Raw genomic sequence first — 57,671 nt, 5'->3', positions numbered from 1 at the left:
AATCAACTGTGGCCTCCCTCCGGTTACACCGCTTGCCTGATTGGGCTGCTGCAGGGAATGGGTGCAATCTACCACCACCGGCACCCCGGCTGCCTGCATGATGGGTATGTTGCGGAAATCCACCACCAGATCGCCATAGCCAAACATGGAGCCCCGTTCGGTAAGCATGACCTTGTCATTGCCTACCTGCCTGATTTTTTCCACGGCAAACTTCATGGCTTCTCCGCTCACAAACTGTCCTTTTTTCACATTCACCACCTTGCCGGTAGCTCCCGCTGCCTGCAACAACTCGGTCTGTCGGCATAGAAAAGCCGGAATCTGCAATACATCCACATAAGCAGCCGCCATGGCCGCTTCGGGCGGGGTGTGAATATCGGTGAGCACCGGCAATTGCCATTCCTTACTCACTTTTTGCAACAACCGAAGTGCCTTTTCATCACCAATCCCGGTAAAGGAATCAGCCCTTGTGCGATTGGCTTTGCGATAAGACGATTTGAAAATATATGGAATGCCCAACCGCTGGCATATACGCTTCACTTCTCCGGCTACCGTCATCACCAGCTCTTCATTTTCCACCACACAGGGACCAGCAATCAGAAAAAACATCTCCGGATCCCGGGGTTGCCCCTGAAAAAGAAATTCAATGGCAGATATGCGTTCGGAATTCATGAGTGCAAACCTATCATGTTTTTTGTTGTGAACAATTTTCATTTTTTCGAAAACAAAAAAACGAACAAATTGCAGCAACTTTCACTACAAAATCGTATGCCTGCCAAAGAACGCATCCTGGTGATCGGAGCTTGCGGCCAGATTGGCGTGGAACTAACGCTGGCTCTACGCAAGATTTATGACCCTCAACACGTCATTGCTACCGACCTGCGCGATGAACATCCACTTCTGAAAGGTACGGGTCCTTATGTAACGCTGGATGTGATGAACCGCGAGATGCTGCATGTACTGGTCATCCGCCATCACATCACGCAGATTTATCATCTGGCCGCCATCCTTTCAGCGACTGCCGAAAAAAATCCCGCGCTCGCCTGGCATATCAACATGCAAAGCCTCATTCACGTGCTGGAGATTGCCCGGGAGGAAAATCTGCACAAGGTGTACTGGCCCAGCTCCATTGCTGTTTTCGGAAAAGGGGCGCCCCGCCAGCAAACGCCCCAACACACGATCCTCGAGCCTACTACTGCCTATGGTATCAGCAAGCTGGCCGGCGAACGCTGGTGTGAATACTATCACGAAAGATATGGTGTGGATGTGCGCAGCCTGCGTTATCCGGGCCTGATCAGCTACAAATCTTCTCCTGGTGGAGGAACAACCGATTATGCCATTGAGATGTTTCAGGCTGCTGTGGAAAACCGCAAATTTTGCTGCCCCCTGGCTCCCGACACCCGGTTGCCCATGATGTACATGCCCGATGCCATCCGCGCTACGATTGAACTGATGGAAGCACCGGCCAATCGCATTTCATTGCACAGCAGCTACAACCTGCATGCTTTTCACTTCTCACCAGCCGAACTGGCTGCAGCCATCCGGAAATATGTTCCGAAGTTTGAAATCTGCTACCAGCCCGACTTTCGCCAGCAGATTGCCGAAAGCTGGCCGGAAAGCATTGACGACAGCCAGGCCCGCCAGGATTGGGGCTGGAAGCCGGCTTTTGATCTGGAAAGCATGACGGTGGATATGCTGCAAAACCTGCAACAATGGAAGAAGAAAAACGAATAGCTCAAAACAATGCAGGCAATTATTTCAACCCCAACACATCTTCCATACTGAAGATGCCTTTTTTGCCCTCTACCCATTCGGCTGCCAGCACCGCACCCAGTGCAAATCCTTCACGGGAATGAGCCGTATGCTTGATTTCGATTTCATCTATCGCAGAACTATACCTGACTTCATGGATGCCCGGCACAGGATCTACCCGCTCAGACAGTATGGCCAACTCCTCAGGTTGCATCGCAGGACGGTTTACCCACTGCTTTTTTCGCTCTATGCGCTGCAGGATTTGCTCGGCTAAGGTGATGGCTGTTCCACTGGGTGCATCTTTTTTCTGCGTATGATGCACTTCCCGAATCTGCACGTCGTATTGCGGATAAGCAGCCATGAGCTGGGCCAGGTATTTGTTTACAGCAAAAAACAAGTTCACGCCCAAACTGAAATTGGAAGCATAAACCAGCGTCTGATTCTTTTCCCGGCATAGCTTTTCCACTTCCGGCCAGCGTTGCAGCCAGCCTGTAGTGCCACATACCACCGGCACACCCGCATTAAAACAAGCCAACAAATTGTCTACAGCCGACTCGGGTGTAGTAAATTCAATCGCCACATCGGCAGCTGATAGCTTTTCAGGCTTCAGCCATGCTGCCCGGTTATGCAAATCCACCCGACAGATGATCTCATGCCCACGCTGCAGAGCCATGGATTCGATAGCCCGCCCCATCTTGCCATATCCAATCAATGCGATTTTCACGGGAAAATGATTTTCAATGAATGGCTCAAAGATACAGTCTAAAACATATATACAAGCGATAGCCATACTTTGTGATGATCTATCCTCTTCCTTATCAGTACCTGTCTATCCCCACCGCAAATCTCTCTAACAGCTTACTTCTCGCCTATTTCGCTGAATACTTCCCTCGCTCCGTTCTGATTTATATTTTTCTAATAGCGGTCTGTCACTTACCATTGTAGTGCCCCACTGATAGAGGCTTTCTTATCATTGATTGCTTCTCTCATATTCCCCAACCAATTATTTGGCTCATATCCTTCCCTTCCGAATGAGATAAGCGTGAGCATGCTGCTACAGGGCAATACAGTGGAATTCCAAATGATATAATGAGTTGAATGGGGGTAGTCTGGCACCGCTACCACCAGATTTCCCTCCGGTTTTTTACCACGATTGTCCAAAATGAAACGTCAGGGTGAAGTATGATCCGTTACGCATCCCCATCTAATCGCATCAATATATCTCCCGCTCATCTCTCCATTTTACCTTGCCTATCCATGCCTTGTTCTCCCCCATCAGCACATCCGACAAATACTTGTCCAAAAACTCACTGTATTTCCGTAAACTCCGAGTTATCCGTTCTTTATTACTAATATCATAATTCCGTTCCAATTCCCTTATCTCCCGCAATTCTGCCGTAGGATGCTCAAAATCTGATATCTTTTTAAGAATAGATAGGTATTCATTATACTCCTCCTGTGGCATAAATGTTCCCAACAATTTTTTATGCAATTCCTCTTCTCGTTTTATTATTTCAGGGTCAATCTGCCTATTGTATTTGACATTGTATATTTCAATCGGTTCAGTCAACTTCAACCCCTCTTCCCTCCATGGCGGTAGGTAAATTCTTATCCTTAATGCATACGTTCCCTCCGTCTCATGAAATCCTATGTCATACAGATAAAACTCAAAACCTATAACTTTATTCTCAATACGAACATCACAACAAATATTTAATTCTTTCTCATTTACAAATTTAAAAACATACTTTTCAAACAGAATACCTGCATTATCCATAATATCCTCTAAAAATTGGTCGCAATCCTTATATGGATACTTCAGATCACTCGGCACATTCAATATCTCCACCCCTTCCATCAACTGCGCTTTTTGTAAATCCCACTTATTAACTTGCTCTAAAGCCTCCATGCTTCCAGTTCTCCTTCCAATTCTCACATAGGCGCCACGTCTCTTACTACCTACATTCAGCATAAGATTTATGAAACCCATTAATACAGCCCCTACCAGCGCAGTTATCCCAACAGCAATCCCCCTAAATTCCGATAACTTCTTGTCGCTAATTATTATGTCGAATAACTGTCTCCCAACATTGATCATTACGCCCATGAAAGCCCCCTTAAGACTACCATGTACAATAGCACGCTACAAACCATATTCTCTTTCATGAATCTTCATATTCACAAGATAATCATAAATTCATTATTCATCCCCAATATCTTTTCCTGTGTGTTGAACCCAAATTAATACACAACCTTTACGGGGTCATAACTCTTTTCGCTAATTTACGAACTAAAAGAATAGCAGTCCGGAATGCTTGTAGGTTGCGGCCTGTAACTCACTGTTACACTACCCGTATTTACAGGCGTTTTCTTATCATTTATCACCACCCGCACATTCCCCTGTGCATCGCGCACATACACTTCTTTTGTTTTTTGCGGCACATTTTCCTTTAATGCTCTATTGCCAAACGCATCGTACTTAAATCTCAACTTGCCATTTCCCGCACTGTCTATGTCTATGCCGCATATTACAATCTATAAACATTCACTTATATCTATCACAATATTCATCAAGCCAAATCTCACCAGTTAAACATTTATACAATTTCTCATCGTCTTTCAAATAATATTCATACATACTTATAATCTCTCTCATCTTTTGCCTTAATTCTTCTTCCTTCAGACTACTTACTTTTAATATCACATTTTTAATTTCCGAAACAGGATATGTTTCACGATAAGTCAATTTTAACTTGTATATATCTTCAAGATATTTATCAACAAAAAATATTTCTCCTCCCCATAAAAAAACATCAGTTATTTTTTCAATTACAGGAAAAATATCCAGCGTATCCTCAGGAATTCCCATATAACTATCAAATTCAATTTGTCTTCTAGCAACAATTTTAATCTTTCTCTTAAAGTCATCGTTCGAAAAACAATAAGAAAAAATAAGTGTTCCTGTTACTTTAGAAATTTTCCTGATTTCCCTTACAAATCCTAGCCCATGTAAGAATCTCCCACAAAATCTATTCACCTCATCTTCAAATACTAAAAATATCTTTTTATCTATCTCACTTAAATCTTCAAAATTCAAATATTCAACCGACATAATTCAATTTTTTTTCGGTAATTGAACTTTTTGTTGTACAGGCATATTTTGTTTTGATGGCTTAACTGTATTCCAAATAGGATCAGTTTCCATATTTTAAAAAGTTGACTTACCACTACCGCCCGTACTTAAAATATCATAACCTTCTTTCTGAATCTTTTCTCTCCATATTACATTCTCCTTAAAAATCTTTTGTTCCCGTACCACTTGATCGGGAATTTGCTTACCATCATATTCTTTAAGTAATTTCCTCCACCCCTCCAATGCTTCTTTTGATGGCTGAAACACCTCCACTTCCAGCCCTTTCTCCTTTAACTTATTTGCAAATGGCATAACTTTCTTGTCAAAATTTTCACCTATCACAGCAAACTTCTTAAATTCACCAGGACCACTTACATGTTTCACTTCCTTTATTCCCTTTACCTCTTTCGCCGCTTGATTTATCTTACGCCATACCGAAGCCGCATCCATTGCCTTCGTAGTCGCCTTCTCTGCCGCCTTTGCAATCCTTACTTGCATGCCGGCTCCTGTAACATAAGGCAAAATAAAGCACCTACATCCGCACTTAATGCCGCTACATTAACAGGATCAACCTTGCCCTCCGTAAAATAATCATATCCTATCTCCCCTACATCATATAAGATAAATCCCAAATCCACAATTGCATCACACCACGGACAATCCCCCTCCGGATCACTCCACATCACCGGATTATTCCCATTCACCACATATCCGCTTTCCTCTACGTTTTGCTTCGGATCTATCGAATAAAACCTCGTACTGTTATTTTTCGCCCTTCCCACATAGCGCCACACACCACTTTAGTATTACCTGCTTTTGATGACATGAGAGTTTTAAGCAACCCGTTTTCTGGCTGGTAAGATAGCAGTTTTTCTTTTCAATTGAAATGATTTGAAAGAAAAAAATCTGGATGACACTGTCCGGATTTTATCTATGCTTTTCATTGGCCGAACAACTGTTTTAAAATTTACTCCTTCGGCTTTTAAAACGATGTCACTTTATTTTCGTATTGCGGCTATCATATCCATTAAATCCACTGAATATTCGTTTATGCTTGATTATTTTGGCAAGGGCAAGTCGGTTTTTGTGGTTGAGCTTCATAACCACGAGCTTAATGAACAGCTAATGCTCACCAACCAATTGGACGAGGAGGAAAAAACGCCTTGGTCAAAATTATCAACTTCATGCTTACCAAAAAAGGATGAAAGACATGCTGGACGGGAAGGCTAATTTTTAAGGTATTAAAAGCTACTCAATGAGTGACTTTTACTATTAAATTTCGTCTTATCATCTGTGTTATCAGAAATGAAATAACTGCTATTAAAAATAAGGTTCTTTGTCTTTCATATTTTATTGTCCAATAAAGAATAGGGCTACTGATTATTACCCATTCTACAATTAGCTTTATCCTTAAATATTGGGTGGACGGAATAATCAATACCGAATCTAATAGTATTAACGATAATAAAAAACCACCCCAAAGCATTATTCCATAAAGGCAAATTAATAAGAAGGCTCCAAAAAGAGCTTGTCCCAACGTCGCTGAATAATTAAAACAGGAATTTATTATTGTATACAAAAATGTAGGTATGAAAACACCTAATAAATTAACCCAATTTGTAAGTAAGACTTTCATACTATTTTGTTGTTGGTTGAGACTGCATCATTTTATTCCAATCGGAAACGCTGTATGTTTTTGCATTTTTACCACTTCCAACGACAACACCTTTAAATACACCTTTTGAATCCATTATTACAATAAAATCAGCATACATCATCTTTTTGCTTCCATCTCCTTCTAAACTGGTATAAGGATTTCCTATTGCAGGACTAACGCCTATAAATAATTGGTTGCCCTTTGTGTCCCCGATAAAAGTTTCTGCTGACGGAAAGGCATCACCGGTTTGGACGGCATTTACTTTTAAAGTTCCCGCCTTTTCGTTTTCGGTCAGTATAAACTTGGTATGTACATCTATATCCGGTGTAGGAATTCCTATTCTTTTAGTTAATGGATTAGATCCGGCCATATCTACAGTAAATGAGACTGTACTATTCCCATTTTTATCAGTTGAAGATGTGAAATTTTTAATATCCGCCCTATCGTTTGGAGTAGCATTGCCTTTCCCTAATATTGGATGGCTGCTTTCATTACTCCATACATTGCCGGCATCAAAAGTTCTGGCAGTTGGATCTACTGTGAATACGTGTTGAAGCCTTGAGGTTACCTTTAAAGATAACGAATAGCCCCTGTTATCACCGCCAAATCCACCACCAAAGGTTTTAAATGGGACAAAAGACCGAATATGAATTGGATGTGGCCACATGCCGTCAGGATCGAACATTAATATCGGGTTATCGCCCATTGCAACGTACGGACTCCAACCTGGTGCTTTAGCTGCCATGGGGTCAACAGTCAAACGTCCTGAGTGATGTGTGATCATGTTATACACTTTATTTCTTCTTTGGTAATTTCGTCTTGTCCACCAAGTTCGTTAAGTCTGGGCTATAATATTGCTTTTCTCCTTTCTTATCCTTTGGTACAATTTCAAAAGATAAAAATTCAATTTCTCTTTCACGATCAGCACTGTTATTAGCCGTAATGGGTGAGAACTTCCCCTTAGCCCAAAAAGTTGACGGGTTAAATCCTACACACTGATCGCTAATGTCTGTGCCATCGGTTTCATACACCTTGGGTTTGGTATAAACCTTATCAAAGGTGCGCTTAGTAATGTAGCCTATCCCATTACTGTCAACGGTTAAAATATTCTTATCTACGCTTGATAACACCAATGTCACCCGGCCTTCATAGCCCTTTGGAACAACAATTGTCAATTTTGGTGATGAAAATCTAATCATAAAAACTATTGATATTATTGATACCACAGAACATAGAACTACAAAAAAGGATGTTTTTTTGAAAATCAGTTTGATAACTCCAGATATTACTATACTTCCTATAAACAAGGCTATTATTATCATCCCTGCCATGAATATGGAAGACAGTATAAATGTTGGCATTCTTACTATTTGAACAGTAAGAACGCCAACTAAGAGTAAAGATATTAGCCCCGCAAGCCATTTAATCCATTTCATAATTATTTATCTACTGTAACGTTGATAAAATGCAGGAGCAGGCCTGAGAGAAATACTTTCGGTTATCACACTTCCCCCCATGCCATTATCTCCAAAAACAGTTTTTATCTCTCTATCATGCGTTTTTACAAAAGACGGCTGGTTATATTTAAATAACAGGTTCCCATTTACTGTCAGGGTAGATGAAGGAAAAATATCCGTGGCTGCAGTCACCTTTAAGTTTCCGCCTGAATAACCCAGATTCAACTTTTGGGCAACATTTACAATATCATAACCTTGTGCATTCAAGCCAAATTGCTCAATCGGAGATACGCTTGCATGTTGCTCAAAATTAAGGTTGTAGGTTCCTAAAGTGCCATCAGTATTCATAGAGTGAATGGATGATGCTTTATTCTGATCAGAACCTAAACCTGGAAAATAATCCCTGGCTGTACCTAGCGGTGTTTTTCCAATAACAACGCTTATAGTTGCTGTAATACCTGTTAGCTCCCCTGCTTTATTCTCCGTTGATGACAAGGTAATAGTTGAAGTCAGTTTGTCACCTGCTGGGCTTGGTAACGGCCAGGGAGGATTGGGGCCGTCCCAAAGCTTTTTATCAATGTAGCTGTTGAATTTGAAGGTTAATGTTTTCCCTAAATAGGTTTCCCCTTCTTTTGCTGTTGCTTGTGAGTTTGCGTCCTTATCCCAATAAATACTACCATTCTTCCTTTGTACCCAATCTTCTGGGCCCATGCCTGTTGGATCAACCAAATTGATCGGGCTATTCATAGTAAAATTATAGGGAGACCAGGAAGGATACTTACTGGCCAAGGGATCTATCTGCCACCACCTCCCTATCTGCGCATCTAAACCCCTGAACCTCGCCGTATATAAATCAAGACCCCATCCATCAGTAAACTCCTTCTCATTCAGCTCAATGCCATTATACCTGTACCTGTTCTCCAACCGATTCATCGCCCGATCGCTGATACCAGCCATCTCCAACCCAAACGGATAATAATGATCCTCCGCTAACAATGGACCCGGCCTGTGGTGCACAACCAGCTGATCAAAGAACACATCCTGAGAACTCTCATTACTTAAATATATGAAAAGATATCCATTCCTGGGCATCACCGGTATATCAGCCACCAGGACCTGCTTGCTCGTCCCGCTCCTTACCTGAGTAACTCCACCCTGCACAAAGTGAAATTGATTGTCAAACAATACCCAGTTTAAAAATGCCTTTGGATAGCTATTATAGTTAGCCGCATCTTTGTTGCTTAAAAACTGTGTGATTCCGGGACTTAATGCATCATTCAGCTGTGGCTGTTGGGCAATACTCATTTTCCCCCCACTGCTCGTAATCACAGCACTGCTCAATGCATTTAACAGGTCTCCCAGTAAACTCGGCGGATTCACCGGCTGTTGGATGGGGCTGTTATACCATCCATATACCGCATTCAAAAAAGAGCAATTGTACTTATGTCTATTTTTTCAAATTTTTAGGATAAACATTCACCTTTTATTAGCATCATTGATACATCATATTCTTGCAGGGCTGCAAACAGCAATCAATGCTTCCCTCCCAAATTCACCACCAGTCCATACCCCACGTAGCCGCTATGGATGACGGGTTGCAGGTGCAGCGTAAGGTTATCGGAGACATTGAAATAATAAAGATGAGCATCGACCAGCGCATCGACAATATTGATCACATACACGCCCAGGAAGGCAAGGGCTGAATAATCTACATACTGCCGGTAGATATCGCGAATCCGCTTCTGATCTTGCGGACCGTATTGATCCACAAAAGGATCGCCGGTTTTTTGTCCCGTGAAACTCAAACGATAGGCGTCACGAAACAGGATATATTGTTTGTAATTGTAGATAAACACCCCGGCGGCCACTCCCAGCCCGGCATAGGCAATGGGTATTTTCCAGTATTTGTGGTTATAGGCCTGACCCAGGCCGGGCAGCACGGCCGAATACAAAGCAGCCAGGCGGGGATCGTGAATGGGCTGGGCCGAAGTAGTGTCTAGCTGAGCTGGGGTAGTATCCGGCTGAATGCGGACAGTATCTGCTGCTGATAGAGCGGCGGATACATGGGTGGTATCAGCTTTCCGGGGCAGGGTATCACGCACAAATAGCGTATCGGTTAAAATATGAACAGTATCGGTCGCCACAGGCTGCTGGGCTTTTGCGTGACGGGGCATCAGAAGTCCGGTGAATATACCCAAAACCACCAAGCTACATACATACCGGCTCCTTACCTGCAGGCCAGCAAAGCGTTGCATAAGTGCTGAAAAAAGATGATACCACCAAAATAAAATCCTGGATTCCTGCATCGGCATCTGGTGATCAGCTGCGAATGCGTTGCAGGAGTTCCAGGATGCGGTTGAGTTCTTCATCGGAATAAAAATCAATGGCGATATGTCCTTTGCCGCTTGGGTTACGCTGCAGTTTTACCCGGGTAGAAAACAGGTCGGTGAGCTGATCTTGTATGCGCTGATAAGCGGGTGGCAGCTGCGTACCAGAAGCGGTCGGCTTGTTTTTATGCCTGCGATCCAGCTGGCGCACCAGCTCTTCAGTTTGTCTGACAGAGAGTTTTTTACGGATGATTTCATGAAAAACAAAGAGCTGCTGCTCGATATTTTCAATATTAATGATGGCCCGGGCATGTCCCATGCTGATTTCTCCGCTACGCACGGCAATCTGGATATCGGGTGGCAGCTTCAGCAGGCGCAAGTAGTTGGTAACTGTGGTACGATCTTTTCCGATGCGCTCGGCTACCTGTTCCTGCGTCAGTCCGCATTCTTCCATCAGCCGGCGATAGCTGAGTGCTGTTTCAATGGCGTTGAGATCTTCCCGCTGCAGGTTTTCAGTGAGGGCCAGCTCCAGCAGCTGTTGGTCATCGGCCTGGCGGATATAAGCCGGAATATCTTTCAATCCGGCCATGCGTGCGGCCCGGAGGCGACGCTCACCGGCAATCAATCGATACTGCTTATGGCCGATCCGGGATACAGTGATGGGCTGGATGACATCATGCAAACGAATAGAATGAGCCAGTTCCGCCAGCGCCTTTTCATCGAAATCGCGCCGAGGCTGCATGGGATTCACCTCAATCTGGTCAATGGGAATCCGCTCAAATGTAGTAGCTGAAACCAGTTTTTCTTCCGCCAGCGTACCGGACGGAGATTTGAAATCGGCATCAATATGTTGAAGCAGCGAACGAATTCCCTTACCAAGCGCTTCTTTTTTATGGGGTGCAGCAGACATCAGGCAATGATTTTATCTTTCAACTTAATGCGGGTGGCATCGTTTTTCTGGAGAATTTCACGGGCTAAATTCAGATAGTGCAAAGCGCCGTTGCTATCGGCATCATACAACACCGCCGGCTTGCCCAGGCTGGGCGCCTCAGCCAGCCGGGTATTGCGGTGGATAATGGTATCGAAAACCAGATCCTTGAAATGATGCCTGATTTCGCTCAGGATCTGATTGCTCAGCCGCAAGCGACCATCATACATGGTCAGCAAAATACCTTCAATTTCCAGACCCGTGTTGAGTCGGGTTTGCACAATTTTAATGGTGTTAAGCAGCTTACCCAAACCTTCCAGTGCAAAAAACTCGCATTGCACGGGGATAATCACCGAATCAGCAGCCGTAAGGGCATTGACGGTAATCAGCCCCAGCGAGGGCGAACAATCTATGATGATGAAATCATATTCTGGCTTCAGGGGTTCCAGCACCTGTTTCAGCACATGCTCCCGGTTGGGATGATGAATCAGCTCCAGCTCGGCCCCAACCAGGTCGATATGCGCGGGCAATAGCTGAAGATCTTTCATTTCGGTTTGCAAGATTACGTCGCGGGCGCGGGCTTCGTTGACCATGCAATCATAGACGCTTTGTTGAATATTGCGCAGATCAAAGCCCAGTCCGGTTGTACTGTTGGCCTGCGGATCGGCGTCCACCAACAAAGTTTTGTATTCCAACACGGCCAGACTTGCCGAAAGATTAATAGCGGTGGTGGTTTTGCCCACACCTCCTTTCTGATTGGCTAAAGCAATGATTTTTCCCATGGATTCGGTTCAAATAAACAACAAATATCAACTTACATTTCAATGGTTTCACCTATAGCAGGCAATAGCAGCTGGCGGCCGGCCTCCTGAAAAGCCTTGCGGGCAGCCTCCTTATCAATTTTAATGTACCCAAAAGTGTCGTAATGTACTCCTACTACGCGCTCGGTTTGCACCAGCTCAGCAGCTACTAAGGCGTCTTCGTAACCCATGGTGAAGTTATCTCCAATCGGAAATATGGCAAAATCAATCCGCGCAAAACGCGGAATCAACTGCATATCCAGCGTAAGGGCCGTATCGCCGGAATAGTAAAAATTCCCTTGAGCTGTCTGACACACAAAACCACCGGGATTGCCGCCGTTAGCTCCGTCGGGCAGTTTGCTTGAATGAATGGCGTTGACATATTTCACCCTGCCGAAATCAAATGTCCAGCTTCCTCCATGATTCATCGGATGCACCTTCTGAAAACCCTGGGCCTGAAACCATTCAATGATTTCAAAATTGGACACGATGGTAGCACCTGTCCGTTTGGCAATGGCAGCTACATCGGCCACATGATCGGCATGGCCATGGGAAACCAGGATATAATCGGCCGGAATCTGATGAATATCAATATGCCGGGCCAGTTCGTTAGGAGTAATAAAAGGGTCGAATAAGATATGATGCTGGCCAATCTGCACCGCAAAACAGGCATGACCGTAATAGGTAAATCTCATGTCAAGCAGATTTAATGAACGAAAACTGGATTTTACAAAAATACAACCATTCTCCTGAAAGCGTCAAACCGATGTGGATGAACTGTGAATTAATCAGGCTCCGGCTTTTTCCGTAGGTTTGCTCAGCAAACGATGGATCAGATTACCGTTATTGCAGGTACCAATCGCCCGGGCAGCCGCACCTTGCAAATCGCGCGACAATACATCCGCCTGCTGCAGGACTATCCGGCTTCTGCCCATTTGCTTTCCCTGGAAGGATTAGACCTCAACAAACGTACGGCTGAGCTGGAGCATATAGAAAACACCTTCATTATTCCCGTACAGAAGTTTATTTTCATTTTACCGGAATACAACGGCAGTTTTTCGGGTGCGGTGAAAACTTTTATCGATCTAACCCGTTACAAGGAATGCTGGTATTACAAGAAAGCCCTGCTTACCGGTGTGGCTGAGGGAAGGGGTGGCAACCTCCGCGGACTGGATCATTTTACGGGTGTGCTGCATTTCCTGAAGGTGATTGTGCACCCCAATAAATTGCCTATTTCTTCTGTCAAGCAGCTGATGAGTGCTCAGGGCGAAATCGTGGATGAAAAAACGCTGGAACAGATCCACCAGCAAATTGAAGAATTTTTGACGCTATAATCATCTAACCATGTTTTCCTTATTGCGCAGCGGTTGGATTATCCTGATTTTGGTGCTTATTGACTGGTATGCCTTTCAAGCCGTACGCACCCTGGTGCACGAATGGCATGGCAAAGCCCGACTGGTGGTGTATGTGCTGTATGGATTGTTTTCCCTTGCGAGTTATGCGTTTTTGTTTTTTTCAGGGGCCTGGCATCTCTCGTCGCATCAGCGAATGACGGGATATACGATTGCCATTGGTGCCATCCTCGGCAAAATGCTGGTGGATGTATGGCTTTTACTGGACGATATTCGCCGGGGCATTGTCTGGTTGGCCCGGTTATGGGCACCCCATGGCGAGGTGAGCGACGCCGTGCGCGACGCATCAATCAGCCGCTCGCAATTCCTGTCGGCCGCCGGACTCATCGTGGGAGGCGTGCTCTACAGCAGCCTGCTGTATGGCATGTCAAACAAATATCGGTATCGGGTACACCATGTAAAGCTCCATTTCCCCGACCTACCCGAAGCTTTTCGCGGGCTGCGCATGGTGCAGATTTCCGATATCCATGCCGGCAGCTTCACCCATCCCGATAAGGTGGCTCATGGTGTGAAAATGGCCATGGACCTGAAGCCCGATATCGTCTTCTTTACCGGCGACCTGATCAACAACCATCACGAAGAAATGGAGGGCTACCAGGAAATCTTTGCCCAACTGAAGGCGCCCATGGGCGTGTATGCCATTCTTGGCAACCACGATTACGGCGATTATACCCACTGGCCCAGCCCCGAAGCTAAAGCCGAAAATCTGGCCAAACTGAAACAAATAGAAGCCGAGATGGGCTGGCACATGCTCAACAATGCCCATACCATCCTGGAACGCAACGGTCAGCAGATCGCCCTGATCGGCGTAGAAAACTGGAGCGCCCTGCGGCATTTTTCGCGTTATGGCGACTTGAAAAAAGCCTATGCCGGCACCGAAGCTTACCCATTCAAAATTTTGCTTTCCCACGATCCCACCCATTGGGACGCGCAGGTAAGACCCGAGTTCCCCGATATCCAGCTCACCCTTTCAGGTCATACGCATGGATTTCAGTTTGGCGTGGAAATACCCGGGTTTAAATGGAGTCCCTGCGAATATGTGTACAAAGAATGGGCAGGCCTGTATCGCGAGGGCAACCAGTATTTGTATGTCAACCGCGGTTATGGTTTTATCGGCTATCCCGGACGGGTAGGTATTCTGCCTGAAATCACCCTTTTGGAATTTGTTTAAACATACTGAATATCCTGGTCTTCCAATAAAGGCAGATTCTGGAGGCGCAACAACAGCTGAGCAACGGCCACCACATCTTTCTGGCAATATTGAACTATTCGTTCAAAATCATGATCCTGCCAATATACCTTCGCCACTTCACTGCCATGCAGGTCTTCTTTGGGCGAAGGAATCCCTAAAACAGTCGTAAGCAGCTGCAACGAGGTATAGTGCTTGTAATCGCCAAAACGCCACAAATGCAAGGTGTCGAGCACGGGCACTTCCCAGGGCTTCTTGCCATACAGCTGCAGCGCTTCGGGTAAGGCAAGACCTTGAATGAGAGCCCTCCGGCAAATGTAGGGCAGGTCAAATTCTTGAATGTTATGCCCGGCCAGCCGAAATCCAGGCTTATGCTGAACTTTTTTCACGACCTGAAAAAAATCCTGCAAAATTTCCGATTCCTGATCTCCGAAAAACGAGGTTACCCGAAATTGAAAATGGGTTGCTGCCTCCTGGGTGATATCGCCAGACGAAGCTGTAAAATAACCGGCACTGATGCAAATGATTTTTCCGAATTCTGCATAAATGCCCGCCCGCTCGGCATAAGCTTCCGAAGGAGGTATTCCCGATTCTGGCTTAATTTTTGAATGCTTTTCTATCCAGAGTTCTTGCAAGGCAGGAGAAATCTCTTCAAAACGAGCCTGCCCGGGAACCGTTTCGATATCGATTAACAACAATTCAGATAAATTCAATTGATTTAACATATAAAAAAGTTGTACAATTTTTGTAAATTAAACAATGCTGTAAACATTTTTTATCTTTTCACCAAAACCTACATGTATGGCAGATACTAACTTTCATCAGGAATCCGCTGCTCCTGCAGGCGGAGAACCTACTCCCGAGAAAAAGGGGAGCCGAAGCTTATTGTACATCATCCTGATCGTCGCCCTTCTGGCTACCTGGGGTTATCTGATTTACGACAAATCCCAGCACAAACAAAGGGAAATTCAGCTTACCCAGCAAATTACTTCCACCGATTCGGCACGCAATGAGCTGCAAAAGGAATACGAAGCGGCCAACGCCATGATTGACCAGCTGACATCCCAGAACACCCACATGGATAGTTTGCTGAAAGCCAACAACAAAGAAATCAGCGCCCTGAAAGCCCGCATCCAGAGCATCCTGAACGATCGCAATGCCACCCGCGCCCAATTAGAAGAAGCCAGGCAACTCATCCAGCAGCTAAATGCCACCATTGAAAATTACAAAGCCCAGATTGAAAAACTGGAAGGTGAGAAAATAGTATTGACCCAGCAAAGAGACTCCCTGAAACGCAACCTGGATACCGCCACGCAAGTAAACCAGCAGTTGGCTCAGCAAGTACAACTGGGAAGCGTACTGCACGCATCGGATATACAGATCATTCCGCTTCATCTGAAAAAAAGCGGTAAAGAAGTAGAAACATCCCGGGCAAAACGGGCCGACATGATGCGTGTGAGCTTTGACCTGGATGAAAACCGGATTACACCTTCCGGGCCCAAAGACATCTATGTGTGCATCACCGATCCCGATGGCAAGCCACTGGCAGTAGAGGCACTGGGATCAGGCCGGTTTACCCTGGCCGATGGTACCGAAAAGCTCTACACAGCCATGAAGACTGTGAATTATGAAACGGGTAAAAAGACGCACGTGGATATCGACTGGAAGCAGAATTCCACTTTTAAGCCCGGCACCTATCACGTGGAAATCTATGAGAGCGGCTACCTGATCGGTCAGGGGGATGTGGACATGAAGAAGGGCGGATTTCTGTGAGCCGACAAACCTCAAAATACAGCCCGGAGTGTAGCTGTGCCGGTATGCACAATTCTGGCGGAACCGGTTTTACGTCCGTCGTAATCCAGGTTGATTTCCAGGTTGCCCGCCAATCTCCGGATAAGACCCAGATGCCATAACCAGTTGGTCCCCGGCAACAGGCCCTGCAGCATGCTGAATCCTGCAGGGCTTTGTGTATTGCCCGAAAACTGTACATGGTTAAAACTCAGGCTGCACTCAAGTCGGGTAGCCGATAGCTGACTCCAGGTGCACGTGCCGGTAAGCGACTGGCCCGTATATGTTTCTCCCCCCCACGCCTGCCGGTTCCGTTTGTGGTTATAGCCGTAAGCCAGGGAAACACGAAAAGCTGATCCGGAGATATATTGCAGCATGGGTGTGAGCGCCCTAAATCTGTAATCATATCGCTGATCCATTACCTGGTCAATACTATCCAGCATTCTTCCCATTTCCCATGCGATGGAAAATTCGTATCTGGACAAAAAAAACAAACGGGCATGAGCAATATGCTGACGCGTGATATGCGACTCCTGGCCATAAATCATGAAATTTCGATTGGCAATTGCTTGCAAGGTATAATCGGCACTCCAAACACCGGAGTGTGGTTGCAGGAATATGGAATGGCTCATGAGGCTTTGACGTCCCAAAAGGGTTGCATCCGCCTGCCGTTTGAAAGGATTTACTAATGGTCCTTTGTTACCTGCCCGCTGAAGGGAAATGTTCAAATGGCTTTCCAGACGCATTTGTGTGAGCCATTGGAGTAAAAAACACGAAGATTCCCCCCATTTCGATGGATGGATAGATAACTGTTCATCCCATTGGACCAGCCGGGTGGGAATAAAAGTTTGGGTCGGGGTAAATATCCGCACATAATTGCCCTGATCTGCAAACACGGCCGGTTGAAATTCATTGACCTGGGGAATCCCATCGTGGTTGTAATCAACCCACACATATTGACCCTGCCCGGCAGGTACGGGTACGTAGGTAAAAGCAAGCTGTTGCTGCTGCCCCCCGGCCAGGCCATACAGCAGATGATGGTCAATCCATCCACCCACCGCAATATGATCCACCAGCTGGCCCATAAGCTGGGATCCGGCATCCTGGCTGGTAAAGCTGCTATCCTGGTGAAACAAAAACTGGCTGTCACGCACCTCCACACTTCGGTATGCTATATTCCACTGCAACTGATGCATGGGGCGATTCACATCTCCGTAAAGCCTGATGGTTTTACTGATGCTGCCCATACCAAAGCCTGTATAACCATGAGGAGCACGGTCCAACCTGTAAGTAGTGCTAATACCCACCCGGTTATCCTGAGAAGCGCGGGATAAATCAAGCCGCGTAATCTGAAAATCATAACTTCCGGGCGATAAGGTATCCACAGGTTGCAGATGCATGGCATTTTTCTCCTGGTTCCAACTGGTTGTCAGCTCCCATTGGGAAGTACCACTGCCTTGCCAGAACTTCGATAGCACAATTTGAGGTTTCCAGAGTGTGGATACGAAAAAGGGGCTGCTCACCCGGGTCAGGGTAGCTTGGCTGGTAGCATGAAAATCCGGCTGGAGATACCGGAGTGTGAGCTGGTGCGAGTTTCCCTGTAATTGCAGCTTCGGATCAGCTGCCTGCCCAAGCCGCCAGTATCCCTGCCAGGCATATTGCAGGCCCCAACCTTTTGACCGGGAAATGCCCGTGGAAAAGGAGAGCAGATGTTCATCGGCCGGTGCCAGCACACTGTCTAAGGGTAAGCTCCATGCACGATTGAATTCCACTTCACGAAAGGGCTGCAATGCCTGGAAGCCATGCGATACAAAATCGTAATTCAGCTGTGTGTTAAGAGGAATTGGCTTTCCGCCGGCGCGGCCCAGGGATCTCTGATCCTGGAAGCTGAGATGAGCAGCCATCCCCTGCTGCACCGATGCTGAAGGAGGTGCAAAGGTGTTGACATTCAATTGGCTCCAGGCCCATTCGCCTTCCAGCATGCTGTGAGATGAACATTCGGTTCGCACGTGAAGGCTGATGAGTTGCTGGCTTCGGGGAGCTACCAGCAATACCGCCGCCACATAATCACCCTGGTGCATACCATTTACAGGTGCCACCCACATATACACCCGCCCATTGGCGAGTGTGCTACCCAGCACATAATCCCCCTTTCCTGGCCCCACATAGCTGAAGCTCACATTGTACAAGGTATCGGCTGCTCCATCCGTTGAGTACAGAAACACGCTGTCATACCAGATGCCATTCACAAGCGTGTCAATGCGCCGATAGAGCACGTGCTGGGTCAGGCTTGTGTCTGGAACGGCATCGGGGTAGAAAGCCTGATCTACCTGATTACCTATCCGGCGAAGAAAAAGTTGCTGGCTGGCATCCAATGGCTGCAGCAGGGGCGCCCGTTTGTTATCGGTATTGCTGTACACATGCATATCCAGCTGCAGGCGTGGCGTAGCCTGCCAGTTTGCTTCTGCGTACCATTGTGTGTTTACATAATGCTGGTTGGCATATTCAAATTCCACCTGAATACGGCTATCCTTGGTAATCAGTCGCCTGGGAGTAAAGCTGATCTGCCCCGTGTTGTAATCAATTACGTAATCCTGGTCTTCTCCCCGCTGAAGCAATTGCCCATCCAGGTACACCCTTTCCGTACCTGCCAGAACCGTGATTGGGGTTTCCCCCTGGTTGCCATGCAGCGGATAGGGCCCCTGATTACCTTCCTGACCCTGAAACACGTTTCTGGCCTGGATTCCCCTGGAAACTGCCCCGGCAATCCGAAATGCCCACCCGGACGATAGTCCGGTATCGGCCATCCCCTTGCTGATTTCCATACCCTGCAACCGTTTGTAGAAACGCATGAAATAGGTTCGACCCATCAGATCAAAATCACCCACCTGCAACTGATAGGGCCGGCGGATAAAGCGCACATACACTTGATCCAGATCCTGCAGGGTAAGTGTATTGCCCGCAGGCTGCACAGGCAACTGCTGATCGCTTACGGCAGCCTGCACCTGGATGCTGTCGCCCAGATAGCCCGAAACCTGCAGATTCAAGGCCGAACGCAATATCACGCTCTGGGTATTCCCAAATGAAATGCTTCTGCCCAGGCTTCCGTTGTACTGCAGCCTTCCTGGGAAAAACCCTTCCGATGCAGCCTGTCCGGCTTCGGGCGTATAGGGATGATTCAATGCAAATCCCTGTCGCCACGCATCCGGTTTGTGAAAAAATACGGGTGCCCCCAAAGCTTCATGAAATACGCGATAACTCACCCAAACACTGTCTGTCGGTGGCTTACATTTCCAGACCAGGTACCCCTCCAGCTCATAGGGCTGATAACAACTATCGGCAATACCTGCAATCCGGATCGTTCCGGGTAAAATACTCAGGCTGTCAATCTTCAGAGTATCCCCCACCACGGCCAGTCTTTTTACCCGCTGATTGTTCCACAGCCAATGTTGCTGGGCAGCGGCCTGACCCATCCATCCCCAACTTAGCAAATATCCCCACCATAGAAAAGCCCATCGGTTGCTCAGGAGAGCAACCCACTTACATACGTTGCTATTCATGCGTGGTTTCATGGGGGTGCATACAAAAAAACGTTAATTTCCCCAGCCTCTGCAGAGCTGTTTGCTGAACTGCACAATCTTCTTCGTAAATTGAACTGATTTGTTTTTTCTGTGTTAAACCTTTGCCATGACACCCACTGAAATTATACAGGCCTACGAACAATATTGGCTGGAGCATGGGCACAGGCCGACTTCCGTGTATGCATTTGCCAAACATATCGGCATTACTGAGCCGGAGTTTTATGCCCATTACGGGTCGTTTTCAGCACTGGAAAAAGATTTCTGGAAACAAAGCTTTGAAGATACCATCCGGCAACTGCGGCAGGATGAAACCTATCAGCGTTATTCGGCCCGGGAAAAATTGCTGGCTTTTTATTACCTCTGGATTCAGCAACTGCGTCAACACCGGAGTTACATTTTGCTGCAAAAAAACCGGCTCTTTATCCCATCACCACAAGGCTCCCAGCTGGAGAGCCTTCGCCATGCCTTTCTGGATTATGTACAGGAATTGATTCAGGCAGGCATGGAAAATAAAGAAATCAAAAAACGCACCTTGCTTTCTGACCGCTACAAATACGGCTTCTGGGCACAACTGCTTTTTGTGCTGAAGTACTGGATTCATGATGAAAGCAAGGAGTTTGAACTCACCGATGCAGCTATTGAAAAGGCCGTGAACTTGAGTTTTGACCTGATCGGCAGCCATACACTGGATCAGATTGTGGATTTCGGTAAGTTTTTATTGATGAAAAAAGCATGAGCTCGGTTAAGGAACAAAACAGCATTCCCACAGGCAAGGTAGAAAGGGCGGCCCTGTTTGCCCTTACGGGTGCCAAACTGGGTGTTAATTACGTAAAACATTATACCCGAAAGCTGCTCGACCCCGAAGTTTCAACAGACGAACTGCACGAAGCCAATGCCGAAGATATTTACGGTGTATTGAGCAACCTGAAAGGCAGCGCCCTGAAGGTGGCACAGATGCTCAGCCTGGACCGGGGCTTTCTGCCTCCGGCCTATGCCCGCCGTTTTGCCCTCTCGCAATACAGTGCCCCGCCACTGAGTGGCCCGCTGGTGGTGAATACGTTTTTAAAATCGCTGGGGAAAGCGCCTTCCCGGCTCTTCGATCGGTTCAATCTACACGCCACCCACGCAGCTTCAATCGGGCAGGTTCACGAAGCCTGGAAAAACGGTAAAAAACTGGCTGTAAAAATCCAGTACCCCGGCGTCGCTCACAGCGTGAAGTCAGACCTCAGGATCGTAAAGCCCATAGCCATTCGCATCGTAGGACTGCAGGAGGCCGATATGGATCAATATTTCGAGGAAGTGGAAACCAAATTGCTGGAAGAAACCAATTATCGGCTGGAATTGCAGCGTTCGCAAAAGCTCTCGGCGGTCTGCAGTCATTTACCCAACCTGATTTTCCCCCGATACTATCCGGAATATTCTTCTGACAGAATCATCACCATGGACTGGCTGGATGGCCTGCACCTGCAGGATTTTTTAGCTACGCAACCCAGCCAGGATGTACGCAACCGGGCCGGACAGGCGCTGTGGGATTTCTATCAGTTTCAGGTTCACCATCTGCGTCAGGTACATGCCGATCCGCACCCGGGCAATTTTCTGTTCCAGCCCGACGGCCGGGTGGGGATTATTGACTTCGGCTGCGTAAAAGAAATTCCACAAGATTTTTACGAAAACTATTTTGCCCTGACCCGCCCCGACCTGCTGCGCGATGAAGCCCATCGCAGGCAAGTTTTTAGGGCATTGGGAATCTTGCATCCCAACGATACGGAAAAAGATATCCGGTTTTTTACTGATTTGTTTCAGAAGCTGATCGACCTCACCACACTACCCTTCCAGCGGGAGATTTTCGATTTCGGCGCTGCAGGATTTTTTGAAGAAATTTATGCCTATACTGATTACGTGTACTCCCTTCCTGAAGTGCGTCATTCCAAAATTGTGCGGGGCACGCGCCATTCGCTGTATATCAATCGCACCTACTTTGGGCTGTATTCCATCCTGGGCGACCTGAAAGCTCAGGTCAAAACCAGCTGGCAACATATTGAAGAACTAAAAAAATATTTACCATCCAGGATGGCAGCGGATGGTCAGTTGCCTTCCAAATCTGAATCAGCAGGATAAACCAGTTTTCCATCGCGGATCTGAGCAAAAGGAGTGAGCTGATGGGCATGCAAAGACCCATCCGGGTGAATATGCAATACCTCTATACCTTTCATCACCAGGGCATCGGCCACCAGGGTGCGATGACAACGCCAGGGTACCGCTTCTGCACACATGATGCATACCTGCTGCCTGCGCGATAGCATCATCAATGCAGCCAATCCCCGGGCAAATGCATCGGTCTGCATGTAATCCGCAAATCCCCTGAAAGCAGGATGCCGCCAGCCGGTATTTACCGAATCCTTCTGCGCTTTTCTTCTTCCCCCCAGATCCCTCAGGAGATGATATCCAATGCCCGCTGCCGATAAAGAACTCGCCAAAGCCCCGGCATTGAACCAGGGTACAAACCGGGAACCAGGAAAAGATCGGATATCCACCAGCAATTGGATGTAATGGCTTTTGAGCAAAGCCATGAATTCATCTATCGGATGCACAGAATGGCCAATGGTGAAGATCCGGAGTGTGTCAGACTTGTCGTTTTCTTTCTGCAAAGCCATCAGCGCAGTTTCATTTGCCGGGCATCCCAATATATCGGCTTTTGCTGTTCATAGCTAAGGTTGCAAGCCAGAGCCGGGGCAGCCGCCCGGAAACCAAATGTAGCATCTTCAATGATACTGGCTTCCCCCCGAACAGCATCTATAAATCGTTGCATGTGTGCCTGATGATCGTCGTACCCTTCCGGTGCAGTAAACACAATTTCTTCAGCCGGTGGAGCGATGCGGGTTTGAGGTGGATATTTCCGATTGTATTCGGCCACGAAAGCCTTCTGTACATCTTCCGGGAATGTGTCGAAACTATCCCATCCACCGTAGCCAGGAGCCTGCGGTAAAGGCTGCCGCCTGAGCCTGCAGGTATGATCCCCAATTTCAATCACCCCTTCCGTGCCTACCAGGCGAGTGTAACTGCCCCCTCCGCTGCCATCGGCAAAGTTCACTTCCAGCATCACCCGAAATGCCGGATGCCTGCCGGTCGATGCGGGATAATCAAGCAAAGCAGCCATGATATCCGGTACATCGCGACCATCTTTCCAATAGCTGAGCATCCCGGTGGCATAAATACGCTCCGGACCGATGGCTCCCGTAATGAAATGCAAGCCACTGAGCAGATGCACAAATAAATCGCCCGGAATGCCCGTTCCATAAGCCCGGTAATTGCGCCAGCGGAAAAATCGAACAGGGTCGAAAGGCACTTTGGACGTATCCTTCAGAAAAGTATCAAAATCAAGGGTCTGAGGCGATGCATCGGGAGGAATGGAGTATTGCCAGGCACCCAATGCATCATGGCGGTCAATGCGTGCTTCAACCAGATTCAAATCCCCAATTTCACCGGCTTCGTATAATTTTTTTGCCTGCTCATACAACACACTGCTTACCCGCTGACTGCCCACCTGCAGAGGACGACCTGATTGCTGTGCTGCAACGATTACATCTGCCCCCTGATCCAGGTGTTGCACCATAGGCTTTTCGCAATACACCGCCTTACCGGCTTTCAGCGCATCGATGGTTATGGTTTGATGCCAGAGGTCGGCCGGGGCAATCAGCACTGCATCTACATCGTTACGGTTTAATAACTCCTGGTAATGGCGAGTGGTGTAAATATGATTGCCAAATATTTCCCTGGCTCGTTGCAACCTTCCATCATACAAATCGGCCACTCCAACCAGTTCTACGCCGGGTACCTTCAATGCCGAACGCGTATCCTGAAAGCCCATGATGCCCATGCCTATGGCAGCCACTCGCACTCTTTCAGCGCTGGCACTCACCAAAGGCCGGGGCAATGCATAAGTCTTTACTTTGCTCGCTGCCACTGCCGACAACCAGCTGTTACCAGCCATCAGCCCAATCAAACCACCCAACCGGGTAAGAAATGTTCTTCTTGATTCCATATCGTAAAAATTACAATCAAGTTCTTCGGACCATGTTTCGCAGCAAGGCCACTATAAATGTAAAGATGGCAGAGCCTATAATGGCCCAAATGACCGGAAATAATTCACCCTGAATACGCACAGCCAGCATCAGGGGCAAATGCAGCTGAGCGGCCAGCCAGGTACCCATGTAGGCCCCAATCAGGCCCACCACCAGAGAAACCAGGCAACCACCCAGGTTATAACCTGCCAGGCTCTGCCCAATCGCTCCACAAATAGCTGCAATCAGAAGTAAAACAAGAAAACTACCTATTGACATATAAAAGAAAATGAAAAAGAAAAATAGCTTTTCTTTTTGAAAATACAAACAAATCCGGCTTTATGATTCCGTTTCGTGCAAGAATGCAAGGGAATGGCTGATATATTTATGGCCCATGCTTTTTCCGGTGAGACTATCCTAAATTTGTGGCTTCTAAATACGGTGGTCAACTCTATGCATCATGATCAGCAGGGTTATGCCCCCTTTATCAGCCGGCATATCGGAACGTTTGGACAGGAATCTGCATTGTTGGAAGCCATAGGTTTTAAAACTACGGATGAATTAATCGATAAAACCATCCCCAAAGACATCAGGCTTCAAACTCCTCTCCGGCTGCCACCTCCCGTGGATGAAGCCGAATTGCTCAGGGAGCTGAAAACATTATCGTTGCAAAATCAGCTCTTTCGTTCTTTCATCGGACAAGGCTATTATGGTACGCATACGCCGCCTGTCATTCAGCGCAACCTGTTTGAAAATACCAACTGGTATACGCCTTACACACCCTATCAGGCCGAAATTTCGCAGGGACGCCTGGAAAGCCTGCTCAACTTTCAGACAATGGTGGCTGATCTCACAGGTTTGCCCATTGCCAATGCTTCATTACTGGATGAAGGCACCGCGGCCGCAGAGGCTATGCTGATGCTCTATCGCTACGTACATGCCAGTGAGAACAGTACCCGCCATCGTTTTTTCATTGATGTTCGGCTGTTCCCCCAAACCCTCGATGTATTGCTCACACGCGCTGAGCCCCTGGGTATTGAATGGGTGCTGGGAAAATGGGAAGAAGCGCAAATCGACGAACAATTTTTCGGGGCCATCGTACAATATCCTGATCAGGAAGGTGCAATTCATGATTATCGGAACTTCATCAGCCAGGTACACGCTGCTGGAGTTTATGTGGTTATGGCTACCGATTTGCTGGCATTGACCCTGCTCATGCCTCCGGGTGAAATGGATGCCGATGTTGCCGTCGGATCAACCCAACGTTTCGGTGTGCCGATGGGCTACGGTGGACCTCATGCAGCATTCTTTGCAGCAAAAGAAATGTTCAAACGCTTTTTACCAGGCCGGATCATTGGGGTAAGCGTGGATAGCCAGGGAAATCAGGCGCTTCGGATGGCTTTGCAAACCCGCGAACAGCACATCAAGCGGGAAAAAGCTACCTCCAATATCTGCACGGCTCAGGCGCTGCTGGCCAATATGGCGGCCATGTATGCCGTGTATCATGGCCCCGAAGGACTGAAAAACATCGCCCTGCGCGTACACCAGCTTACAACAGCTCTTTACGAAGGATTGCATGAACTGGGCTACAGGTGCCGCCACCATTATTTTTTTGATACCCTGTGGATTGCCACGGATCAGCCTCCCGAAATCCACCGGATTGCCGAAGCTTATCGCATCAATTTTCGGTATCCCGATCCGCAGCATGTGGGCATCTCACTCGACGAAACCACCACCCCGGCAGATGTATTGGATATCCTGCATGTGTTTGCTGTTGCTAAAGGAGAAGATCGAGCCCAGTTTACGCTTGCCGAGGGATCAACCACCCCGCATCTGCCCCATCATATGCTGCGCAGCTCGGCTTTCCTGACTCACCCGGTGTTTCACCAGTATCATACCGAAACCCGCCTGATGCGCTATATCCACCAGTTAGAGAATAAAGACATAGCCTTAACCCGAAGCATGATCCCTCTGGGCAGCTGTACGATGAAGCTGAATGCAGCAGCAGAAATGCTGCCCCTCAGCTGGCAACATTGGAGCCAGATACACCCCTTTGCCCCGCCCGACCAGGCTCGTGGCTATCAGGAACTGATCAGGCGGCTGGGCGAATATCTCTGTACCATCACCGGTCTGGATGTATGCAGTTTTCAGCCGAACAGTGGTGCCCAGGGTGAGTATGCCGGCCTGCTCACCATCAGGCGTTATTTTGCAGCTCAGGGGCAATCCCAGCGCCGCATCATGCTCATTCCATTGTCGGCTCACGGTACCAACCCGGCCAGCGCCGTGATGGCCGGCATGCAGGTGGTTACCGTGAAAACCCTCGACAACGGGTACATAGATCTTAAGGATTTCCGGGAAAAAGCATATCAGCATCGCAACGAACTGGCTGGGGTGATGATCACCTACCCCAGCACATACGGCATCTTTGAGGAGGAGATTAAGCAATTGTGCGAGATCGTACATGAATGCGGGGGCTTGGTATACCTGGATGGTGCCAACATGAATGCCCAAATCGGACTTACCTCTCCGGCGATGATTGGGGCAGATATCTGCCACCTGAATCTGCATAAAACATTTGCCATTCCCCATGGAGGCGGTGGACCCGGCATGGGACCCATCTGTGCCAAAAGCTTTCTGGCCCCCTATCTGCCCGACCATTATCTTTTCCACCAAAGCGAATACCTGCAAAAAAGCAATGGTCACCCGGCAACACGTTTTCATGCCGTAAGTTCAGCCCCTTATGGTTCACCCTATATCCTGATCATCAGCTACGCCTATATCCGGCTGCTGGGCGCTGAAGGCCTTCGCCGGGTAAGCGAGCACGCCATCCTGAACGCCAATTACATGAAAGCCCGCCTGGAAAAAGCTTTCCCAGTGCTTTTCACCGGTCGGCATCAAACCTGTGGGCATGAGTTTATCATTGATTTGCGGCCCTTCAGGCAATCGGCCAATATTGAAGTAGAAGATGTGGCCAAAAGGCTGATGGATTTTGGCTTCCACGCTCCCACCATTAGCTTCCCGGTTCCGGGCACCATGATGATTGAGCCTACAGAAAGTGAAGACCGGGAAGAAATGGATCGCTTTTGCGATGCCCTGCTGCAAATCCGCCAGGAAATTCAGGCCATCGCAGAGGGTAAAATGGACCGACAGGATAATCCACTCAAACACGCCCCACATACCCATCAGATGCTGGTAGCCGATCACTGGCCCCATGCCTATTCACGGGAAATGGCCGCCTACCCGCTGCCTTTTGTCCGCGAAAACAAATACTGGCCCCCGGTGAGCCGGATTAATCAAACCCTGGGCGACCGAAACCTGATCTGTACCTGCCCGCCGGTACATACCTACGCCAACCAGGAGCAGGAAAATTAGCATTAGCAGGCTGAAAATCCATGCAGTTTGTGCTGAAGGTATTATATTTGGCCTGACGGATATATGACACAGTTATTGTAAGCATTTAAAACACTCTTATGAGTCGATTGTTCATCACCAAACCACTACAAAAACTCTTTGCTGAAGCTGCTGACACAGAAAAAGGATTAAAACGGGCACTCACCCGCACCAATCTGATCGCCTTGGGCATCGGAGCTATTATCGGAGCCGGAATTTTTGTGCTCACCGGACAAGCCGCAGCCCAATACTCCGGCCCGGCCGTCGTAATTTCCTTTGTCATTGCAGCCATTGCATGCGGTTTTGCAGGCTTGTGCTATGCCGAGTTTGCTTCGATGATCCCTATTGCCGGTTCGGCCTATACCTACGCCTATGCCACGCTGGGTGAGTTTATCGCCTGGGTTATTGGCTGGGATCTGATTCTGGAATACCTCTTCGGCGCCTCAACGGTTGCTGTAGGCTGGTCGGGCTATGTGACCAGTTTTCTGAAAGATATTGGCATCCATATTCCCGAATATCTTGCCAATGCTCCGGTGAAGTATGATCCGGCTACTCATCAGCTTGTCGCTTCCGGTGCTTTGCTAAACCTACCAGCTATGTTTATCATTGCCCTGATGACCACCCTGCTGGTGATTGGCATCAAGGAATCGGCCCGTTTCAACAATATGATCGTGTTTGTAAAACTCCTGGTGATTTTTCTCGTTATCGGGTTTGGCATTCATTACATTGTTCCGGAAAACTATCATCCTTTTATTCCACCCAATGAAGGCACCTGGGGTATTTACGGCTGGAGCGGGGTATTCCGGGCAGCAGGGGTGATTTTCTTTGCCTATATTGGGTTTGACGCCGTATCTACCGCCGCTCAGGAAGCCAAAAATCCACAGAAAGACATGCCCTGGGGTATCCTGGGATCTTTGCTGATTTGCACCCTGCTATATATTGCCATGGGATTTGTGATGACGGGTATGGTCAACTACACCAAGCTGAATGTGGCCGACCCGGTAGCCGTAGCCGTGAATGCAGCCGGTCCTTCCTTGTTCTGGCTCAGGTTTCCGGTGAAGATTGGCGCCATTGCGGGTTTGAGCTCCGTGATTCTGGTCATGCTCATGGGGCAGCCCCGCATCTTCTATTCTATGGCCAATGATGGCCTGTTGCCCCGATCGTTCAGCAAATTACATCCCCGCTTTCGCACGCCTTACATCACCACCATCATAACAGGCCTGGTAGCCATGCTGGTGTCAGGAGTTTTTCCAATCGGCCTGTTGGGTGAACTGGTATCGATTGGTACTCTGCTGGCATTTACCATTGTATCGGCAGGCATCCTGATTTTACGCAGATCGAAACCTCACCTGCACCGACCCTTTAAAACCCCTGGTTATCCGGTGGTACCTTCCCTGGGGATTTTATTTCCTTTTCTGGTGATGCTTACCCTGCCTTTTGACACCTGGTTGCGGCTGATTCTCTGGATGGCGCTTGGCCTGGATATTTTTTACCTGTACAGCCAGCATCACAGCCATGTAGTCCGCGATATGGAAACGCGGCCCGGGCGGCACTTTACTATTGAAGCCCTGCCCGTTGTGTTGGTTACATTGGTGCTGCTAATTATGTCTTTCTTTTCTCCAGAAAAATGGGTACTCTACGCAGCTATTATACAGATTTTGATATGCCTGTATGTTTTGATAAGGCTTCGGCATGAAATCCATATCAGCCAGCCTGCAGTTGTGAGTGAAGAAAAATCTTAATGCATCATTCAGCGTTCGTTTAATATCAATTCAACCATGGGAAGGATATTTGAAGTTCGGAAAGCCAAAATGTTTGCCCGGTGGGATCGGATGGCCAAACAGTTTACCCGCCTGGGAAAAGAAATTGAGATTGCCGTCAAGCAGGGTGGCCCTGATCCGGAAAACAATCCCACCCTGCGCAGAATCATCCAGAATGCCAAGAGCGTAAACATGCCCAAAGACCGGATCGAAGCGGCCATCAAAAGGGCAATGGATAAAGACAAGTCGGCCTACGAAGAAATCATATACGAAGGATATGCCCCGCACGGGGTGGCTGTGCTGATTGAAACGGCTACCGACAACCCCACCCGCACGGTGGCCAACCTGCGTATGTATTTCAACCGCGGGGGCGGCAGCCTGGCTACCAGTGGATCCGTAGCTTTTCTGTTCAAACGGATGGGAGAATTTGTGCTGGAAAAAGAAAAACTTCACAATCCTGATGAACTGGAACTGGAATTGATCGATTACGGCATGGAAGATTTCGGAGAAGACGAAGAAGGGCATTTGATCGTTCGCACGGCTTTTCATGATTTTGGTCGGATGAATGAATTTCTTGAACAAAAAGCTATTCCCGTAGTACGTGCCCAGCCGATATATATTCCCACTTCAGTGGTTGAACTGCCCGAACACGAGGCCCAGCAGGTGCTGGAACTGGTTGACAAACTCGAGCAGGACGACGATGTGCAGCACGTGTATCATAACCTCATTTAACCAGGCAACCATTTTATGTTTCATGCCGTATAAAAAAGGATTCAAAACCTTTTTATCATGAAACATAAACTGTATCTGCTGCTTTGCAGCCTGAGCATTATGCTCTTTGTATCCTGTAGCAAATCGTCAAATGATTACAGTGGCGGAGGTTCTACGGGCGGAAACACCGGTGGCAACAACGGAGGCAATTCGGGCGGATCTTCGGGAAATGTAATAAGCATCAGCAATTACAATTTTTCTCCCTCCAGCCTTACTGTTGCAAAAGGCACTACCGTAAAATGGACAAATTCCGATCCCGTAACCCATACCGTCACCGAAGACAATGGCAAGTTTGACAGCGGCAATCTTCCCTATGGCCAATCGTATTCATACACGTTTAGCGATACAGGCAGTTTTCATTACCATTGTGCCATTCATACGTACATGAAAGGCACCATCATTGTGCAATAGGCAATCACTGTTGCGGGTGATAATATTTCATGGCCTCCGGAATCCATTTGCGGATATCAGCAATGCGCTGGGCATCGCTGGGGTGGTCGCTCAGAAATGTTGGAATCTGACCGGTATTGGCCTGTGCCATTCGTTGCCAGAAATCCAGTGCCGCATGTGGATCATAACCGGCCAATGCCATGAAAATCAATCCCAGATGATCGGCTTCCGACTCCTGCTTCCGGGAATGCGGCAAAGTTACACCGAGTGTGCTGCCGATATCGTAAGCCTGAAGAAAAGCATCACGCGTGGCCTGGGGTTTTTCATCCATGAAAATCGCCAATGCTTCTCCCCCGGCCTGCTGCAGCAATTGTTCTGACATGCGTTCGGCACCATGCTGGGCAATGGCATGGGCAATTTCATGGCCCATCACCACTGCCAATCCGTTTTCATCCTTTGTGTAGGGCAAAATGCCTGTGTAAACCACCACTTTCCCGCCCGGCATGCACCAGGCATTGGCTTCCTTGCTCTCCACCAAATGAAATTCCCAGTGATAATTGGCCACCCGATCGGCATAACCATGCTGGGTAAGATATTGCGTAATGGCCTGCGCCAGGCGTTCCCCTACCCGCTGCACCATCTGAGCCTGTGCACTGGTTGAAGGAACTACTTTGTTTTGGGACAAAAAACTATGATATTCCGTGAGCGCCATCTGATCCAGCTGGCTCTCAGGCACCAGATGAAGCTGCGTTCTGCCTGTGATAGGCACACGCGAACAGCCTGATATGATCCATAACGCAATCGTCCAGGTAAGGATTCGTTTCATGCATCACTGGTTTTTGGAAATGGAATGATACAAACATTTTACAAGTATCAAAACAACGATTGTACCAGAGATGATCGGGTTAAAAGGGTTTTTAGGAATCGGGATGATTCTGCTCAGATGACGATCTCCGTTTTTTAAACAGCGAAACCCGGTTTTCCCGGCCATGTAACAATCGTTGAATATTTTTCTGATGGGTAAAAATTACCAGCAAGGCAATGAGTATGGCAAACACCTGATACACAAAAGCGTGTTCCCTGAAGATAAACAGAATCAAGAGCGGAAATGCAATGGCAGCCAGTATGGAACTCAAGGATACATACCGCGTGAGAAAAAGTACGAGGATAAATACGCCTACACAACAAAGAGCAACCACGGGCTGTATAGCCAGTACCATGCCGAACAGGGTAGCCACCCCTTTACCTCCCCTAAACTCAGCCCAGATAGGAAAGATGTGGCCTACCACGGCTGCAAGCCCAAGTGCCAGCTGAAAGTTCATCAACTGGGAGGCATGTCCTGGCTGGTTGTAATAAGGCAACAAATGAGCCAGTTGAACAGCTACCACACCTTTGAGCATGTCTAGAATCATCACCACCGTACCAGCCCGGGGTCCAAGAACCCGAAACGTATTCGTAGCTCCTGCATTACCGCTGCCATATTCACGGATATCAATATGAAAAAAGCGTTTGCCAATCCAAACAGCGTTGGATATGGACCCAATGAAATAGGCAAGTATAATCAGGAAAAATTCAGACATACAGGCTTCACAAATTTAACAGAAAGCCATGACAGGCACTTCAGGTATAGTGTAATGCAAAACAAATATGGAACTTCCCTTTACTCTCCCTGCTCGGCTGCATTGCCTCTACCATGCCGCGGATGAGAGGGCGATTGCCTGGGGTGCGGCCGGGGTCCGCGCTGCCGGCTTTGGGCATTTACCGGAGGCTGGTGATAGCCTTCTGGCCGGGGCAACAAAGCTTTGCGGGAAAGCTTGAATTTTCCGGTCTTGGGATCGGCACCCGTAAGTTTTACCTTGATTTTGTCACCTTCTTTTAACACCCCTTCCAGGCTATCCAGATGCTTCCACGATACTTCTGATATATGAAGCAATCCCTGCCTGCCAGGCAAAAATTCTACGAATGCACCGTAAGGCATCACAGCTTTTACTTCTCCTTCGTAGGTTTCGCCCACTGTGGGTACGGCCACAATGCCTTTAATCCATTGAACTGCTTTTTCCAGGCTGTGCTTATCGCTGCTGAAGATGCTCACTTCACCGGTAGCGCCCACCTCTTCGATGCTGATGGTGGTTCCGGTTTCCCGCTGAATTTCCTGAATGATTTTTCCGCCTGGCCCTATTACGGCACCAATAAATTCTCGATCAATAAACATTTTCACCACACGAGGTGCATGGGGTTTGGGCTCTTCCCTATGCTGGGGGATGCACCGATACATGGCATCCAGAATGAACAAACGGGCCTGACGGGCCTGTTCGAGCGCTTCCCGCATCACGTCCATACTCAATCCATCCACCTTGATATCCATTTGCACACCACAAATACCCTCCCGGGTGCCGGCAACCTTGAAATCCATATCGCCCAGATGATCTTCATCGCCCAGGATATCGGTAAGGATAGCATATTTACCGTCTTCCGGCCGGGAAATGAGTCCCATGGCAATTCCACCCACATGCTTCGGTAGGGGCACACCTGCATCCATCAACGCCAGGGAACCTGCGCAAACCGTAGCCATGGAGGAAGAGCCGTTTGATTCCAGAATATCGGATACGACTCTTACGGTGTAAGGATAATCGCCATTGGGCATCATTTGTTTCAGGGAACGAAGGGCGAGATTGCCATGTCCGATTTCACGCCGGCCCGGCGCCCGCATCATCTTCACCTCACCCGTGGAGAAGGGCGGAAAGTTATAATGCAGGATAAACTTGCTATAGTCCGATATAGCTGCAGTTTCAATCAACAACTCATCTTCAGGTGTGCCTAAGGTAACCGTCGTCAGGGATTGGGTTTCCCCGCGGGTGAAAATGGCGGAACCGTGGGTTGAAGGCAATACATCTACCTGCATATCCAGCGGACGGATGTCTTTTAGTCCGCGCCCATCCAGCCTGCGGCCTTCATCCAGGATCATGTTCCGCACTATTTCTCGTTGCAACTCATGAAAATAATAACCTATCAAAGGCTGATCTTCTGCAGGCAATTCGCCCAATGCCTGGGTAATTTCTTCCTGCAGTTGCTTGAATGCTTCTGTACGCTGCTGCTTGGTGGTATTGGTATGAGCAATGGCCGAGATACGATCTTTGGCCAGTTCTACAATTTTTTCTCTCAGTGCCTCGTTCCGGTGAGGTTTGGGATAATCTCTTTTCGGTTTTGCACCGGCTTTCTCCCTGAGCTGTCGTTGAGCAGCGATTTGTATTTTGATGGCTTCATGAGCCAGCTGAATAGCCTGAATCAGGTCTTCTTCCAGGCATTCCTTGCTTTCGCCCTCCACCATCAGAATATTTTTCTCGGTAGCGCCTACCATAAAATCCATATCGGCTGCGGCCAGCTGGCTGCGGGAAGGATTGATGACAAACTGCCCATCCACACGTGCCACCCGCACTTCAGAAATCAATTCCTGGATAGGAATGTCAGAAACTGCCAATGCAGCCGATGCTGCCAAACCAGCCAGCGCATCAGGCATCACCTCTGCATCTGATGAAACCAATGTAACCAGCACCTGCACATCGCAGAAGTAATCGTCCGGGAAAAGGGGACGCAAAGCCCGGTCAATTAGCCGGCTGATAAGCACTTCGTAGTCAGACAATTTGCCCTCACGTTTGAAAAAGGAGCCAGGAATACGGCCTGCGGCGGCAAAACTTTCACGGTAATCTACAATCAACGGGAAAAAGTCCTGCCCTTCCTTCGTCTCTTTGCTGGCCACCACGGTAGCCAGCAGGATGCAATCGCCCATGCGCACCGTTACGGCTCCATCGGCCTGGCGGGCCAACCTGCCCGTTTCAATCTCTACTTTGCGGCCATCGCCCAGATCAAATTCAACAGTTATCGGTTGCAAACTCATAGTTAGTTCCTTTTATTTTATCAGTTCAGGATATAAAAAAACTATTCCCAACACGCATCACGGGTTGGGAATAGCCAGTCATGAAAACCAGGTTTATTTTCTTAAGCCAAGCTTGTCAATCAACGACCGGTAGGCTTCCAGATTGGTTCTCGACAAATAAGTCAGCAACTGCTTGCGCTGCCCTACCAGTTTCATGAGGCCACGGGTGGTGGAAAAATCTTTTTTGTGTTGTTTCAAATGTTCGGAAATGTGATCAATCCGATAGGTAAGCAGAGCAATCTGGGCACATATATCGCCCGTATTTTTCTCATGGCCTCCGTATTCTTTAATCAGCTCTGCCTTTTTTTCACTCGTAAAGTAAGATGACATGGGAATATCGCTTAAAATAAATCTTTGCAAAGGTAGGGTAATTTATGTTAATATCCATAGGTTTCGCATTGGCGGTATTTTTTCTATCTTTCATGGAATTTTCCTGAAAAAATCAAGCTCATCCCATTACCTTTATTGTATGTTTTCAATGAAAGGCTATCTACTTCTCTTCCTTTGGCTATTATGTTTCACCCCGCAACAATCCATGTAATGTAAATCTTTTTTATGCGCATATTGTATCTGGTTACACTGGACAATGTACACGACACCGGTAAAATTTACAAAATTCGGGATCGGTTGAATTATTGGCGCAGGGCCGGACATTTGGCGCAAGTATGGATTCTTTCCCGCGACAACGAATATGTGATCCGGGGCTTAAGCGAACAAGAAGGGGTAAAAGTGTTTAATGCGTTGCCCTTTCATTTGCCTCTTTCCAGCCGGTTATCCTGGATCAAAAAAACAGAGCGGTACATCCGTCAGGCTGTATCTCTGCGGGAACTCAGCCGGGAAATCACATGCTTTCAGCCCGATTTGATTTATTATCACCAGCATATCTGGCTACCCGGACTGGCTGGTTTGCTGCGCCGCCATCTGTCGGTCATGGAAGTGAATGTCATTGATACCGAAGAGGTGAAATTCACGCCTCTGTTGCGCAGGTGGATTTACCGGGCAGGCCGGAAAAGCCTGATTCGCGCTGTGGATGGCCTGGTGTGCGTAACCCCCGAAATTGAAGCCAGATTCAAAAGATACGGTAAGCCCAGCTGCATCATTAGCAATGGCATTGATCTGAACCGAATACCCTTGAAGCAGCCCGAGCCGTCGGGAAGAGCCCATTTGATTTTTGTGGGTTCGTCCGACATTCCCTCACAAGGAATTGATCTGGTCATCGGCTTAGCCCAAAAGCTTCCCCAGTACGTATTTCATATCGTTTGTCCCGATTTGCCTGCAGGAAAACAACAAAACATCATCTCACACGGTGCCCTGTGCGATACACAGTTGAAAAGCCTGTACAAGCGCATGGATATTGGGATTGGTACATTGGCTTTGCATCGCAAACACATGCAACAGGCCTGTCCGCTCAAGGTAAGGGAATATATCGCAGCAGGTCTGCCCCTGATACTGGCCTATGAAGATTGTGATTTACCCGATGATCCGCATATTCTGCGACTTCCTTATGGACTTCAGCATCTGGATAATGCGTGGATTTCAAAAATTGAAGCATTTGTCGAAAGAAATCGCCTGAAACGTCTGCCGGAAAGCATTCGCCAGCGGGTGTCCCTGGAAAAAAAAGAAGTGATGAGGCTGGCCTTTTTTGAACATTTGCTTAACGGTTACGGTACGAATCGCTTGCCCGCATTTAGCTTTCAACCAGCACCAGAGGAAGCCATTGCTCAAGCCACTGAGCCCAGCTTAGTTCAAACGCCGGTTGCCCTTTAACATCTACAGGAAATGGCATAAACCTGATATTCCCCTCTATCAAGGCTTTCATGGCTTTTGCCCAGGCATCTGCATCCCGGGGTGGCAGCCAACTTACTTTCGGGTAACCCGATAAAGTTTCTTTTGCATAGGGCAAATCGGCCGCCAGAATGGGCAATCCCAACACTGCAGCCTCGCTGAGCGGTAAGCCCCAGGTTTCACACAAAGAAGGAAATACCAATGCATGGGCACGCAAGTAATGTTCCTTCAATGCATCGGCCTGTAAATATCCTGTAAATCGGACTGGTAAATCAGCTGGATATTTCTTCCTCAACTTCCGGATATAAGCGTTTTCGTCGGTAGCATAGGTACATACAATCTCAAAACGCTGGATACCCTGCGCTGTCAATATCCGGGCAGCTTGAAACAGCACCTCGTGGTTTTTGTACACATACGGATAAGCCGGAAAGAAAAACCGGAAAATATCAGGCTGGGTAGGTGTTTGCAGCTCCCCTCCTCCGGATGGTCTCCCCACCGGCGGTATCACCCACACCCGGTCGGGCTGCAGGGCATATCGTTGGAGCAGTTGCTCGCGCAGCTGATGTTGCTGGACAAGAATCCAGTCATTGGATTGGATATTGCGCAAATAAACAAGCTGATAAAGCCATTTCAGCATCAGCAAAGCGGGTTGGTTCAGCCACATGCGCCAGGGAATGCGGGCAAGCAGAAGCGGATGATGGAAATACACGGCCCGGAACCGGCTGCAGACCGGCGGCGTACTATCCTGCAAGGAAAGCCAGAGTGCGGGTTTCCAGCGGCGGGCCAAGCGGGGAAAAAGCAGGTATTCATAATACAACCTGCGCCACCATCCGGTACGGGCGCGCGGGAAATCGACGTATTCCACACCCGGCAATACGGGATAATCCTCTTTCCGATACACCAGTGCGCGAATTCGACATCTGCCACCCGCTGCAGCCGCCAGCTCCTCCAGGCAAAGACCCACTACTTTTACCGTACCCCCTCTGAAGAATCGCTCTGCTGAAACCACGATCAGCGGTTGCATACGTATGGGTTCAGGATAACCGGATATCAGCCATATCGCTCACCCTGCCTAATTCCGTACGCAACACACGGGAGGGAAATTTCTGCAAAACCAGATAATCGTGTGTGGCCATGATAACGGTGGTATGGTAGTCGCGTGAAATCTGAAACAGCAATTGCATAATGCCATCTGAGGTTTCGGGATCCAGATTTCCCGTCGGCTCATCGGCAAGAATCAGCTTGGGTGAGTTCAGCAATGCCCTTGCAATATCCACCCTTTGCTGCTCGCCACCCGAAAGTTCATAGGGCATCTTGTAGCCTTTTGTTTTCAATCCCACCTTATCCAGCACATCGAGAATTTTTTCTTCCATGAGCTTTTGGTCTTTCCAGCCCGTGGCTTTTAACACAAAACGAAGATTGTCGTGCACATTTCGGTCGGTTAACAATTGAAAATCCTGAAATACGATACCCAGATTGCGCCGCAGATAGGGCACATTTTTCCAGGTTAATTTTTTCAGGTCAAAACCTGCCACCATTCCTTCTCCACCACAAAGAGGCAAATCGCCATACAAAGTTTTCAGTAAGCTGGTTTTGCCTGTGCCTGTTTTGCCCACCAGATACACAAATTCACCCTTGCGGATGGTAATATTGACATCGCTCAGAATCACGGCTTTGCCATGGCAGATTTGCGCGTGCTGCAATGAAACAATCACATCTTCTTCCATAATCCTGTGTATTGAAACAAAAATAACGGCTAATTCCCATTTTCCGATAGCATGTAAGCAATGGTCCCCGCATCCGGATGGAGAATCTGCAAATTGGGTTTCCCTGCTTCCGCTTTTACAATGCGCCCTGCCACAAGGGCCTCGATATGAAAGGTTTGTGCCAAACGAATGATCTCTTCCGCATGTGCTTCGGAAGTAATGATTTCCATGCGGTGGCCCATGTTGAACACCTGAAACAGCTCTTCCCAGCTGGCCGACGATACCTGTCGGATCAACCGGAATAGTGGAGGAAGTGGAAATAACTGATCTTTAATAGCTGCCAGACCATCTGGCAAAAAACGCATCAGCTTGGTTTGTCCGCCACCCGTGCAATGGATTAATCCGTGAATCCAATCCAGATGCTCCTCCTGCAGGGATTTAAGAAACGGTGCATAGGTTCGTGTAGGGGACAACAGCCAATCGCCCAAGGTATAGGCACCATCCGAAACCTTGTCTGACAGCCGGTATGGGCCGGTATATTGTAATTCAGCATCCAGTTGCAGATCACAGGCTTCCGGATAGTTGTGTAAATAGCTTTTGTGGAGCAGTTCATGGCGAGCCAATGTAAGCCCGTTACTGCCGATACCACTGTTGTAGGTTTGTTCATATATCGTTTGACCAAATGAAGCCAGGCCTATAATCACATCTCCTTCCTGAATGCGTTCATTGGTAACCAATGTAGCTTTGGGCCAGCGCACCGTCATATTGCCATCAACCACAATAGTACGCACCAGATCACCCACATCAGCTGTTTCCCCACCTACATAATGAATATCCACGCCGTATTTTTGCAATTGCTCTATGCACGCTACAGTGCCTTCTATCAGCGCTTTCAATACTTCGGCGGGAATCCATCTTTTGTTTCTGCCAATGGTGGAGGTATAGACAAAACGCGTATAGGCTCCTACACAAAGCAAATCATCGAGGTTCATTACGAGTGCATCCTGAGCAATGGCTTTCCAAACCTCCATATTGCCTGTTTCCCGCCAGTACAGGTAGGCCAGCAGCGATTTTGTGCCTGCTCCATCGGCATGCGAAAGACAGACCCATTCCGGGTCCTGAGCCAGATAGTCGGGAAATATGCGACAGAAAGCATGCGGATACAATCCCTGGTCGAGCTTTGCAATAGCAGCATGCACTTCTTCCTTGGATGCGGATACGCCGCGGCGTTGGTAAAGCGAATCTTTCACTGATACAGGTTATTGAAACACAAATCTACAAGAAGCCCGCAAATGACAGGGTAAGCCTGTAAATTACTCACGGATGAGCAGCACCGGCATCCGGATGGGCGGTGGCCAATACCACTTTGGCATGCAGCTGACGGGCTATTTCCATCACCTTCACCACATCATCAATCGGAACGGTTTTATCGGCATTGATTACAATGGTGGCATCCACCTGTTCACCGGCTAACTTGGGAGCCAATACCTGAGCTAACTTATCAAAGGGTACTTGTGTGGTGCCCACGTAATACCGCTGCTGGGCATCAATGCTCACTACCACTGTTTGTTTGGCTTTGGTATTGCTTTCGGCCCGCGGCAGGGAAAGCTTGATGACATTGGGATTGGCCAGGGTGGATACAATCAAAAAGAACAACAGGAAAATAAACAAAATATCATTCAGGGCAGAACTCTCTACCTTGGCCTCTTCCCGTCGTCTTTTGCGCAAATCCATGACTCAACGTGTTGGTTCCTGCAAAATATCAATAAATTCTGCTGCCGCAGCTTCCATTTTATTGATTACCTTGTCAATCTGTGCATTCAGGTAACTGTATCCCATGTAAGCAAATATGCCAATAATCAATCCCGTAGCAGAGGTAATCATCTTCACATAAATACCACCAGCAATGGTTCCCAATGTAATATCAGACGTTACTGAAATATTGAAAAACGTCTGAATCATACCAGCAATAGTTCCCAGAAAGCCAAACATCGGGGCAACAGCTGCTACCATGGATAGAATTATCATATTTTTTTCCAACTTGTAAATTTCCAGCTTGCCCACATTTTCCATGGAGCGTTCAATATTGTCAATGGGCTTGCCAATGCGCTGAATGCCTTTTTCAATCATGCGGGCTGCCGGATTATCCGTGTTTTTTGCCAGCGTGCGAGCAGCCGTTACATTGCCATTCATGATATGATCGCGGATCATATTCATGAAATTAGGTTCGATGCGCCCTGCTTTTCGGATCACCACATATCGTTCAATAAAAAAGAAAATAGCAATCAGGGAAAGAATGCCAAGCGGAATCATGAGTACTCCGCCTTTCTTCAGTAAATCAAACAAACTAATGGATTGCTGCGCCGGTGGCGTATTGGCCAGGCGATTCAGGGAATCGGCTATCCGAAGCAGGGAATCTGTAGCCTGTGACTGGATTTGCAACAAAATGCCCGACATGTATTGCTGTTTAAATGCTCAAAAATAAGTAAATGCTTGTCGATATGAAAAACGATCATACACGCTTGCTGGTATCCGAAAGCATGAATTAGGTAATTCTTAACAACTTTGCCGCCATCCGGAAAGGAAATGCTTGTTCTTGTTCAGGCTTTTCACATTTATTTCAACAACAATCGGGCTACCTCCTGCCAGTTGTTGACCCGTTCGTCGGCAGGTTCATAGATGTTGTGATGACTGGTAAACAGGATTTTTCTATGGATGCCTGCATGAAAATTCCGGCTATGATCATCAATCATGATATCGGCACTTATGATATGTTTGCTACCACAAAGGCAAATCTGCTGCCATTGCAGAAAAGGAAAATGTTCCTGCAGCCAGTCATATTTATCTTTCAACGAGTTGGGAAATTCCATGGCAGCCGAGACCACATACACATCATATTTTTCATTCAGGCATTTCATTACTTCCACTGCATCCTGCATCACAACAAGATCACGGAAAAATCCCGGTGTGTTCAAATACTGATACAGGATGCTGGCATGTCCGGCCGGAACCACGTCTGCCAGGTGTTTGCCTGCTATTTCTTCGTCCGTGTATTGTTTGTTGAAATCCCGTGCATACCAGGTTCTGAGTTTGGTGATTGGATCGGCCATCACTTCATCCATGTCCACAATCAGAGTGAGTTTTTTCATGTGATCAGCTGCTTATGAGTTGGTTATTTTTTTGTTTGTGAAATGATGCAATAGCCAGCCAGCTGAGCATAGCCATTAGCAGCCCGGCCATGCATACTCCTGTCCACCGGAAATGATTCCACATGATGTTGCCTGCAACAGAGCCCAGTGTGCCACCACCAAAGAATGCCGTCATGTAAATGGTATTCAGCCTTGTACGGGCGTGTGGCAATATAGCATAATTGCGTGCTTGATTAGACACGTGGGCAGCCTGCAAACCCACATCCAGGAGAATCACGCCGATGACCACCAGTGCAATATGCAGGCTGGCAAAAAACAAGGTCAAATATCCAAGTATCACCAGCAAGATACCCACCTGAATGGTCAGCAACGGACTTTTTCGATCGGTAATCCTGCCTACCAAAGGCGCTGCCATAGCCCCTCCTGCTCCCACCAGGCCAAACACGCCTATCCACGATAAAGGATACTGATAAGGCGGAGCTTCCAGAAAAAAGGCCATGGTAGCCCAGAATGCCGATATGGCTCCAAACAGAGTAGCTCCTATCCAGGCACTTTGCCGCACCACCCTGTGCTGCCTCCAAAGCTCCCATACCGATCTTAACAGGTGAATGTAGCTTCCTTGAAATGCAGGCTGTTCATCGGGTAACTGCAGCCATAACAACAGACAAATGCCCAGCATCCCCAAAGCTGCCGTTTCATATACCCATCGCCAGCCCAGATATTGCCCAATCCACCCGCTCAATGTTCGCGATACCAAAATACCCACCAGCAGCCCACCCAGCAAAGCTCCGATGGTTTTGCCACGTTCTGTATCAGATGAAAGATGTGCCCCATAAGGAATCAATACATGGCAGGACACACTCAATAATCCAATGCCCACACTGCATACATCGAGCATCCATACACGAGTAACGAGGCCCGTAATTCCCAACACCAAAGCAGATAACAGAAACAAAGCCAGAATGAGCCTGCGCCTGGAAATTTTATCACCCAGCGGCAAAATGAACAACATGCCCAATCCATATCCGATCTGGGTGAATATGTTGATATTACCGGCCGTAGCTTCAGACACGTGGAAATAACGGCTGAATGCACCTAATAAAGGCTGACAATAATAAATATTAGCCACAGATGCTCCACAACCCACAGCCATCAACCACCGCAAACGCGGTGATATAGACTGAACAGCCGTAACGTTTTGCAATGGATCGGTTATTTCAACAGGTTGCTGCATGATGTTATATCGGTATATGGACAGATGCAGGCACAAATTTAGGATTCAGCAACTTGCCGGATTGATTTATGCCCGTCAACGATATGACATTTTTTGGCAAGTTACTCACCATTAGAAATGCAGCCATTTCTTTGTACAGCAAACGGGTTGAAAACAGCCACAATTCTTTTGTATTTGAAAAAATATTAACAGCCTGATCAAATGGCTTCTGCCTAAATTTGGGCATGCGTATTCAGTATCGTTTTTGTTTTATATGGATCGCTTCATTATGGATCTGCCCGCAGCTTTATGCACAGCGGGATAGCAGTGCTGTTGCTGAAATTGCAAGACATATTCAACTTGATTCTGTAACCATCATTGCAAGCAGAAGTGGGTTTGATGTACCGGCATTTATCCAACGGGTGAAAGATGATACCACCTTTTACAAGGCTTTTAAAACACTGCGCATCATCGGGTTTACGGCTGATAACCACATGTGGATATACAACAAGCAGGGTAAAATGGTGGCTGGTTATAGCAGTCTCACACATCAAATAGTACATAATGGTTGCAGATCATTACAAGTGTTGCAGGAAAACACAACCGGTAATTTTTATAAAAACAAAAACAAAAAAACCTACAATTATTATACAGCCGAAATGTTTGCACATGTTTTCCTCGATCCCGGGCCTGTTTGTGGTGAAGATAATCTGGTGCATGGCGGCAAGCCGGAAATGAAAGACCCCAATCATCAGATACAAAAACATATCGAAGAACTCAAGCAACTCATCTTCAATCCGGGTCAGCCTATTCCGGGCATTCCTTTTGTCGGTCACAAAGTAGGAATCTTTGAACCCGATGTATCACCAATGTATGATTTTGCCATTCACAGTGATGTGGTGGATGATGAGCCGTGTTATGTCTTTCAGGCTATTGCTAAACCCCAGTTTGCTGATCAGGTTGTGATTGATACCTTGGTTACCTGGTTCCGCAAATCAGACTACAGCATTATTTCCCGGCATTATGCCCTTTCATACAAAACGCTTGTATTTGATTTCAATGTCAACATCCATGTGGATCTTGGTTCTTATCAGGGCATGTTAATACCCACCTGGATTGATTATCAAGGCAACTGGGATATTGCATTTCACAAAAGGGAAATTGTACATTTCACAATCCGGTTTTTTGATTTTGATATAGGAAAATAAAAAAGCCGGACTACGGAGAGTCCGGCATGGAGTGAAAGTTTTTGTTTTATCAGTATTTATCCCAGAAGAGCTTGGTTGTGACAGCATCTCCGCCAATGGCCTGAGAGGCAGCATCATAGTTGGTTTTGTTCAATGTTTGCTCGTTGATTGGATAAGTATAACGCACAGGAATATCTGTTAATGCATTATTTGCTTTTTTCAAAGCTGGATAATCAAGTTTACGCCACTGGGTCCAGGCTTGCCATCCTCTCAGATAAAAAGCAATCCATGATTGAATGCCAATCTTATGCTTCCAGTCACCCGGAGCCGTGAGATAGTTCACAGATGGTTGGGCAAGATAGGCGGCCACATCAGCATCACTTCCTCCCCAATATTTAATAGATGCAGTTATCGCATTGTTGTAATGTTGCTGGGCTGTACCACCGACATTAAAACCGCGTTCCGCTGCTTCAGCCAAATCAAATTCTACTTGTGCATAGTCAAGCCATAAACTCGGAAAATCCGGAGCTTTGGTCATATCGGAAGTATGGGAGAAATTGGCGTAGGTATTTCCGTTTCCAGGTATTCCACCTGAGTATTGCCCGTTTGGGTCGAGAGTAAAATAGAATGGGCGACGGGGATCATTCAGGAAATTCATAGTATCCACAAGAGTTTTAGCCGGCACGAAGTCATTCCGATTGCTTTGCACCAGATTGGTCCAGATAGGATTCACATTGGGAGGCGAAGTTAAATACTGAAACACGGCGTTGTCAGCATTCGACTGAAATACATTGGGAGCAGCAGCTTCCACAACTGATTTGGCCTTGGTGGGGTCGGAATCTGCGATCAGCAGACCCAGATCGAGCTTCAATGAATTTGCAAATTTAATCCACTTGGATACATCACCTCCATAAACCAGATCATTATCACCAAAGCTTTCATAATTGGGATCCAGTTGAGCTATTGCTGCATCCAGGCTGTCAAGCAATGCATAGTAAACAGTTTTGGCATCATCAAATTTTGGCGTGGTGTTATTCGGATCCAATGCTTCCGTATATGGAATATTGCCAAACGTATTCAATACTACAGAGAAAGCATAAACTTCACAAATTTCTGCAATAGCCAGCTTATTGGCTTTTACCTTTTGTTCACTGGTACCCGTAGCCAGTTCCTGACGAATTAAAACTTTTGATTGATCATAGTCTTTAATCACATCCCGATACAATATGGTCCACCAGTTTTGCGGAATATTTCTCTCTCCCAAGTCATACTGACTTTCCTGAGGATAAGTGGTTTCTGCCCAGAATTGTACGATGAGTTCAAAAATATTCTGATTTACATTGGGCGTAGTCATGATATCAGTGAAGGCCTTCTGGGCATTGGAAAATAATCCTTCTCCGGGTACGTTTTCCGGAACCTTTGGATTATTGTTTAATTCCGACATGTTTTTGGTACATGCTCCCAAAACGCCGGCTGCAAGTATGGTTACAATTAATATCTTTTTCATGGTGCTTTTTTTTGAATGTGGTTCTGTGATATGATATATCTCCCTTTCTTTTTTACTGTTCTGATGAATCAGCTCAGAAAGTAAATTTCAGGTTACATCCATACATCCGGTAGGTTGGATAACTTCCCACCTGGAAACCTTGAATATTGCCGGAGCTTGGTCCTTCTTCCGGGTCTGCATAAGGCAGATTTTTATGAATAATCCAGAGATTATGTCCATACACCGAAATATCAATGGTCTTAAACGGATGCATATGGGAAACAACTGATTCTGGCAAGGAATACGTCAGGTTCACTTCCCTGAGTTTAATATAGCTGGCGTCGTAGATATATGCCTTGTTGGGCATGTTCAGATAACCAAAACCTCGTAAGCCTGTAATAGCTGCATATTTAGTATTTTCCTTGCCATCAGCTGTTACGCCGGGGAAAATATATCCTCCACCCTGATCAACCGGATCACGGATGGATTTCCCATTGGCATTAAGTGCAACGGATTCAATGTATAAACCGGTACCTTGTCCATACCACTGGTCAATAGAGAACAGATCACCACCCTGTTTGATATCAATCAAAAAGTTGAGTCTGAAGTTTTTGTAAGTAAAGGTATTGGATACGCCACCGGTCCAATCTGGATTGATATTTCCGATCACATTATCAGTGGATGATGTAATCTGATAGTATCCATTGCTCTTTACTACCGGCCTGCCATTCAAATACACAAAATCTTTCCCTTTCAACACACCAAAGGGCTGACCTACAGTGGCATTCAACGTCACTCCACCCTGGAATGCACCGAGCTGTATGTTTTGTACTCCGCTATACAAGCTGATAACTTTGTTGCGATATCTTGCCCAGTTGAGGTCCAGATTCCAGGAAAAGTCATTAGTCCTTACCGGAACCAGATTCAGGGTTACCTCCCAACCTTTGTTTTCAACATTACCTGCATTGATGACTTTAGACGTGTATCCGGTTTCTGCTGGTATGGAAATATTAATGATCTGATTGATGGTATTAGTTTTAAAATAAGTAACATCCACACCAATACGATTATTGATAAAGCCTAAATTAATACCACCTTCATAACTCTTTGTTCGTTCAGGCTTGAGCTCTGCATTGTTTTTCCTGTTGGGAACAGAAAAAAGTGCAACACTGCCATAAGGAGTTGGTTTGTCATATACATCCGAAATAAATGCCCAGGGAGCATCATTGCCCACTTCAGCATAATTCAGACGAAGTTTACCAAAACTCAGCCAGGTAACATTTTTAAGCAACTGCGAGAAAATAAAACCTCCTGAAATGGATGGATAAAAATATTTATTCTTATTTGCCGGCAAGGTGGACGACTGGTCCTGACGTGCAGTAGCATCCAGGATCAGGAAGTTTTTGTATGTCAAGGTAATTCCTCCAAAAACACCCCCCACTTCAATTTGTTCAGCCGTTTCACTAGGAGCATTGATAGGATTAAGAGAATTGGATAACGCATATAAACCCGGAATTACCAGCCCACCATTGGTTGAGGCATAGATTGAATTAAAATATGTACGACGCAAGTTACCACCCAACAAGGCTTTGAAGTTCAAACTACTTGTAATATCCTTATTGAAATTAGCCAGAAAATCATAGTTAAATTCCTTGAAATTGTTGTTATACCGGCTATAATAGGGTACGTTTACACTACCCACATTGCCTCTTTCTTCCTGTAAACCAGCATATTGATCCAAAGATACCCGCCCCATCAAAGACAACCAACTGGTAGGATCATAATTCAGCATAAGATATCCGAAGTATCTGTTTCTGTTATCCGTTTCATAATTCTGATATCTTACAAAATATTGATTATCCCAGTAAATAGGGCCGATATTGCCTCCCACCGGATCTGTCATATTCCAGGTTATATTTTTTAATGTACGGAAATAAGCCGCCTTTTGTTCCTTAATATCGACATTCATTTCCCACCATTCCCGGAAATTGGTAGCCGGATTATACGCATCATAACCACTTCCGTAACGGCCAATTGCATTTTCTTTGGTATAATTGATACTGGCTGTAGCTTTTAATTTGGGAGTAATATTGTAGGTACTCGAAAAATCTACCATATCTTTTGTCAGATGACTGTTGGGCAATATCCCTTTATCTCCCGTACGGGTATAACCCAATTTGAATGTTTGGCGGTCATCACCTCCCTGCACAAAAACACTGGTGTTGTAGCTGTATGGAGTTTCGAAAAAGGTGGTCGGATCATTTTTGGCAGCCACCCACGGCGTAGGCTTGCCATAATTAGGTGAAGATGGATCAAATGCATCCCACTGATAAACCAGAAGACTGGGATCAAATTTGGCACCAAAGGAGGCATCTTCTGTAGTGGGAACTACCAGCGCATATTGTCCGTTCACCTTTTCATACAGAAAATGCGGATCAGGAGAAGGTGGTGCATCAGAATAAGTATAATAATCCGGATCGAAATATCCGGCACCATATTGATGCTGATATTTAGGCCAGGTGCTTTTATCCATACTACCGGTAGCTCCACCTATATTAAAAGTGACGCCCAACCCTTTTTTACCTTTCTTAGTGGTAATCAGAATCACGCCGTTAGCAGCGCGCGATCCATATAATGCAGTAGCTGCAGCACCTTTCAACACGTTAATGGAAGCGATATCATCCGGATTGATATCCGTACCTGTATTTCCATAATCATATCCAGCAAATCCGTTTCGTTGTCTATTGGAATTAAAATTTGAATTATCTACAGGTACACCATCAATCACAATCAGGGCCTGGTTGTTGCCGGTAATGGACTTATATCCTCTTAATACAATATCTGTAGATCCGCCCAGATTATTGTTGGTTTTGATCTGGAGCCCCGCTACTTTTCCGGATAGCGCGCTCAGGAAATTATCACTACGGGTGTTGGTTACCTGGTCACCGCTTACCTGCTGGGCTGCATAAGGTAGTTCATTTTTATTTCTTTCAATTCCCAATGCTGTGACCACAATTTCCTTCAGATTCTGAGCTGTAGGAAGCAATCTGATTACAAGCTGGTTTTGCGCTCCTACCTGTACATCCTGAGCCTCGTATCCGATGGATGAAATATGAAGTACAGCATCCGCAGGCGCTTCAATAGTAAAACTTCCGTTTTGATTGGTTGTAGTTCCTGAAGTAGTGCCTTTAATCTGTACAGTTGCAAATGGAATGGGATTTCCATCCTGACTGATCACCTTTCCGGTGATGGTACGTTGTTGCCCGAAGGCCCACACAGTGCTGAAAAGCAGCGCCGTGAGAAAGAGTAAGACTTTCTTCATAGCAGTTGGATTTTGGTTGACGCTGCAATTTAAAAAACATTTAACGGAAAAATCAAAAAAAATTTTACCAATGATAACATATCTAAATTAAGTTATTGATAACCAGTAAATAATAAAAGAGGGGCTTACGCCCCTCTCATATGAAAAATAATCCAAATGAATATGAAATAAGCCTGGATAAAAAACTATTAGTATCCCGGATTTTGTGTTATATTGGGATTATTATCTATTTCACCCTGAGGGATAGGTAAAATGCGGCGTGGGTTGCTGGCCAAAAATACTCTTGCGGATGCTGGGAACCCAGCTCCTCGGTTTGTAATATCCAGGTTTAAACGATAATAATTGGTATAGTAATAATCCCCCTCAAAAGCCATTTCCTTTTGCCGCTCCGTAAGAATATCATTAATCAGGGCTGCGCCCGTATCCGTATATCCAGTAAAAGAAGGATCCCGGTCTGTTGCTACTTTATTCAGCCAGAAAAGTGCATTCACATCATTTCCTGTACGGGCATAAGCTTCAGCAAGTATTAACATCACATCTGTAAAACGAATAACTTTTGTGTCATCATCATTATTATTTGTCTTGTTTGGGTATTTATTTACCACCAATGCATTAGCGCCTCTTACGGGACTACCTTTGATAATGAGTTGCTTTCTTATATCAGTAGAAGTATATAAAGCATACAATTCAGGCGAACATAAGGCGTCTCCATAACCTGTCTGATCATAAAAGAAGGCCAGTGAATTGGTAGCCAGGTTGTATACCTGATCAAAACTAACCTCAAAAAGTGTTTCCAGCTTATCACTCCTGGGGTTGGGATTGGCCCAGTAGCCAAGATAAGCAGAATTGGTAACCATTTTGAATCCACTGTTGGTAACCACATCCAGTGCGGCTGCCAATGCATTGGCATAATCACCCATATACAAATACACTTTGGCCTGAAGTGCACGTGCTGCCCATTTGTTCATATACGATGAATTGCTATTGAGGCTGTTCATCGTATTATAACCATCAGTAAGATCACTGATGATCTGATTATATACATCGCTGATTTTATCACGGGCTGGTTTCAAAAACAAATCGTATTTGGTAATCAGTGGCACACCGGCTCCTGAAGCATTTACCATGTAGGGAGAGGCAAAATGGGTGATGAGTTCAAAATACAATAATGCTCTGACAGCCTTTGCTTGCCCCTTTATATCATCCACTACCGGCGAAGAGGGTACATTGGCATTGATGATATTATTGGCACGCAGAATTACATTGTAAGCATCAATCCAAATACCTGATGCATCACCATCTGCTACGGTGTAGGTCAAATTCTGATATGGAATGTAGCGGCCGGAGTTTTTGGTGCTTATGTAAATATTCCCTCCTAGCAAATCGCCTAGTATGGGCAAGGTACGGCCAAACAGGTTCACACTTTTTAAACCGGAATACATTCCGTTTAACGCTGTTCGCAGATCATTGGCAGTATTGAGCGAAGCACTTGTAGGATAGGAATCATACGGTACCCTGTTCAAAAACTCCTTTGAGCAGGACAAGCTAAACAATAATGCAGCCGTGAGCAAGCTTATGTGAATAAGAAGTTTTTTCATAACCTGAATATTTTTAAATCATACAACAATTCATGAAAAATTTAAAAACCTAGATTGATACCGGCAGAAACCGTTTTAATGGTGGGCACTGTCAGGTTAAGCTGGCCGGTGATGCCAGCAGCATCGGGATCGTAGACCAGGTTTTTATCTTTCACCCAGGTCAGTAAATTTTCACCCCTCAAATAAATGGTCAGTGCGTGCACATAAAGTTTTTGCAAAAGATTGGGTGAAAAATCATAACTGAGCTGTATTTCTCTTAAGCGCACATAATCTCCCTTATACAAAAACCGCGTAGAAAATTCATAGGAACTAGTAGGATTGTTGTACACATATTTCGGCACATCGGTAATATCACCGGGTTTCTGCCAACGTTGAAGTTCTTTTTTGGTTTTGTTGTAAAATGCGCCAAAGCCATCGCCCTGGGTATAGCGTGCCCACACATCCCGTACATAATTTCCCCACTGGTAATAGAATTGTGCATACAATTTAATTCCCTTGTAAGATAAAGTAGTGAACACACTTCCAAATCCTTTGGGTGAAGCACTTCCAAACAAAATACGTTGTGCCTTTGAATAAGTGGTAGTCAAAGAATCTTTATATTGATTGGGATCATAATACCAGCGGGCATTGCCGGTTTGCGGATCTACGCCTGCATATTTTCTTACATACCAGGTTTGGATATCATATCCTTCTTTTTCATAAAAACTTCCGTTCACAAATCCCTGATGATTGGGCAATGTCAGAATTTTATTCTTGTTGAGCGACAGATTGAATCCGATATCCCATGTGAATGCTGAGCGTACAGGCTGGGCGTCTACAGACAATTCTATACCTCTGTTCTGCAGTGAACCGATATTATCCGGATAGGAACCAAATCCACTTGTATAGGAAACGGGTACATTAAACAAGAGACCTGTAGTTTTCCGGTTGTACCAGTCAAAATCAATATTTAAACGGTTTGACCATAAACCCAGATTCAAACCCACATCAAAAGGTTTGTTTTTTTCCCAGGTTAAATTGGGATTGCCGGGGGTGTTGGGTGCACCACCTCCCACCTGATTGTAGGAAAAATTTGAATTAAAGGCATATAATTCACGCCATACATAGTTCCCGAAGTCTGCATTTCCGTTTTCCCCGTAGGAGATTCTGAATTTTAATGTGCTGATCAGGGAAGACAAACTGCCTTGCTGGAAAAATTTCTCCTGATCTGCATTCCAGGAAAAGCCTACAGAATAAAAATCCCCAAATCGTTTATTGGCACCAAACCGGGAAGAACCATCGCGCCGGAAGGAACCTGATAGCACATACCGGTTTTGATAGTTGAATTCAGCCCTGGAAAAAGCAGAAGCTATCGCAAAATCAGCACCATTGTTGCTGGCTGTTGTAGGCTTGGCACCTACGGCAAGCACATATAAATTCAGATTGTATGGAAAGATCCGGTTTTCCAAGTCGGTAACCTTAAACTGGTTTAACTGGGATTCATAACCAACCAGAATATTGAAATAGGTGTTTGGCTGAAAATAATAACGATAGTTTAGCGTGTTGGTCCATACCCAGTTGAATATATTGGTAATGTTCTGGGATCCTAATCCCTGATAGTTTTTCCCATCTCCGTAAAATGGGTTCCAGTATAGCATTTCCCGAATATTGTCATATTCAATCCCAAACCGCATGGAATACCTAAGGTTTTTCAGGATGTTGTAATCTCCGCTGAAATTGCTCAGGATACGCAAAGCATTGAAGTTATTCCGGTCAAATTCGTTAATAGCCAGGGGGTTGAATAAACCGGTAATCAAATTGCTTGCAGATGTATCCGGTATACCATTGCTATCTGTTGCCTTTGCATTGGGGAGAAGGAAATAAGCTGCCAGCAAGGGATTGCGAAATGCACCTCCGGCATAGGGCGTGTGTTGATCCACATCCGATATGTTGGCATTGATTCCAAAACTGATTTTTTCGCTGACTCGGTTGTTTAAACTAAAATCTGTCGAGTACCGGGTAAGATCCGAGCCAATGGTAGCAGCCTGTTGTTTGAACAAACCACCTGAAAGGTAAAAGGTAGTTCTTTCTGTTCCGCCACTGGCTGAAATATTATACTGTTGCTGGTGCCCGGTGCGAGTAACTACATCCAGCCAGTTGGTATTGGTTGTGGTATCTCCCCAGTTGCTTAAAAATATAGAAGTAGCAGTAGCATCATCTGGTGCGATCCCGGCATTAATCAAGCCTTCCTTCGTAAGCGTAAAAAATTCATGCGTATTGAGTGGTTTGGCCGTGTTGGACAGAGCGATGGTATTCCAGCCATACTGCCCGTCAAACCGGATATTGGTTTTTCCGGCTTTGCCTCTTTTGGTAGTAATTAGAATCACACCATTAGCTGCGCGGGAACCATAAATAGATGCGGAAGCTGCATCCTTTAATACGGTTACACTTTCAATGTCATTAGGATTTAAACCGGCCAATGCGTTGGAGGTTGGTGTATTGCGAGAAAGGTCGCCCGCATTTACCGGCACTCCATCGATAACCCAAAGCGGACCTGCACCGGCATTAAAGGAGCCAATACCTCGTATGCGCACATTGACGGCCGCCCCCGGTTGCCCGCTGGTAGCGACTACCTGCATGCCGGGTACTTTTCCCTGGAGGTTCTGATCAATAGATGCTAGGGGAACGTTTTCTACCTGTTTACCGCTAACCTGCGTAAGCGATCCGGTCAGCTCTTTCTGGTTCTGCTGGCCATAACCCACAACCACCACCTCATTGAGCTGCTTATTGCTTGCTGAAAGGTTGATGTTAACAGACGAACGACCGGCAATGTTGACCTGTTGGGTATTGTAGCCTACAAAGCTGAAAACCAGCGTCTGTGCATTTTCGGGCACCTCAAGCCGGAACGTACCATCCAGGCCGGTTTGTGTACCAATATTGGTGCCTTCAACCCTCACAGTTACGCCAGGTAAAGGCGTTCCCTTATCCTGGTCAATTACACGACCCGTGAGCAGTCGCTGCTGGGCAAAAAGCCATACAGGCAAACAAAGAACAAAAAGTAGTGAGTAAAACAGTTTCCTTTTCATAAGCAGAGTTTTTTAAAGGCTCAACAAATGCAAAGGCAATTTTAACAATAAAGTAACAATATACAAGCCCTTGTTAAATTTTTGAATTCGTTTAATATTGACACCTTATTAACAAATCTTAATTATTCAAGCCTACATTTTCCATATCATTTGAATAATAAGCTGATGTTTCAGGGAACCATCGATACGGTCAAGACCTGATCCGATTTGATTTTGATCGGAATACCAGGTCGTCGTCCAACGCAAATCCATTTGTACATGCCTACCGGCAGCATAGTGTAAAACCAGATAACCCCGCCATCCTTTGTGATAATAGTAGGGCAATGAAAACATATACCTTACCGTACGTTCATAAGTATAAATGCGGGCTTCATAATCAGGTACCTGAAACCAGGCAATCCGGCTGTCCCAGTAAAAACGGCGCCATGGCTGATGACGTACTTCTGCATAGCACGCAAGGCCTCTGGAATGAATGGTGTCTGCTTGCTGAAACCAGTTGGCATAGCCTCGCAAGGTAAGCCACCAGTGCGATGTTTCGTATGCCCAGCCCAATGTATATTGCCACAGGTCTGTAGGAATAGGCTTTTTACCCTCCGTCGTTTTTAGGTCTTTAGCTCTTCGGCGATAGCGAATCTGCGTTGTAAGCTGTTGGGTTGTGCTGGCAGAGGTAAACATCTTCCAATCTATCCTGCACAGATCGTCGGTGCCCGTCATAGGCCCGCTGATCTGGTATCTCCACCAGGGAAAATGAAACAAATCCGCATAAGCATATACCTGCAGGCGCGGCCAGCGCATTTCAGTGGCTGCATACCATCCGGTTTCATTTGCTGTTTCTCCGCTTTCACTGAAACCATTGGCATAAAGGGTATGATAATCTTTGGGATAATACCGCAACAAAGAACCTATGCTGATAGGCTTGCTGATGGACATCATCCACCCCTGCAGGAAGGCTATGCGACGATTGGAGCTCCACGCCGCCTCACCAAAGAAATGATGCATGGCAACACTCCAGGCATAATCCAGGCTGATGTTATACAGTTGATCCCCGGCAAAAGCATACTGGTTATACGTTTGATTGCGCCTTTGCATGGGTATGCTCAAATGATGATACACACTATTTACAGCTACATGTCCGGAAGAAAAACGGTAGCGCATCTGTGCGCCGGCTGATAAAAGCTGCAATACGTGACGATGGCTGTTTTCCGTAGATGTGCGGTGATACCCTGTTTCATCCCATGAAGTGATGATGCGATGCCCATCTGCACTATCCCAATATACATCCGGAGAAATAAGGGATACAAAACAGGTTTGCTGCCAATTATGCTCCTGCAACTGTAAGGCTATACCTCTGTAATATCCGTTTTCGGCTGTTCCAGTATGCACCCTGAGCGGCATGTTGTTTTTTTCGATCTGAAGGGCATAGGCACTGTGATTGAGGCTGAAGCTCTGCCAGTTGATAAGTCCTTGCCCCATATTGATTTCATAATCTCCCACAACCGCTTGCCGCAGGATGGTATTGCCTATATATGCCAGGTAAAAACCAATATGATCAAAGCCCTGGGAATTAAATGATCTGAAAAATGGCTCCCCTGCATCTTTTTCAGCAATCAATCCTGCACGAAAATGTGTGCTGCGCAGTTGCCATTTGTTCAGCCATGCATCTGGGCTGCCTATGTAGCGGCTTCCCGTGGTTTTTATATAGCCCCACGATCGAGGAATAACCCGCTGATAGCGACTTAACCATTGAAAAGAAGGCGAGGTTGCATTGGAAAAAGATGAACCCGTGTTTTCATTCACCCGTACAAAAGGCAAAATTTGCCGGATGGTGGATATATCCCATCCTGGAATAGCCTGCAATTCGTATACACTGGTGAAAGCTCCCAGTAGCCTGCGATAGCTCAGCAGGGCCTGAATCTGCAAGGTATTCAGGAAGGGAAATACAGCCAGCTGCTCGGCTGTTGCTTGATTTAAATCGAGCGGATGCTGCAGATAGGATTCCAGTTGATCCTCCCATTCTTCAGCGGCTTCATCGTTTTCTCCGGCAGAAGCCTGTTGATCATATACCTGCTCAAGTACTGACTGTAGGGTTTGATCGGCTGATTGCTGGGCAAATAAGGGATAGGCATGCATAAAAATCATGCATAGCACCATAGCAGAGCATAGAAAACGCATAGGGTTTATGTTTCAAAGGGTTCATTATTTCTTTCATAAGATCAAAGGCAACACCTATCCACCTCATCCCTGCCATTTATTTTCGAAAAATAAGAAGTGAGATAAAAAAATGCAAGCCTGTGCAGGGGATGCAGGTAGGCTGCACAGGTGTATGTGTTTTTATTGCAAAGATTTCAGCGCATCAGAATAATCCGTACAACTGCGAATCAATGCGGGCAATAATTTCTCCGAGATCTTCCTCACGCTCTGCAAAACGGTTTTCATCTGCATCTATAATCAGCACGGGCCCTTCGTGGTATTGCTCAATCCATTGATTATAGCGCTCATTCAGCCGCTTGAGATAATCGAGCCTGATGTTTTCCTCGTATTCACGTCCTCTTTTCTGGATATTATCTACCAGTGTAGGAACCGAAGCCTTGATATAAATCAGCAGGTCGGGAGGTTTGATGAGTTCACGAAGCGTTTGAAACAACTGATAATAATTTTCAAAATCCCTTTTCGACATCAATCCCATATCATGCAGATTGGGCGCAAAAATTTCGGCGTCTTCATAAATGGTTCTGTCCTGCACTACCGTTTCGCGGCCACGCTGAATCTCAAGCAGCTGCCGGATGCGATGATGCAGGAAATAAATCTGCAGGTTAAAAGCCCAGCGCGGCATATCTTCATAAAAATCGTTCAGATAGGGATTATTCTCAACCTCTTCATATTGCGGTACCCACTGGTAATGCCTGGCCAGCAGTTCGGTAAGTGTAGTCTTTCCGGCACCTATGTTTCCGGCAATAGCAATGTGTCTGGGCTTTGTTTTTTTCGACATAAATCCGTTGCTGTTTTTCCATGATCAAAAGTTGAAAATACAAATTCAACTGCATTCCCTGCATCTTTTTTAGTTTGTTACTGGCTGATGCGCTTTCGCAGCCAACCTGTGCAGGAGTTTGCGGCGGATGTATTATCTTGCGCCGCATGCAACAGCGCGAGATTGTAGTGAGCGGTATCCGGTCCACCGGTTTTCTGCATCTGGGCAATTACTTTGGTGCGATCCGGCAATACCTGCATATGCAGCATACCCATGTTTGCTATTTTTTTGTGGCCGATTATCATTCCCTTACCACCCATCAGGATCCAACCCAGTTGCGTGCAAATGTGTATCGGGTGTTGGCCGAATACCTGGCGTGCGGCCTGAATCCAGATAAGGCTGCTCTTTATGTGCAGAGCGATTTGCCGGAAACAGCCGAGTTATATCTGCTGCTAAACATGCTTGCCTACAAAGGTGAGCTGGAAAAGGTGCCTACGTTCAAGGAAAAAATTAGAGGCAAACATGAGGGCATCAATGCCGGATTGCTCACTTACCCCGTGTTGATGGCAGCCGATATTCTCATCCATCGTGCCACCAAAGTGCCTGTGGGTAAGGATCAGGAGCCGCACCTGGAAATGGCGCGTAACCTGGCTTCTCGGTTCAACCAGAAATTCGGATTCCTGTTTCCGGAGCCTGTAGCTTTCAGTGAATCAGGTGAACTGCTGAAAGTGCCCAGCCTCGACGGGAAGGGTAAAATGAGCAAGAGTGAAAATGAAATGGCCACCATTTATCTGGCTGATAGTGATGATTTGATCCGGAAAAAAATTGCCCGCGCCAAAACCGATGCTGGTCCGCAAGCACCAAATAGCCCGAAATCTCCGGAAATCGAAAATTTGTTTTTGTTGCTGAAACTGGTATCGGCACCGGAAACAGTAGCTTATTTTGAACAGGCTTACGACAACTGCACCATCCGCTACGGTGAGCTGAAACAACAACTGGCAGATGATATGATAAACCTTGTCAGGCCTATCCGCGAGCGGGCTGCAGAATTGCAAAAAGATATTGAAACCTTGAAAAAAATCCGCAAAACGGGTGCAGAAAAAGCATGTGCAAGTGCTCAGCAAACCCTTCAACTGGCCCGTTCTATGATGGGCATCCGGTATGATGAGTAGATTCGATATTCCCGGGTGATGCAACATAACGTGTCGTTTGACTTTTAAGTAAAAACGATCTCAATCTCTCTTTCATTCCTGGAAAACTGATTTCTGTCTTTCTTTTTTCCTGCCTGTTTTACAACCATCCACATTTTTTACTAGAGTATCTTTGTAATCATGCATAACCAAGCGACCCGCATCCGCCGCTTCAAAGTCCGCAAAACTCTCTGGCAACGGATTGCAAAAGAAGCTCTGTATTTGATAGCTGGTATATTTTCTGCTGGCTTCGGATTGAAAGGTTTTTTGCTGCCCGGGCATTTCCTGGATGGTGGTGTTACAGGTATTTCCCTCCTGCTGCGGTTTGTAACGGGTTATCCCTTATCGCTGCTACTGGTCATCATCAACATCCCTTTTGTGCTGATGGGCTACCGCCAGATTTCCCGAACTTTTGCCATAAAGTCGATCCTTGGAATCATCGGACTGGCCATTTGCATTGAGCTGGTACATTTTCCGGTTGTTACATCTGATAAATTGCTGATTGCTGTTTTCGGAGGTTTTTTCATCGGCGCTGGTACCGGATTGGCTATGCGGGGCGGAGGTGTGCTGGATGGTACAGAAATCCTGTCGGTATTTGTCAGCCGGCATACGGTGTTTACTGTGGGTGATATCATTGCTGTATTGAATGTGTGCATATTTTCAGTTGCTGCTTTT

At 46.5% G+C, this 57,671-nt stretch carries 51 protein-coding genes (2 of these 51 cut by a window edge); 15 read left to right on the top strand and 36 right to left on the bottom strand.

Annotated elements, in window-relative coordinates; genetic code table 11:
* Positions 1–711: the 5' portion of a 3-deoxy-8-phosphooctulonate synthase gene (gene kdsA / locus BM367_RS08965; RefSeq protein WP_245759949.1), read on the bottom strand. The gene continues 171 nt to the left of window position 1, outside the view; only the first 711 of its 882 coding nucleotides appear in the window; it begins with the start codon at positions 709–711; the stop codon falls past the left edge of the window.
* A 54-nt stretch (positions 712–765) separates the two neighbouring features.
* Here kdsA and BM367_RS08960 point away from each other — a divergent pair, with 54 nt between their 5' ends.
* Entirely contained in the window at positions 766–1,731 is a 966-nt protein-coding gene (locus tag BM367_RS08960; RefSeq protein WP_092460992.1) for an NAD-dependent epimerase/dehydratase family protein, read from the top strand.
* A gap of 19 nt (positions 1,732–1,750) precedes the next feature.
* On the opposite strand, the gene dapB is transcribed toward BM367_RS08960, so the two are convergent.
* The 6 genes from dapB to BM367_RS12110 all read right to left on the bottom strand — a co-directional run bounded on the left by dapB (position 1,751) and on the right by BM367_RS12110 (position 5,676).
* Complete coding sequence (dapB, locus tag BM367_RS08955; protein WP_092459941.1) at positions 1,751–2,473, bottom strand: 4-hydroxy-tetrahydrodipicolinate reductase; 723 nt, start codon at positions 2,471–2,473, stop codon at positions 1,751–1,753.
* Between the two features lie 489 nt (positions 2,474–2,962).
* Positions 2,963–3,856, bottom strand: a complete 894-nt coding sequence (locus tag BM367_RS08950; RefSeq protein WP_092459939.1) for a hypothetical protein — start codon at positions 3,854–3,856, stop codon at positions 2,963–2,965.
* Positions 3,857–4,032: 176 nt separating this feature from the next.
* On the bottom strand, positions 4,033–4,191 hold the full coding sequence (locus BM367_RS12180; protein WP_177224171.1) for a hypothetical protein: 159 nt from the start codon (positions 4,189–4,191) through the stop codon (positions 4,033–4,035).
* A gap of 103 nt (positions 4,192–4,294) precedes the next feature.
* Positions 4,295–4,861 carry a hypothetical protein gene (locus BM367_RS08940; RefSeq protein ID WP_092459935.1) on the bottom strand — a complete coding sequence of 189 codons (567 nt, stop codon included), beginning with the start codon at positions 4,859–4,861 and terminating at the stop codon, positions 4,295–4,297.
* Positions 4,862–4,957: 96 nt separating this feature from the next.
* A complete protein-coding gene (locus BM367_RS08935) occupies positions 4,958–5,380 on the bottom strand; it encodes a hypothetical protein (RefSeq protein WP_092459933.1) in 423 nt (140 codons plus the stop codon).
* Positions 5,371–5,676, bottom strand: coding sequence for a hypothetical protein (locus BM367_RS12110; RefSeq protein ID WP_143103993.1), 306 nt, complete (start codon positions 5,674–5,676; stop codon positions 5,371–5,373). The genes BM367_RS08935 and BM367_RS12110 overlap by 10 nt, the downstream gene beginning before the upstream one ends.
* A gap of 97 nt (positions 5,677–5,773) precedes the next feature.
* Between BM367_RS12110 and BM367_RS12195 the strand changes: the two genes are divergently transcribed.
* Positions 5,774–6,112, top strand: a complete 339-nt coding sequence (locus BM367_RS12195; RefSeq protein WP_222842606.1) for a hypothetical protein — start codon at positions 5,774–5,776, stop codon at positions 6,110–6,112.
* A gap of 407 nt (positions 6,113–6,519) precedes the next feature.
* Here the strand turns inward: BM367_RS12195 and BM367_RS08920 are convergent, their stop codons facing one another.
* The 7 genes from BM367_RS08920 to BM367_RS08890 all read right to left on the bottom strand — a co-directional run bounded on the left by BM367_RS08920 (position 6,520) and on the right by BM367_RS08890 (position 12,746).
* Positions 6,520–7,323 carry a hypothetical protein gene (locus BM367_RS08920; protein WP_143103992.1) on the bottom strand — a complete coding sequence of 268 codons (804 nt, stop codon included), beginning with the start codon at positions 7,321–7,323 and terminating at the stop codon, positions 6,520–6,522.
* 10 nt (positions 7,324–7,333) lie between these two features.
* On the bottom strand, positions 7,334–7,975 hold the full coding sequence (locus BM367_RS08915; RefSeq protein WP_092459930.1) for a hypothetical protein: 642 nt from the start codon (positions 7,973–7,975) through the stop codon (positions 7,334–7,336).
* A gap of 6 nt (positions 7,976–7,981) precedes the next feature.
* The gene (locus BM367_RS08910; protein WP_092459929.1) at positions 7,982–9,421 is read right to left on the bottom strand and encodes an RHS repeat domain-containing protein; all 1,440 of its coding nucleotides are present in this window, start codon (positions 9,419–9,421) and stop codon (positions 7,982–7,984) included.
* A 107-nt stretch (positions 9,422–9,528) separates the two neighbouring features.
* Positions 9,529–10,251: a DUF5683 domain-containing protein gene (locus BM367_RS08905; RefSeq protein WP_092459927.1), complete on the bottom strand. Its 723-nt coding sequence runs from the start codon at positions 10,249–10,251 to the stop codon at positions 9,529–9,531.
* Between the two features lie 64 nt (positions 10,252–10,315).
* Positions 10,316–11,233, bottom strand: coding sequence for a ParB/RepB/Spo0J family partition protein (locus tag BM367_RS08900; protein ID WP_092459926.1), 918 nt, complete (start codon positions 11,231–11,233; stop codon positions 10,316–10,318).
* Entirely contained in the window at positions 11,233–12,033 is an 801-nt protein-coding gene (locus BM367_RS08895; RefSeq protein WP_092459925.1) for a ParA family protein, read from the bottom strand. The genes BM367_RS08900 and BM367_RS08895 overlap by 1 nt, the downstream gene beginning before the upstream one ends.
* Before the next feature lie 32 nt (positions 12,034–12,065).
* A complete protein-coding gene (locus tag BM367_RS08890) occupies positions 12,066–12,746 on the bottom strand; it encodes a metal-dependent hydrolase (RefSeq protein WP_092459924.1) in 681 nt (226 codons plus the stop codon).
* Between the two features lie 132 nt (positions 12,747–12,878).
* Between BM367_RS08890 and BM367_RS08885 the strand changes: the two genes are divergently transcribed.
* A complete protein-coding gene (locus tag BM367_RS08885) occupies positions 12,879–13,385 on the top strand; it encodes an NADPH-dependent FMN reductase (protein ID WP_092459919.1) in 507 nt (168 codons plus the stop codon).
* A 10-nt stretch (positions 13,386–13,395) separates the two neighbouring features.
* A complete protein-coding gene (locus BM367_RS08880; protein ID WP_092459917.1) occupies positions 13,396–14,634 on the top strand; it encodes a metallophosphoesterase in 1,239 nt (412 codons plus the stop codon).
* On the opposite strand, the gene BM367_RS08875 is transcribed toward BM367_RS08880, so the two are convergent.
* Positions 14,631–15,377, bottom strand: coding sequence for a ribonuclease H-like domain-containing protein (locus BM367_RS08875; protein ID WP_092459915.1), 747 nt, complete (start codon positions 15,375–15,377; stop codon positions 14,631–14,633). The two genes, BM367_RS08880 and BM367_RS08875, sit on opposite strands and share 4 nt — an antisense overlap.
* A gap of 76 nt (positions 15,378–15,453) precedes the next feature.
* Between BM367_RS08875 and BM367_RS08870 the strand changes: the two genes are divergently transcribed.
* Entirely contained in the window at positions 15,454–16,425 is a 972-nt protein-coding gene (locus BM367_RS08870; RefSeq protein ID WP_092459913.1) for a hypothetical protein, read from the top strand.
* Positions 16,426–16,436: 11 nt separating this feature from the next.
* On the opposite strand, the gene BM367_RS08865 is transcribed toward BM367_RS08870, so the two are convergent.
* Complete coding sequence (locus BM367_RS08865) at positions 16,437–20,012, bottom strand: hypothetical protein (RefSeq protein WP_143103991.1); 3,576 nt, start codon at positions 20,010–20,012, stop codon at positions 16,437–16,439.
* Between the two features lie 115 nt (positions 20,013–20,127).
* On the opposite strand from BM367_RS08865, the gene BM367_RS08860 reads away from it, so the two are divergent.
* The gene (locus BM367_RS08860) at positions 20,128–20,757 is read left to right on the top strand and encodes a TetR/AcrR family transcriptional regulator (protein ID WP_092459909.1); all 630 of its coding nucleotides are present in this window, start codon (positions 20,128–20,130) and stop codon (positions 20,755–20,757) included.
* On the top strand, positions 20,754–22,139 hold the full coding sequence (locus tag BM367_RS08855; protein ID WP_092459907.1) for an ABC1 kinase family protein: 1,386 nt from the start codon (positions 20,754–20,756) through the stop codon (positions 22,137–22,139). The genes BM367_RS08860 and BM367_RS08855 overlap by 4 nt, the downstream gene beginning before the upstream one ends.
* On the opposite strand, the gene BM367_RS08850 is transcribed toward BM367_RS08855, so the two are convergent.
* Genes BM367_RS08850 through BM367_RS08840 form a run of 3 tightly spaced genes read right to left on the bottom strand, consistent with a single transcriptional unit; the run spans position 22,106 to position 24,361 of the window.
* Entirely contained in the window at positions 22,106–22,675 is a 570-nt protein-coding gene (locus BM367_RS08850; protein WP_092459905.1) for a DUF488 domain-containing protein, read from the bottom strand. The genes BM367_RS08855 and BM367_RS08850 overlap by 34 nt on opposite strands.
* On the bottom strand, positions 22,675–24,063 hold the full coding sequence (locus tag BM367_RS08845; protein ID WP_092459903.1) for a Gfo/Idh/MocA family protein: 1,389 nt from the start codon (positions 24,061–24,063) through the stop codon (positions 22,675–22,677). Before BM367_RS08845 ends, BM367_RS08850 begins: the two co-directional genes overlap by 1 nt.
* Positions 24,064–24,079: 16 nt before the next feature.
* Positions 24,080–24,361 carry a GlsB/YeaQ/YmgE family stress response membrane protein gene (locus tag BM367_RS08840; protein ID WP_092460991.1) on the bottom strand — a complete coding sequence of 94 codons (282 nt, stop codon included), beginning with the start codon at positions 24,359–24,361 and terminating at the stop codon, positions 24,080–24,082.
* A 174-nt stretch (positions 24,362–24,535) separates the two neighbouring features.
* On the opposite strand from BM367_RS08840, the gene gcvP reads away from it, so the two are divergent.
* The 4 genes from gcvP to BM367_RS08820 all read left to right on the top strand — a co-directional run bounded on the left by gcvP (position 24,536) and on the right by BM367_RS08820 (position 30,414).
* Positions 24,536–27,454: an aminomethyl-transferring glycine dehydrogenase gene (gene gcvP / locus BM367_RS08835; protein ID WP_092459901.1), complete on the top strand. Its 2,919-nt coding sequence runs from the start codon at positions 24,536–24,538 to the stop codon at positions 27,452–27,454.
* A 98-nt stretch (positions 27,455–27,552) separates the two neighbouring features.
* Positions 27,553–29,214, top strand: coding sequence for an amino acid permease (locus BM367_RS08830; RefSeq protein ID WP_092459899.1), 1,662 nt, complete (start codon positions 27,553–27,555; stop codon positions 29,212–29,214).
* Positions 29,215–29,250: 36 nt separating this feature from the next.
* Positions 29,251–29,964 (top strand): YebC/PmpR family DNA-binding transcriptional regulator, encoded by a 714-nt coding sequence (locus BM367_RS08825; RefSeq protein WP_092459897.1) that lies wholly within the window; start codon positions 29,251–29,253, stop codon positions 29,962–29,964.
* A 57-nt stretch (positions 29,965–30,021) separates the two neighbouring features.
* Complete coding sequence (locus BM367_RS08820) at positions 30,022–30,414, top strand: cupredoxin domain-containing protein (RefSeq protein ID WP_092459895.1); 393 nt, start codon at positions 30,022–30,024, stop codon at positions 30,412–30,414.
* Between the two features lie 4 nt (positions 30,415–30,418).
* Here BM367_RS08820 and BM367_RS08815 read toward each other — a convergent pair whose 3' ends face one another.
* The 4 genes from BM367_RS08815 to rpsO form a co-directional block, all read right to left on the bottom strand.
* Positions 30,419–31,219: a M48 family metallopeptidase gene (locus tag BM367_RS08815; protein ID WP_092459894.1), complete on the bottom strand. Its 801-nt coding sequence runs from the start codon at positions 31,217–31,219 to the stop codon at positions 30,419–30,421.
* Between the two features lie 91 nt (positions 31,220–31,310).
* Positions 31,311–31,973 carry a glycerol-3-phosphate 1-O-acyltransferase PlsY gene (plsY, locus tag BM367_RS08810; RefSeq protein WP_092459892.1) on the bottom strand — a complete coding sequence of 221 codons (663 nt, stop codon included), beginning with the start codon at positions 31,971–31,973 and terminating at the stop codon, positions 31,311–31,313.
* A gap of 80 nt (positions 31,974–32,053) precedes the next feature.
* Positions 32,054–34,288: a polyribonucleotide nucleotidyltransferase gene (locus BM367_RS08805; RefSeq protein WP_092459890.1), complete on the bottom strand. Its 2,235-nt coding sequence runs from the start codon at positions 34,286–34,288 to the stop codon at positions 32,054–32,056.
* Positions 34,289–34,381: 93 nt separating this feature from the next.
* Entirely contained in the window at positions 34,382–34,657 is a 276-nt protein-coding gene (gene rpsO, locus BM367_RS08800; protein WP_092459888.1) for a 30S ribosomal protein S15, read from the bottom strand.
* A 225-nt stretch (positions 34,658–34,882) separates the two neighbouring features.
* On the opposite strand from rpsO, the gene BM367_RS08795 reads away from it, so the two are divergent.
* The gene (locus BM367_RS08795) at positions 34,883–36,094 is read left to right on the top strand and encodes a glycosyltransferase (protein ID WP_092459886.1); all 1,212 of its coding nucleotides are present in this window, start codon (positions 34,883–34,885) and stop codon (positions 36,092–36,094) included.
* Here BM367_RS08795 and BM367_RS08790 read toward each other — a convergent pair.
* The 7 genes from BM367_RS08790 to BM367_RS08760 form a co-directional block, all read right to left on the bottom strand.
* Positions 36,015–37,136, bottom strand: coding sequence for a glycosyltransferase (locus BM367_RS08790; protein WP_092459884.1), 1,122 nt, complete (start codon positions 37,134–37,136; stop codon positions 36,015–36,017). The genes BM367_RS08795 and BM367_RS08790 overlap by 80 nt on opposite strands.
* Positions 37,137–37,146: 10 nt before the next feature.
* A complete protein-coding gene (locus BM367_RS08785; protein WP_092459882.1) occupies positions 37,147–37,839 on the bottom strand; it encodes a cell division ATP-binding protein FtsE in 693 nt (230 codons plus the stop codon).
* A 29-nt stretch (positions 37,840–37,868) separates the two neighbouring features.
* Positions 37,869–39,068 (bottom strand): AIR synthase related protein, encoded by a 1,200-nt coding sequence (locus BM367_RS08780; RefSeq protein WP_092459880.1) that lies wholly within the window; start codon positions 39,066–39,068, stop codon positions 37,869–37,871.
* Positions 39,069–39,135: 67 nt separating this feature from the next.
* Positions 39,136–39,552 carry an ExbD/TolR family protein gene (locus tag BM367_RS08775; protein WP_092459878.1) on the bottom strand — a complete coding sequence of 139 codons (417 nt, stop codon included), beginning with the start codon at positions 39,550–39,552 and terminating at the stop codon, positions 39,136–39,138.
* A gap of 3 nt (positions 39,553–39,555) precedes the next feature.
* Positions 39,556–40,275: a MotA/TolQ/ExbB proton channel family protein gene (locus tag BM367_RS08770; protein ID WP_177224170.1), complete on the bottom strand. Its 720-nt coding sequence runs from the start codon at positions 40,273–40,275 to the stop codon at positions 39,556–39,558.
* Between the two features lie 158 nt (positions 40,276–40,433).
* A complete protein-coding gene (locus tag BM367_RS08765) occupies positions 40,434–40,967 on the bottom strand; it encodes a 5' nucleotidase, NT5C type (RefSeq protein ID WP_222842605.1) in 534 nt (177 codons plus the stop codon).
* 4 nt (positions 40,968–40,971) lie between these two features.
* Entirely contained in the window at positions 40,972–42,201 is a 1,230-nt protein-coding gene (locus BM367_RS08760; protein WP_092459874.1) for an MFS transporter, read from the bottom strand.
* A gap of 224 nt (positions 42,202–42,425) precedes the next feature.
* On the opposite strand from BM367_RS08760, the gene BM367_RS08755 reads away from it, so the two are divergent.
* The gene (locus BM367_RS08755; protein WP_092459872.1) at positions 42,426–43,388 is read left to right on the top strand and encodes a hypothetical protein; all 963 of its coding nucleotides are present in this window, start codon (positions 42,426–42,428) and stop codon (positions 43,386–43,388) included.
* A gap of 49 nt (positions 43,389–43,437) precedes the next feature.
* Here the strand turns inward: BM367_RS08755 and BM367_RS08750 are convergent, their stop codons facing one another.
* The 6 genes from BM367_RS08750 to BM367_RS08725 form a co-directional block, all read right to left on the bottom strand.
* On the bottom strand, positions 43,438–44,874 hold the full coding sequence (locus tag BM367_RS08750) for a SusD/RagB family nutrient-binding outer membrane lipoprotein (protein WP_092459870.1): 1,437 nt from the start codon (positions 44,872–44,874) through the stop codon (positions 43,438–43,440).
* Positions 44,875–44,947: 73 nt separating this feature from the next.
* Complete coding sequence (locus BM367_RS08745; protein ID WP_092459869.1) at positions 44,948–48,175, bottom strand: SusC/RagA family TonB-linked outer membrane protein; 3,228 nt, start codon at positions 48,173–48,175, stop codon at positions 44,948–44,950.
* A 188-nt stretch (positions 48,176–48,363) separates the two neighbouring features.
* Positions 48,364–49,773, bottom strand: coding sequence for a RagB/SusD family nutrient uptake outer membrane protein (locus BM367_RS08740; protein WP_092459867.1), 1,410 nt, complete (start codon positions 49,771–49,773; stop codon positions 48,364–48,366).
* A gap of 41 nt (positions 49,774–49,814) precedes the next feature.
* The gene (locus tag BM367_RS08735) at positions 49,815–52,838 is read right to left on the bottom strand and encodes a SusC/RagA family TonB-linked outer membrane protein (protein WP_092459865.1); all 3,024 of its coding nucleotides are present in this window, start codon (positions 52,836–52,838) and stop codon (positions 49,815–49,817) included.
* Positions 52,839–52,970: 132 nt separating this feature from the next.
* Positions 52,971–55,010, bottom strand: coding sequence for a helix-hairpin-helix domain-containing protein (locus tag BM367_RS08730; RefSeq protein WP_092459863.1), 2,040 nt, complete (start codon positions 55,008–55,010; stop codon positions 52,971–52,973).
* 181 nt (positions 55,011–55,191) lie between these two features.
* On the bottom strand, positions 55,192–55,827 hold the full coding sequence (locus BM367_RS08725) for a deoxynucleoside kinase (RefSeq protein ID WP_092459861.1): 636 nt from the start codon (positions 55,825–55,827) through the stop codon (positions 55,192–55,194).
* Between the two features lie 146 nt (positions 55,828–55,973).
* On the opposite strand from BM367_RS08725, the gene trpS reads away from it, so the two are divergent.
* A complete protein-coding gene (gene trpS, locus BM367_RS08720) occupies positions 55,974–56,978 on the top strand; it encodes a tryptophan--tRNA ligase (RefSeq protein WP_092459859.1) in 1,005 nt (334 codons plus the stop codon).
* Between the two features lie 159 nt (positions 56,979–57,137).
* Positions 57,138–57,671, top strand: the 5' portion of a protein-coding gene (locus BM367_RS08715; protein ID WP_092459857.1) for a YitT family protein. The gene runs 369 nt beyond the window's last position; 534 of the gene's 903 nt are visible here — the first part of the coding sequence; the start codon lies at positions 57,138–57,140; its stop codon lies off the right edge, out of view.

The sequence above is a fragment of the Thermoflavifilum thermophilum genome, assembly GCF_900116565.1.
Classification (GTDB): domain Bacteria; phylum Bacteroidota; class Bacteroidia; order Chitinophagales; family Chitinophagaceae; genus Thermoflavifilum; species Thermoflavifilum thermophilum.
The sequence above is the reverse complement of the archived record's forward strand: the minus strand, read 5'-3'. Positions and strand labels throughout refer to the sequence as shown.

Excerpts from the sequence above, each read along its gene's own strand:
- BM367_RS08960 (WP_092460992.1), top strand. The coding sequence starts at position 766 with ATGCCTGCCAAAGAACGCATCCTGGTGATCGGAGCTTGCGGCCAGATT.
- BM367_RS08950 (WP_092459939.1), bottom strand. The coding sequence starts at position 3,856 with ATGGGCGTAATGATCAATGTTGGGAGACAGTTATTCGACATAATAATT.
- BM367_RS08940 (WP_092459935.1), bottom strand. The coding sequence starts at position 4,861 with ATGTCGGTTGAATATTTGAATTTTGAAGATTTAAGTGAGATAGATAAA.
- BM367_RS08935 (WP_092459933.1), bottom strand. The coding sequence starts at position 5,380 with ATGCAAGTAAGGATTGCAAAGGCGGCAGAGAAGGCGACTACGAAGGCA.
- BM367_RS08920 (WP_143103992.1), bottom strand. The coding sequence starts at position 7,323 with ATGATCACACATCACTCAGGACGTTTGACTGTTGACCCCATGGCAGCT.
- BM367_RS08915 (WP_092459930.1), bottom strand. The coding sequence starts at position 7,975 with ATGAAATGGATTAAATGGCTTGCGGGGCTAATATCTTTACTCTTAGTT.
- BM367_RS08905 (WP_092459927.1), bottom strand. The coding sequence starts at position 10,251 with ATGCAACGCTTTGCTGGCCTGCAGGTAAGGAGCCGGTATGTATGTAGC.
- BM367_RS08900 (WP_092459926.1), bottom strand. The coding sequence starts at position 11,233 with ATGTCTGCTGCACCCCATAAAAAAGAAGCGCTTGGTAAGGGAATTCGT.
- BM367_RS08895 (WP_092459925.1), bottom strand. The coding sequence starts at position 12,033 with ATGGGAAAAATCATTGCTTTAGCCAATCAGAAAGGAGGTGTGGGCAAA.
- BM367_RS08890 (WP_092459924.1), bottom strand. The coding sequence starts at position 12,746 with ATGAGATTTACCTATTACGGTCATGCCTGTTTTGCGGTGCAGATTGGC.
- BM367_RS08885 (WP_092459919.1), top strand. The coding sequence starts at position 12,879 with ATGGATCAGATTACCGTTATTGCAGGTACCAATCGCCCGGGCAGCCGC.
- BM367_RS08880 (WP_092459917.1), top strand. The coding sequence starts at position 13,396 with ATGTTTTCCTTATTGCGCAGCGGTTGGATTATCCTGATTTTGGTGCTT.
- BM367_RS08875 (WP_092459915.1), bottom strand. The coding sequence starts at position 15,377 with ATGTTAAATCAATTGAATTTATCTGAATTGTTGTTAATCGATATCGAA.
- BM367_RS08870 (WP_092459913.1), top strand. The coding sequence starts at position 15,454 with ATGGCAGATACTAACTTTCATCAGGAATCCGCTGCTCCTGCAGGCGGA.
- BM367_RS08865 (WP_143103991.1), bottom strand. The coding sequence starts at position 20,012 with ATGAAACCACGCATGAATAGCAACGTATGTAAGTGGGTTGCTCTCCTG.
- BM367_RS08860 (WP_092459909.1), top strand. The coding sequence starts at position 20,128 with ATGACACCCACTGAAATTATACAGGCCTACGAACAATATTGGCTGGAG.
- BM367_RS08855 (WP_092459907.1), top strand. The coding sequence starts at position 20,754 with ATGAGCTCGGTTAAGGAACAAAACAGCATTCCCACAGGCAAGGTAGAA.
- BM367_RS08850 (WP_092459905.1), bottom strand. The coding sequence starts at position 22,675 with ATGGCTTTGCAGAAAGAAAACGACAAGTCTGACACACTCCGGATCTTC.
- BM367_RS08845 (WP_092459903.1), bottom strand. The coding sequence starts at position 24,063 with ATGGAATCAAGAAGAACATTTCTTACCCGGTTGGGTGGTTTGATTGGG.
- BM367_RS08840 (WP_092460991.1), bottom strand. The coding sequence starts at position 24,361 with ATGTCAATAGGTAGTTTTCTTGTTTTACTTCTGATTGCAGCTATTTGT.
- gcvP (WP_092459901.1), top strand. The coding sequence starts at position 24,536 with ATGCATCATGATCAGCAGGGTTATGCCCCCTTTATCAGCCGGCATATC.
- BM367_RS08830 (WP_092459899.1), top strand. The coding sequence starts at position 27,553 with ATGAGTCGATTGTTCATCACCAAACCACTACAAAAACTCTTTGCTGAA.
- BM367_RS08825 (WP_092459897.1), top strand. The coding sequence starts at position 29,251 with ATGGGAAGGATATTTGAAGTTCGGAAAGCCAAAATGTTTGCCCGGTGG.
- BM367_RS08820 (WP_092459895.1), top strand. The coding sequence starts at position 30,022 with ATGAAACATAAACTGTATCTGCTGCTTTGCAGCCTGAGCATTATGCTC.
- BM367_RS08815 (WP_092459894.1), bottom strand. The coding sequence starts at position 31,219 with ATGAAACGAATCCTTACCTGGACGATTGCGTTATGGATCATATCAGGC.
- plsY (WP_092459892.1), bottom strand. The coding sequence starts at position 31,973 with ATGTCTGAATTTTTCCTGATTATACTTGCCTATTTCATTGGGTCCATA.
- BM367_RS08805 (WP_092459890.1), bottom strand. The coding sequence starts at position 34,288 with ATGAGTTTGCAACCGATAACTGTTGAATTTGATCTGGGCGATGGCCGC.
- rpsO (WP_092459888.1), bottom strand. The coding sequence starts at position 34,657 with ATGTCATCTTACTTTACGAGTGAAAAAAAGGCAGAGCTGATTAAAGAA.
- BM367_RS08795 (WP_092459886.1), top strand. The coding sequence starts at position 34,883 with ATGCGCATATTGTATCTGGTTACACTGGACAATGTACACGACACCGGT.
- BM367_RS08790 (WP_092459884.1), bottom strand. The coding sequence starts at position 37,136 with ATGCAACCGCTGATCGTGGTTTCAGCAGAGCGATTCTTCAGAGGGGGT.
- BM367_RS08785 (WP_092459882.1), bottom strand. The coding sequence starts at position 37,839 with ATGGAAGAAGATGTGATTGTTTCATTGCAGCACGCGCAAATCTGCCAT.
- BM367_RS08775 (WP_092459878.1), bottom strand. The coding sequence starts at position 39,552 with ATGGATTTGCGCAAAAGACGACGGGAAGAGGCCAAGGTAGAGAGTTCT.
- BM367_RS08770 (WP_177224170.1), bottom strand. The coding sequence starts at position 40,275 with ATGTCGGGCATTTTGTTGCAAATCCAGTCACAGGCTACAGATTCCCTG.
- BM367_RS08765 (WP_222842605.1), bottom strand. The coding sequence starts at position 40,967 with ATGAAAAAACTCACTCTGATTGTGGACATGGATGAAGTGATGGCCGAT.
- BM367_RS08760 (WP_092459874.1), bottom strand. The coding sequence starts at position 42,201 with ATGCAGCAACCTGTTGAAATAACCGATCCATTGCAAAACGTTACGGCT.
- BM367_RS08755 (WP_092459872.1), top strand. The coding sequence starts at position 42,426 with ATGCGTATTCAGTATCGTTTTTGTTTTATATGGATCGCTTCATTATGG.
- BM367_RS08750 (WP_092459870.1), bottom strand. The coding sequence starts at position 44,874 with ATGAAAAAGATATTAATTGTAACCATACTTGCAGCCGGCGTTTTGGGA.
- BM367_RS08745 (WP_092459869.1), bottom strand. The coding sequence starts at position 48,175 with ATGAAGAAAGTCTTACTCTTTCTCACGGCGCTGCTTTTCAGCACTGTG.
- BM367_RS08740 (WP_092459867.1), bottom strand. The coding sequence starts at position 49,773 with ATGAAAAAACTTCTTATTCACATAAGCTTGCTCACGGCTGCATTATTG.
- BM367_RS08735 (WP_092459865.1), bottom strand. The coding sequence starts at position 52,838 with ATGAAAAGGAAACTGTTTTACTCACTACTTTTTGTTCTTTGTTTGCCT.
- BM367_RS08730 (WP_092459863.1), bottom strand. The coding sequence starts at position 55,010 with ATGCGTTTTCTATGCTCTGCTATGGTGCTATGCATGATTTTTATGCAT.
- BM367_RS08725 (WP_092459861.1), bottom strand. The coding sequence starts at position 55,827 with ATGTCGAAAAAAACAAAGCCCAGACACATTGCTATTGCCGGAAACATA.
- trpS (WP_092459859.1), top strand. The coding sequence starts at position 55,974 with ATGCAACAGCGCGAGATTGTAGTGAGCGGTATCCGGTCCACCGGTTTT.